Raw genomic sequence first — 43,127 nt, forward strand, 5'->3', positions numbered from 1 at the left:
ACCTGGTGACCTTCGCCGCCTCGATCCCGGCCCTGATTCTCATCCAGCCGGTGCTGAACGACACCGCCTACATCACCGGCGCCGGACAGGACACCCGCGTTCTCTGGGGCTGCTTCCTCGATTTCATCAACGCCCTCGCCGGCATCGGCAGTGCGGTCGCCCTGTTCCCCGTGCTGAAGCGACGCAAGGAGTCCCTGGCCCTCGGCTTCGTCACCTCCCGCATGCTGGAGGCCGCCGTCATCATGATCGGCGTAGTCTGTCTCCTCGCCGTCGTCACGCTGCGCCAGGATGTCGCCGGCACCGCCGGCACCAACCCCGCCACGCTCACCACCATCGGTCAGGCACTGGTCGCGGTCCGCGACTGGACCTTCCTCTTCGGTCCTGGCTTCATGCCGGCCTTCAGCGCCCTGCTCCTCGGCAGCCTGCTGTACCGGTTCCGTCTGGTCCCGCGGTTCATCCCCGCCATGGGTCTCGTCGGCGCACCGCTGCTGCTCACCGTCAACATCCTGACCGTCTTGGGACACAACAGCCAGATCTCCGCAGTGTCGGCGGTCGGGACGGTGCTCGTCGCGACCTGGGAGCTCTCGATCGGCATCTACATGACGGTCAAGGGCTTCAAGACCACCGCCGCCTGACCACACCGACCCCTGCCGGACGGTTGCCATTGGCAACTGTCCGGCTCAGTCGTTCACCAGAACAGCAGGAGGCGGCCGCGGTAGCGGACGCCGTGGCCCTGCATCGTCAGCCGGAACTCGCCCGCCTCGCGGCAGACCGAGGCGCCGATCCGGTGGAGCAGCTCGCAGTCGTTGAAGAGTACGACGCCGGCCCGGTAGGCCACGTGCACTTGCTGTCGCGGACCACCCGCCTCGGCCGGTTCGGGAACGATGTCCATGCCGGTGCCGCCGCTGGGAACGGCAAGCGGGAGGGTGAAGTTGAGGATCCCGTCGATCGCGGCGGTTCGGTCGGCGAAGTACGGCACTTGCTGCGCGAGCTGGTCGACGTGCCAGCCGCCGCCCTCGAACCGGCCGGCCCGGTCGTAGGACATCAGGTGGAAACCCGGGACGGCGAGCTCGTCCACGAAGTCCACCGGGAGGCCGTAGCGGTCCTCGAAGAAGTCGGCCACTCGGTCGTAGAGCCATCGGTAGGCGTTGTACAGCAGAGCGTTGGTGGCCCGGGCCTGTTCGGCGTACGACTGCAGGCTGGTCCGGTTGCGATAGAGCGGTGCGCCGATCGTGGCCAGGTCTGAGCCGGAGTGCCAGCACTTGTCTCGGAACGACGGCGAGGGGCTCAGCAGTTGCTGGACCGCGGACGCCGACTCGGCTTTGGTGAGGACTCGGTGCAGGTAGACCTCGGCGGGGCCGACTGGAACCCGGCGGGTTCGCGACGCCGTGCTCATCGGGTCACCTGCGCGCATGTAACAGCAGCGGCCAGCAAACCGGCAACAGCGGTCGCGATCGGCTGGCCGGTCCCGTACTCGTAGTACAGGAACGCCGGCGACGGGTTGACCTCGAAGCAGAACCACTCCCCCTCCGGCGTGACCCGCAGATCGATGCCCGCGACGGCGAGGCCGAGCCCGGAGGTCAGCAGACGGCAGCGGTCCGCGACGTCATCGGGTACGTCGGTCGTGGACAGCCGTGGGCGCGGCAGGCCCTGACGGGTGGCGTAGCGATAGTCGTCGGCGTCGCTGCGGATGCGCGTGGCGAAGATCTCCGCCCCGACCACATGAACGCGTACGTCGGTCCCCGGCACCTTTCGCTGGAACTGCGTCGGACAGGACCGGACGTCCTCAAGCGGAACGTCATCGGCCAGGCATCGGACCCGGCTGCGGATCCCGCTCGTGGACTTGTAGATCACCTGGTCGTGAGCGGCCGAGAACTCCGCGACGGCGGCTGGGTCGTTCGTCACAAGAGTCTCGGGGACGGCGAAACCGACGGCAGCGATGTCGCGGAGCTGGGCGGGCTTCGAGCCGTTGCTCGCCGAGGCGGACGGGCGGTTGACGACGTACGCCGGGGTGAGCTCGGCCCACGCGGACAGCACGTCGCCGACTTCCTGGGTGTGCCGCCAGGCCGGCGAGCCAGGCGCCTGGTCGCGTACGGCGGCCACGCGAGTGCCGTCATGTGGTCGCAGGTACGCGGCGCCGATGGTGGCGAGGTCGGCCGCCGTGTCACCCATTCGAACTGTTCCCTCGACGGTCTTTCCGACGTTGAGCTCGACTGTCGTGTCCAGCACGAGCCGTTGGTCGACGAACAGGAGCGGTACGTCGAGCCGGATGAGCTCGGCGTGTACGGCGGCAAGCGTCGAGTCGCCCGGCAGTCCCCAGAGGAGTGCTGTCACGGTGTGCCGTCCAGGACTCGTGCCAAGGCATCGGCGACGTGCGAGGGCGTGAGATCCGGCCAGGCACTGACCTGTGTGATCACGTCGTCGATGACGTCGGCCTCGAGGGTCGAGCATCCGACTGTGTCAGCCAGCCTGCACAACTTGTACCCGATCTCCACGCTCACCGGGCCGAACCAGTTGCCGCCGACAACGGTCACCCGAGTTGCCTCCGCGGTCGGGCCGTCGTTCGGGTCGTTGTCAGGCATGTCGGTCAGCGCTGCGCGGCGGATCGGACGGGCCCGGAGGCCCACCGCTGTGGCTGCCACGACCCACTGCTCTGGCCGCCAGCCGGGTCCGTTGAGGCAGGTGGTGCTCGGCCGGTTGATGACTGGTCCGGGCCATGCGCCGAGCCATGCGCGCAGGAACGCGTCCAGCTCAGCTGCCGCATACACCGCGTCCTGTGCGTTGACCTGCGGCAGGTCCGCAGCGCTGATGCCGCCGAGCCGGGTGAGCACTGACGTCACCTCCGGTCGGGAGGTCACTTCGGCTTGCGAAAGCCCGTGTTCGTCGAGGTGGAGAAGCAGGCGCTCGGAGCCGAGCTCTGCAGGTGTGAGAAGTACGGCGTCGCTCCCCCAGCGGGCGGCCAGCTCGCGGGCGGTGATGTCGTGGTCGTGCGCAAGTACCAACCGCATGTCAGCTCTCCGCAGTACCAGGCGGCGGAGCCACCTTCTTCGCCGCTTTCTTCGCGGGCGCAGTCTTGGCCGCAGCCTTCTTAGCCGCCGCCTTCTTCGCGGGTGCCTTCTGAACCGCTGCCTTCTTAGCAGGCGCCTTCTTCGCGACCTCCTCCCCCGCCGCCGTCTCCACCGCCGCAGCCTTCTTAGCGGCCGCCTTCTTCGCGGCCTTCTTTGCTGCTTTCTTTGTGGCCTCCTTCTTCGCCGGGGGTGGTGGTTCGTCGTCCAGGGCGGTGGCGCCCACGTCGGGGCGGTCGTCGAGGGTGATGAAGGTGCGCTCCCGGCCCGCCGGTGCGCCGGGCGTCAGGTTCGGCGCGAAGGGGGTGTCGAGTTGCTTCTCGATGGCGACCAGCTTCTCCAGGGTGGAGACCTTGTCGATGTGGTCCTTGTCCTTGTGTTCCTTGTGGTCCTTACCCTCCTTGTCCTTGCCCTCCTTGCTCTGCTCCTTCTCCTTCGTCTCCTTGCCTTCCTTGCCCTCCTTCGACTCCTTCCCCTCCTTGGCCTCCTTGTCCTTGCCCTTCGCGTCCAGCCGGCTGTCGATCTCGGTGATCTTCGCCTCCAGTTCCTGGGTCAGCTGGAAGACCTCCCGCCGCAACTCGGCGACGCAGTTGCTCGACGTCTGCAGGTCGCGGGAGATGCTGTCCAGCTCCCCCTCGAGCGCGTGGAAGCGGGCGTTGAACCCGATCTCGTCCGGCGTCTGACCGCCCTGCACCACGGTGACGCCGTCGATGAAGTCCGGATGCACGAACAACCGTTGATAGGTCAGCACACACTCCGGCGCGGTCTCGGCGATCTGCACCTGGAAGGTGAACCCGGCCTCACGCTCGGCTCCCGCAGCGGAGCGGGAGATCGCCCGGCCGAGGACCGCGATCACCGCGTCCTCGCCGAGGCCGGCCTCCCGCAGCGCGGCCGCGATCGTGCTTCCCGGTACGCCGAAGACGAGCGGCCCCTCGGCGTTGCTGTCGTTGGTGGACATGGTCCCCTCCTGCGCGGCGGCTGATCAACGAACGGTGCGGTAGTGGCGATAGGTCCGGGCTGCGGCGGCGGTCAGCGGGAACGGCGTCCCGAAGCCGTCCACGTCGACGTGGTGCTGGCGTAGGTCCCACGTGTTCGCCCGTACGCCGACGGGCGTCACCAGCTCGACCAGGTTCATCAGGTGCTCGTACTGGCGCAGCGTCAACAGCGCCCCCTCGGGCAGCGCGGGACTCCACTCGTACGGGTCGTTGCCGAGTCCGCGGACATGGGCCAGACAGCTCACCACGCTGATGCCCACACCGGCCGCGTAGATCTGCGTGACCGATCCACGCCGCGGGTCGAGCCGGACGGCCTTGCCCGCCAGCCCGCGCGACTCCCAGCGATAGAGCACGGTCTGACGCGCGGCCAGATTGCTCCCCGCCAGCGGCAGCCCGGTCACGCCGAAGACGAGTACGACGTTGCCGTTGGCATCGATGAACGCGACCACACTGCTGGCCCCCGCCGCCGCTGCCGCCGTCAGAACGGCAGCGACCTGTTCGGGGTGAGCGGTGATCGCCGCGGTCCCGTCCGGCCCCAGATCGAACGCCGCGAACAACCGCGTGGACACCGCACCCAGCTGCCGCCGGAATCCGTCGAGCTGCTCGGCAACCGGCACGCCGAGCTGCGCCAGCCGCTGGGTGAGGTCCGGAAGCACCGACCCCGCTTGTGCTCCCGGCAACAGACCCGACACGTCGACAGGCGTGAGCTGGTGGGCTTCCATCGCCGCGACCACAGCGGCCAGCGGAGCGTCGTACCCGGTGTTCGTCGACGTGACGAGGCTCGCCGTGGCGGTCAGTGGCAAGGGCGCGTCCGGGCCGGGCGTCAGGTCGACGACGAGTGGGCCCATCGGCAGCGTGCTGACGAACACGGTTGCGTCCGGCAACAGTTCGGCGGTGCGCAAGCCGCAGGCGTCGAGCAGCCACGCGCCGGCCGGATCGTCCGACCGCGGCCGCGGCACGAGGCCCGGGTCGCCCAGAGCCTGCGCGGCGGCAACCGCGGCATCGAGGACGGCCGCATCGGGTGCCGACAGCTGCGCGCCGAGACCGAGCTCGAACCGCGAGCCGCCGTCGTCGTGCTGTCCGGCGACGACAGCTGTCCACGGTTGCGCACCCAGTTGCCGGCACCGGGTCTCGAGCAACTCCAGCGCGCCGGCCAGGCCCGGCGCGAGCGGTTGGTGATCCGGCAACGCCCAGCGCGCCAGAGCCGCGCGGGTCCTCGCCACCCGATCCTGAACGCGCTGCGGCAGCAGACGTGCCTGATGTGCCGCGTCCCCGTCTGCGCTGCCGGCGGGCCAGACCAGGTGCACCTGCCGAACAGCCTGCAGCAATGTGGCCCTGCTGCCCGGGGAGTCCGGCGCAACCAGCCGGAAGGCGACGTGGACCGCGTTGCGGGTCTCGTCGATCTCGACCGGAGCGGGCAAGCCAGGTCCGGGGGCGCTGTTCAGGACGCTCTCACCCCAGGACGGCGTGGGCAGTCGCCAGCCCCGCAACAGCGCGAGCCGCCCCCGGTACTCCGCGTCGTCCTCGAGGCGGCCCGGTGGCGACAGCGGTTGGGTCGCAGGAGACCGTCGTACGGCGTCCCACACCAACTCGTCGGCGAAGCGCGGGCACCCGAGATCGGACCCGATGCGATCGAGGGCGTTCCCGCGCGCATCGGCCAGCTCACGCATCGCTGTGACCTCGCGAGCGCATCGCCGCAGCCGCTGCTTCTCCGCGAGGACTGCCGCGAGCACGCGGCCGGTCAGACCTTGGACGAGATCGATCCGCACCAGATTCCGGACCTTGGCAGGCGGCAGCTGAGTCGTCGTTCCGTCCGCGGCGATCAAGGTCGCGGACACCGACAACTGAAGCTGCGGCGCTACCCCGGACTCATCCACCGACGGGACATACGCAGGCACGCTGCTTCCCGCCTGACTCCACACCTCGAACGTCACCGCCGGCTGATCCGCAGCCGGCCCCGGCTGAAGAACCCGCGGTACGACGACGCACCGGTCCCGCTCGGTGTCGACCAGCAGCGTCACGTTCAGTACGGCGTACCGACTGCCGGCCGGCACGGTCACCCGCGCGTTCGCGACAGCGTCCCAGGGCAAGGTCTCCGGTGTCGTCGCACCCGCCAGCGGGCCGATGAGCTCGCGGGCGACGGCCGCGAGTGATCCGGCGCCGGGCTCGGCGACCTGGTCGAGCAGGTCTGCCGTGGTCTGCGGGACTGTCATGGTCACCTCACCGCACCGACAGCAGGTCCGGGGCGTCGACCAGTACGGCGATCTGGCCGGCGCCGAGCGTGAGGTTCTGATCGGCGTCAAGGACCTGCGGGCCGTCACTGCCATCCGTCGTACTGCCCGCCGCATCGACCAGCGGTGGGAACCGGACGAGCCGGAGGCTGACGACATCGGTGATGCCGGGCTCGGACATCAGGGCCGCCGTGATCGCAGCCGACCGGACCGGTTCGGCCAGCCGGAGGCGGTCGACGACGCGATGCAGGCGCTCCGCGAGCCGGCCCTTGAGCGCCAGTGCCGACGGGCTCGAGTTCGTGCTCGCCGTACTCCCGGCCGGCAACGCCAGTCCCGTCGTCACGATCTCGGCCTGGACACCGACGAACACCTGGTCGGCCTCGACCACGTCAGGGAAGACACCGACCGGGCGGACGTCGCGGATGGCGGCTTCGACGGATGCTTGCAGCCCGTTCGGCCCGTCCCATACGGCTGCCTCCGTCGGCGCGACGAGGACGCTGACGAAGTACGGCGACGCCAGGTCACGGTCGATCGCGAACATCCGCTCCAGGAAGGTGAAGTCGCCGAACACGGACTGAGACAGGTCGATGCCGCCCCAGCCGTCGCGGACACTGACCTGGCGGACGCCCGGCAGGAGCGAGACCGTCGTGGCGATGGCCTCCGCGGACCAGATCGACCGTGGCGCCGCCAGCAGCAAGGCCCGGTACCGCTCGTCGTCCCAATGCTGTTCACCGCCGGTCAGTGCGGCGGTGTGCGCGATCCGGACCAGCCCCTGACCGGCCGCCGACGCACCGGCGGGCAGTCCGGCCGCCGCGTCGGCTGCGAGCAGGTCGGCAAGTTTGCCATCGGCAACTTCCCAGCGGTCGATCCGCTGCGGATGGTTGCCATCGGCATCGGTAACGGAAGGGTCCAGGTTCCCGATCGGACCCGGGTCGAAGCTGACCACGGCCGCGGGCAACGACGTCGTACGACCGGACAGTGTCGTCGTCGCGGCGAGGGCCACCCGGTGGCCGCCTGGCGTACTCATCCGGCTGCCGCGCGGGAGCACCAGTTGCTCGATGCCGTTCGGCAGCGCGCCGGCCAAGGTGAGCGTGATCTGGCCGGACGCCACCAGGAAAGGCCGGTCGAGGCCCAGCTCGGCACCGAGATCGCCCAGCGCCTGGCCGCGTGCGGTGCTGACGAAGCAGTCGTCGTAGAGCGCGCCGAGAGCGGACCACGTCCGCGCGTCCTCGAGTGCGCTGACCTCCAGCAGTTTGCGCAGCACGCTGCCGCTGGACAGGTCGAGGTCCTCGTCGATCAGCCGGCGAGCCAGCGCGATCTTCTCCGCCAGCAGCCGGGTGAACGGCTTGGGCAGGAACCCGGCCGCGGTGACGCCGAACCCGTCGCTGCCGGTCGACCGGGTCACCTCGTCGTCCACCGCCAGGATCTCGGTGAGGTCCAGGCTCGTGTCGTCGCTCACTGTCCGTCCTCCTGTCTGGCCTGCTGTCCGGCGTCCGGTACCGGGCCGAGTCCAGCCACGGTGAGAGATCCACCGGCGTCGCTGATCGCCTCGAAGGACACCGTGACCGCCAGCGCCCGCGAGCCGCCCGTCGGTGTGACGACGGTCAGCTCGGTGATCCGCCGTACGCGCGGATCGGCGGCCACCAGCTGCGCGACCGCGCTGCGCAGGGCCTCCCGGGCGATCGCCGGAGACGTCTGCTCCGCCAGCGGTCCGAGTCCGAGGAAGCCGAAGCGACCGTTGAAGGGGTCGCTGCCGCGCAAGGTGGCCAGGCCGACGGCCAGGTCCTGCGTGAGCGCGTCGACCCCCTCGACGATGTCGAGGTCGACGCCACCCGGCGTACGACGCAAGGCCACATCGCGGGCCAGGTCCGAAGGATCGACAAGGCCGGCCCGGACACCGGCACCGAGCAGCCGGCGGCGCCGGATCGTCTCATCGGACGACGGACCGGGAGTGCTGGGAGTGATCGGGCTCATGGCGTCCTCACGAGGCGGTCAGCTTGGACTGTCCGGGGTCGATGGTGGCCGAGAAGATCGTGGCCAGATCGTTCGCGGTCGTGACCTTGTCGCTGTCGAGCAGCACCGGTTCGCGGCCGACGGTGAGCTTGGCCGCGCCGGTACTGGTCACGGCCGTGCTGAGGCACGGATGACTGTTCCCGTTGGGATCCTTGAACTTGCACCCCGAGTACTGGCCGGCGCCCGCGACCACAGCCAACGGGATCACCGGCGACCCACCGACGGTGAGTTTCACCGGACCAGCGGTCAGGCTCCGCGTGCCTTCGTGGGCGCACGTGACTTCGCCGTCCTCGATGACGACCGCAGGGCGCGCCATCAGCTCACGTCCATCGTGCCGGAGACGGACACCTTGACGTTCGCGGCCTTCATCGTGATGTCGCCGCTCCCGGCGTCCAGGGTGATCCCGGTGCCGGTGATCGCGATCGTGCCGTCGTTGTGCAGTTCGATCCGCGCCGTCTTGCCGTCCTTCGTGTTCTCCAGCAGTACGACGCCCTCCGCCCCCGGATCCGGTCGCTCGGTGGACTTGTGCAACGTGCCGGCCACCCGCAACGTCAGGCCGCTGACCTCGACGATCCGGCGGCCGTCGGCATCGATGAGGTCGTGACTCCCGAAGCCTTCATTCGGCGGCGCGCCTTCCTCGTCCGCGGCGAGATCCTCGGTCGGGACCGCCACCGGCAGGACCAGCCACCAGTCACCCGGCGCCGCGGGTGGCATCGCCCCGTCGTCCCACACGCTGCCGATGTCGACGACGTCCTGGCCGCCACCGGTGTCCGCGAGCAGGACCCGCTCACCCGGGTAGCGCGGAAGGATGAGGCCGTACCCGCCGTACGCGAACGGGGTGACGACCGGCACCTGGCGCAGTTCGCCATGTCCGGTCGGAGTGACCTGCAGACGCCGCACTGCCGAAGGCTTGCCGTCGTCGGGGGCCAGCGAGTACCAGACGTCGCTGCTCGTCTGGTCGGGCGAGCCGCTGTCCTGCGCCGACGGATGCGCCCGGACCTGCCCGATCAGGAGACGCAACGCCCGGCTGCCGCGGGACACCGTCCGCGCGAGTCCTTGGAACGCCTTGGCCGTCCCGGACGCCACATCGGCCGGAACACTGCCGCGCACCGAATCAGCGTCGGCGGGCGCATCGTCGTGCCGGGCCGGTGGCACCGGATCCCAGCCTTCGTCCTTGTCGTCCCGCAGGACCGCCGCGCGGACGACGGTGACGAAGCCCTGCCGGATCGAGAGTCGATGCGTCACCCCGGTCACGAGACACCTGGAGCCCGCGACCTCGCTCGACCGCGAACCGACCAGGTCCGCGAGGTCGTTGAGCAGCGGCAGCCCCAGCCCGGTCGGTGCCAGGGACGGGAAGTCGTCCGGCGGCAGCGGGATCTTCACGGTGTCACCGGGCTTGACGTCCGGACGGCCGAGACAGGTGGCAGTGACAGTCGCTCGCGGCTCGGCAGCCGGCTTCCCGCCGGCCTCAGGTATCGGTGCGTCGGCATCGGCGCCGCGGGTCACCGCAAGCAGGCCGACCGACTCGTCCAGGACACGCTCGACCCCGAGCCGCGCCGTGCCGGCATCCGTTGCCGTCCACAACCCGACATGCAGTACGCCGTCGCGCACAACCGCCGTGGACAGCCCCTGCAGACCGAGTGCCGCCGCAGCCTGCGACCGTACCGTCCGCATCGCATCGAGTGCCGAACCCGGGCGGACATCGGCGAAGTCCTTCTGATCCGCCGCCGGGGTGAGCTTCTTCAACCCGTGCGTCACGATCGCCACGCCGGCGTCCCGGGCGATGCCCTGCGCGGCCGAATCGAGGTTGTCGTAACACAGTCCGCCGCGGACGACAGCCGCACCGAGCCGGGCGAACACGACCTCCCGTCCGCTGATGATCGTGTCGTAGCGGCGCTCCCCCGCCTGCCGCCGTACCGCATCGACCCGGATCACCGCGACCAGGCTGCCGTCGGGTGGGCTCTGACTGCCGCCGAGGAGATCGGTCAGACCCGCGGCCCGGGTCAGGTCCGCGAGTACGCCGGAGCCGGAGTCCTTCCACCACAGGTGGATCGCCGCCCGCAGGCGCTTCCCGGCGGGGAGCCGGATGCGCTGGTAGTCCTCGTCCGTGAGTCCCTCGACGACGATCTCGTACCGTCCACCAGACAGGTCCGCGGGAAGCGTTGCAGCGACGCTGCCGTCGTAGACGTCCCCGCTGATCGTCAGCCGCGGCGGCCCACCTTCACGCTCGTCGGAGAACACCACGGCCCAGGTCGGCAGCGTCCCCGGGGTCACGTCGCGGCTCGGGCTGCCGAGCGGATCGGTCAGGGTCATGGCGCGCTCCTTCGGACCAGATCGAGGGCCGGATCACCGGCGGTCGAAGCCGGGCCGACGTCGCCCGCGACCAGCAGGTCGCGCCAGCGCAGGACGATCCGGCTGCTCGAACGGCCGGCGGATCGCAACGCGGCCGCGGTCAGGACCAGGCGGTCCACGACTACCTCGACCTGGGCCTGTCCGCTGTCGGCGAAGCGGATCGCCCGATGCTCCACGAGTACGGCGCTGTCCGCGATGCGCTCGTCCACGAGCAGGGTCAACCGGGGCCGGGGCATGTCGACAGGTGTCCGGTCGGTCGACGTACCGACGGTGCGGTCGTCCCAGACCACGGTCAACGGGTCCGCGTCCAGCAGGACCCGGGCAACCCCGACCGGCACCGCGAGTACCAGAGTGCGAGAGGCGTCCAGCGCGAGCCGGGCCGGTACGCCATCCGTCAACGGTGAGTCGACGACAGTGCCCGCGGGCGTGGGCGTCGGCGCGACCGCGTCCGCTCCGAGGGCGTCGGCGTACGCGTCGACCATCGGCCGGGAGACGAAGGCAGGCAGCTGTGTCATCCGGCGGCCTCAGAAGGGCAGGACGTCGGTGAGTGCGCCGACCCCGATAGCAGTGACGTCGATCAGCCTGGTCAGGCTGCCCGGCGGTGGCAGATGGATCAACCTCATGGTCAGGTCGATCGTGTCCCGGCGGGCGGCGGTGAAGCTGAACGACAGCGATTGGACCGCAAGGTTGGTGCGGACCGTGGCGCTCGAGACCAGCACCAGCCCGGTGCCGAGGCCACCCGTCTTCGGAGAGATCACGGTGCCGTAGCGGCTCGCCTCGGCGATGTTCTCCAGCGCCGTCTTCCACTCCATCCGCAGCGGCCCGATGAGTACGGCGCTCAGCCCGATCGAGTCGTCGTGGGCCGGCAACGCCACCCGCCGGCTCGTCCCGCCGATCGGCGGCACGGAGAACGTCGAGTCGATCGACAGCTGGGTGACCGCCCACAGCGGCACGGGTACGACACCGTCGAACAGCACCGCACTCGGGGTGTGCAGGTACGGCGCGAAGCTGCTGGTCATCTCACTCCCCTCGAAGCGCCTTCAGCTGACGGACCAGCGCGCGAACATCGGCGGCGGTCACGTGATCGGTCCACCGGGCAGCGCGACCCGAGAACGCCTTGATCGCCGCATCGATCCGAGCGAGCCGGGCCGGATCGGGAGGACCCGTGGTGATGTCGCGGTGCAGGTCCTGGATCGCGTTGGTCAACGCATCGATCGCCTCGACCAGCCGGACGTCCTTCGAGGTGAATGCGTGCTTCAAAAGCTTGCCGTCGAGCAGTTTCGTCAGGGTTTCGAGCCGCTGACCGGTCCGCGCCACCGACGGGTGGGCGAGTTCCGGCGTGGTGCTCCGGGTCCGGCCGAGGGCGTCGACAATGACCTCCGGCGGCTCGACCCGTTCGATCGGTGGCTGGGTTCCGGTCTCGCCCGCCTCGGCCGCGGACTCCAGCGCTGCGCGGCTCTCCCTGGTCAGCGGCGCGCCGAACACCTCGGCGGCCGGTGACACTCCGATCAGCTCGAACTGGACGTTGGCGTCGCTCGGCGCGGACCCTGTCGGGACGCTCGTCTCGAAGACGTACAGCTCGAAGATCTGTCCTTCGACGACCGCACTGATCGTGTACTCGCGATCCGCCAGCGTCTGTCCTTTCTTCTTCGTCCGCGTGGTCCACAGGTACTCGACCCCGGGCTCCGCGTTGTCCCGCAAGTTGCGGACCCATTGCTCGACGCCGCGGTTCTCCAGCCACTGGTTGATCCGGCGGACCGCGTGGGCGACGCCGTACGGCGCGTCGAAGCCCAGCCCGGGCGAACCGGCACCGTGGGCGCGCTCGGTCCCGGCCGCGCGGTAGGCCTCGCTCACGTCCGCGGCGCTGAACAGCACGTCCTCCCCGCGAGTGAACCTCCGGGCCTTGGTGACACTCGGCCCGGCCAGCAACTCCTCGACGATCGCCCCGGTGCCCGGCTCCTTCCAGACCCGATAGCCGTAGTCCGGGAAATGCAGTACGACGCCTTCCTCGAGGTCCGGGAACTTCCAGTAGAGACCGTCGACGTCCATCTCGAGCGTGATGTCGCCCGGCCGCTTCACCGACTCGCGCCACTTCTTCCCGCGGCGACCCCGGATCGCGTCGCCCTCGCGGGGTGCCCGGCTCGGCCGGTCGCCGACTCCGGGCCGCGCTCCCGGGTACTGCGGTTCCGCTCGGCGCCGGCCGGCCGGTTTCGCCGGCTCCGGCAGTGCCAGCGGGACGGCTGGCTCGACAGTGGTGGGTGGTGGTTCCGATCGTGGCAACGGCGGGAGCGGCTCGATCGCACCGCCGTCCCGCTCGGCCCACGTCTTCGGATCGGCGAGTTCCTTGGTCTGCGCGTGGAGCTCGTCAAAGGCTCGGCGCATCGCGGCCGCGTCGAGGGGTTCCGCCGTACCGTTGAGCACCTTCTCGTAGACGAAGTGGATCGCCTCGCGCAGCTCGGCCATCCGGGTGACCACCCGCGTCATCTTGGTGACGTACGCCGCCCCGAGCAGGTCCATCGCGTCGAGCACGGACTCGGTGACGACCTTCTGCGCGTGCTCGTTCTCCACGTTGAACCGCTTGGCGAAACTCTCGACCACGGGATGACCCTGCAGCGCGACGCGGACGTGGATCTCGCTCGGATGACCACGGATCCTGAAGTTCACGGCGTACCTCCCTCGATCGCCCGACCGAGTACGTCGCCCAGGTCGCCGACCCCGGCCTCGCCGGTGACAGTCACCTGATGGGCAACCGCCTCGGTGATCCGGTTCATCGCCTTCTCCAGCGCCAGGTTGATCAAGTAGCCCTGCGTCAGTTCCTTGACGAACCGCACCGTGAAGTGTTCGAGGCTCAGCTCGGCGAGTTTCTGCACGACCTCGCGCATCGCCTGCCGGGTCGCGGCGATCGCCAGCTCCGTCGCCTCACCCTTCATCGCCGCGCGGCCGAGGGTCCGGGCACCCCGGAGCGCCGACGGCACCTCCGGTACGACGGCGAGCGCCAACCCGATCACCGCGGCCCACATCTCCGCCTCGACCTGCGCCTTCGACAGGATCTCGTCCGCATCGAGCATCGCCCGCTGGAGACTGCGATGCTCGAACGCGGTCTCCAGTCCCTCGGCCGCCTGGATCACCCCGACCGCGAACGCGAGCGGCGCGCAGAAGATGGCCAGCACGGTCAGCCCGACCAGGTTGAGAATCTCCGACAGCTCGGCCTTGCCGATCTCCACATCCGCCAGCCGCCGGATGCCGGCCACGTACGGAGCAGGATCGGCGAACGCCGGCCGCAGCCGCTCGTCCGCGAGCTTGTAGATGCCCGTCAGCTGGGCACCGATCTCGCTCTCCCCGTCGTCACGGCGGAAGTTCGCCAGGCCGAACGCCAGCTTGCGATCGCTGACCGCGTTGCCCTTCCAGCGATCGTTCTCCTTGATGAGGTCGGCGAGCAGCTCACGGAAGAAGTCGTCGACCGCGGTTGTGAGGGCGTGGCCCATGGCGGTCGAGGCGTGCGCGTCGAAGAACTGTGCGGCCTTCAGCTTCTCCACCACCTCCTTGACCTCGGACACCTTGTCCAGCACGGGGTCGACGGCCGTCACCTGCTGGCGCTGCGTGGTGAGGACGGCGTCCAGTTCGGCCAGGCTCCACCACCGGCCCTTGCCGTCGTACACCCGCAGGCCGTCCTTGAACCGTGCGACCGTCCCGGCCTCGGGCGAGCGGGACTCGGGTCTGGAGGTGACGGAGTCCATCACCTTCCCGGTCATCTCGATCCAGCCCGCGGCGAGCTGCCCGCCGGCCGACATCGACGTCATCAGCAGCAGTCGCTCACGTCCGAGCTCCTCGGCCAGCGCCTCGCGCAGCCCCATCAGCTCGGGCACGTCCGCGAGCATGACGGTGAGCAGCATCCGGGTCAGCTTCATGTACGACGCGAAGTTCTCGGCCCGGTTGTGCAGTTCGTGACCGCTGGAGAAGAGCACCTGCAGCAGCACGTCCTGGCACTGGGTGACGAACATCGACGCCACCGCATCGTCGCGGGCCGAACCGAGCACATCGGCGAAGCGCTCGACCCATTCCCTGGACTGCCCGGCGACCGGGCACGGCAGTGCTTTCCGATCGTCCTGGCTGAGCATCGTGTTGATGTACGCGCGCTCGAGCTCCTGAACCGGCCCGAACGCCGCGGCCATGTTCCGCAGCTGCGGACCCATCGGCGCCCGGTTGCGGGTGAGCGTCCGGCAGTTGCGGTCGATCCGGACCATCGCGCCGATCAGGAAGCCGCCGACGAACTTCCCCGGGCTCATGTGCAGCACACCCGCGACCTCGCTCATCTTCCGGCTCAGCCGGGCGGAGACCGCGGGTGGGAAGAGCTCGACGGCCGGCTCGCCGAGGAATGGTGTCTCAGGCGTCGACGGCGATTCGTGCAGCAGGCCCAGCATGCCGAGCCACATCGACGGTTCCTCGGCATCGAGCGGCGGGCACTTGCCGTAGGTGTCTTCGCGTTCCTCCGGATCGTCCTCGGTGACCACGACGACGTCCATCGGTCCGCGCGGCATCCGTGGCTCGGCCTCGCCGATCCAGACCGGCGCGCCGCCGGCCGTCAGCTGGTAGAGGTACAGCGTGTCGCTGGTACGGGCCGGAAGACGTTTGATCCGCTTCAGCGCTTGGCGTTTCAGGTCCTCTTCGCCGACGCCCACGGCGTCGCGCATCAGGTCGATCATCATGGCCTGCACGAGCAGAGCCTGCACCTGTGCCTCACCCGCGGCCTGGCCGTAGAAGCTCCAGCGGTCCGCACTGACGAAGTCGACGTTGGCGAGCCGGGCCTCCTTGTTGCCGCCCGGGAAATCCCACACGCCCAGCGGCATCGCGTCATGCACAGTCGCCTGAGTGCCGGCGAAGTCGACGAAGGCGATGAACGCTCCGTCGCCTTCCGGCGGCGCGCCGATGACGGCAACCGTCTCCGACGGCACACCGCCGATGCGCCGAACTATTTCAATCCCGATCTCCCGGGGATTGGTCAGTCTGCGCAGCCGCTGCGGATGCGGCTTGCCGGTACTCGCGGTCCCGGGGTCCGGCGGCATACCGTGCAACCGCACGTCCGCCGTCTTGCCGTCGTGGTCGTAGTACGGCACCTGGTAGGCGTCGCCCGCCGCGCCCGCTACGAGGCGATCGTCGTCGAGCCGCTCCCCCTGACCGGACCTGACCTCCACGTCCTCGGACCCGGTTGTACGACGGGTCAGCCGAGCCGCCGCCAGGTCGACGCTCGTCAGTAGAGACTCCTCGAGCGCACTGGACACTCGGCCCGGCACCGGATCGCCGCTGACTGAGACGCTGCTCGCAACGACCCGGCAATCCGTCGCCTCACTGACGAGTCGCACGGCCAGCGCCCGATCGACGGCCCGGCCCAGCGCGGCGTCGACGGCATCCGTGACCAGCGCGACGAGTTCGTCGTCGACACGGTCCTCGGTGACCTCGACCCGCACCTTGACCGGTACCCGCACCGTCGTCACGTCAGCGCCTCCAGCGCCGCGGTGAGTTGGCTCAGCGTCGCGTACACGTGGTCCTCGGGATCGCAGGCCGGCACGATCCGGATCTCGACCTCGACGGGGAACTCGAGGACCAGCCCGTCGTCCTGGATGCGCGCGAGCACCGCCTCGCTGTCCGGAGCGGGCACCACGAGCTCGCCCTGGCTCAGCAGCACCAGGCCGGTGCGCTCGACGACGCTCGGCTCCTCCATGACAACTCCCCCTCGGGTTTCGGTCGGCTGGGCTACTGCGGTGCGTTCGTGGTCGTGCCGGCGGTGTCGGTGACGGCGGCGGCGAGGGAGAAACCGGAGAAGGTCGCGACCGGCGCCCCGCTGACGGTGGCCGAACCGGGCGCGGCGCTGGTGATGTAGCACTGCGACAGCACGATCGTCGAGAAGGACCAGTCGTCGCCCTCCTGCTCGAGCAGCACGATCTCGAACGGGTCACCACGCAGCGCGAGCGCGGTGAGCTCGGCCGCGGCCGGCCCGATCGCGGTGACCGACAACGTGAAGGTCAGCGACTGCGGCGTCGCGACCACCCCCACGTGGGTCCGTTCGATCGAGTGCAGCGGTTCGGCGCTGGTGCCGAACGTCGGAACGTAGGACTGCGCCAGGAAGACGCGGGTCTCGTTCCCGTCGACGGTGAACCGGACGCCCAGACGGGTCTTCCAGTCGGACTGCGTGATGGTCATCGCTGCTCCTGCCTCAGAAGTGCGGCTTCAGAATGACGTCGAGCTGGTGGACGACGGCGGCGATCTCGACCAGCAGCGTCACGTCGACCTGCCGGGTCTGGCGGGCCGTGACGAGGCGGGCCGCATCGGCGGCGTCCCGCGCGTTCTCGGGCACCGAGAGGATCGCGAGCAGCGGGATCGAGACCACGAACGAGTCGATCGCACCCGACGCCACGAACGGCCCGACGATGCCTTCGATCCGGACCCGGATCGCGGTCAGCCCGGCCTTGGTGATCGACGTGTCGCCGATCGCCCCGATCAGCCCGGCCCGCAGCGAGAACTCGAGCTGGTCCAGCAGCGTCAGCAGGTCGACGTAGTTGCGGGCCGCGTCACTGGAGAACAGCCCGCCGTCGCCGAGGTACAGACCGGAGCCGGGGATCAGCGCGGGATCGACGAGCGGGATGACGCCCTGCCCGGCCAGCCCGGTGATCTCGGCCGGCGTGTATTGAGTGGTCACCGGCATCGTGAAGCCACGGACCTGTTTGAGGACGACGCTGGTCCCCGGCGGGTACCCGGCGATCGCGCCCATCACGGCCGCGGCGGCGTCGGCGGTGGCCGTCGTACTCGTCGGGTCGAGAGTCGCCCCGCGGGCGGCGACCAGGACCATCCGGCCGGAGTCGCTGCGCAGTGGATCGTCGGTGGCCAGGACGTCGGTGACGTAGGTCACCGACCGCGGGGTGGCCGGGTCGATCATCGCGACCGCGATCCGTTTGCTGCCGGCGGCCGACGCGGTCTCGACGTGCTCCTTCAGCGCCATCAGCCCGGTGGCCGCGGTCGCGCCGCTGGTCGCCGTACCGACCGTGGTCTCGCCCGCGAGTGCGACGAACGTGACGTCGTCGGCGGCGTCGAGACCGGCCAGCGCCTCGGCGTAGGCATCGTCGGTCGCCGTGCGTACGCCGTACACCTTGCTCGGCCGTGGGTCCTGGGCGAGGACGAGGTCCAGGCTCCGGGTCAGCGCGTTGGCCGTCGTACCACTGGCGAAGGAGCTCATGATCGACGCGTGGTCGGTGACCTCGACCGGGGTCGCGGCCGGCGCGGACGCGCCGGACGCCGCGTTGCCGACGACGGCGACCACGCCGGGGTTGCGTTGTGCGGTGGGGACCAGGGCACTGGTGTCGATGGTCACGTTCACGTACGGGTACGCCGGTTGCACCAGGGTGCTCATGCAGTCCTCCGGAGTTTCGGGGTGGGTGGTGCGGTCGGATGCTCAGGTGACGACGACGGCGATGCCCTGCGGGCCGAGCCAGGCACGCGCCGCGGCCAGCCGCGCGTCCGCCGTCGTACCGCCGGGCCAGCCGTCGTCCTCGAAGGTCGCCGCGGGCACGAGCCAGCAGACGGCACGATCGGCGCGGCGGGCCGGTGCATCGTCAGGGGGCGACGGTGAGGGGTAGGAACGAGCGACCCGGCGGGCGGCGGCGGTGGCGCGCAGCAGGTCGCGCGGGGAGGTCCCGTCGTCGACCAGGAACGCGACCACGACCGGCAGGACGAGAGGTGGTGCGCCTCCCCCGCCGTTCGGGGGCGCGCTCAGCTGCAGGGTGACACCGAGTGCGGCGGTGAAGTTCCCCGTGGCCGGGACTTCGGTCACGTCGACGGCCTCGATCAGCCCACCCACTCCCGCGGTACGGACGGCCAGGCTGCCCACCATGACAGCGTCCGCACCCGGGGTGGGTGGCCGGCCGGTGTCCCAAGCCGCGGCGACGTCCCAGGGGAGTGCGTCACCGGCGCGCATCAGCCGAGCGGAGAGGGAGGTCTCCACCGGCAGCGCGACCGCGAGGTCGAACCGGTCGTAGACAGCCGTCGTCGGGCCGGTCACGGCCGCGGGGTCGACGGCGTAGCAGGTGGCGGCCAGCTGGAGCAGCGCGTCGGCGTCCAGGAGAGTCGGGCGGGCGGCGGGGTCGGCGAGCCGCAGCAGGACCTGATCGGCTGGATCCATCACGCCCGGCCGGCTCGCCGCTCGATGCCCATGCTGGTCCCCCCAGCCGTCCCGGGGCGTCCGGTCACGCCCCCAGGGTCAACGGTCCTCGCCGTGCGTCATCGCATCGTCAACGCTTCGTTGTGCCGTGAACCGCTGACCAGCGCTACCAGTTGCGCCGATGGCTCGATCCCGAGGTCGGCCCGGATCGCCTGCCGATGCAGTTCCAGCACCCGCCGCGCCTCGTAGACGTTGCCTTCGGCGAGGTGAACCTGGATCAGGCACCGGTTCGCGCTCTCCCGCAGCGGCTCCGCCCGAACGGCGGCCAGCGCGGCGTCGACCGCGACAGCGAATCGGCCCGCCCGCGCCATCCGCAACGCCAGGCTCTCGAGCGAGTGGAGCCTGGTCTGCCGCCACCGCTCCCGATACGGGGGCAGCCACTCCTCGTACCAATCGGGCAGGAGCTCGGAGTCCAGCAGGTCCAGGAGTTCGGCGCCGGCGTCCGGCTCCGCCCGGCTCTCCACGGACAGCGCCAGCGCGGTCGCCTCGAGGACGTCGACCGCGACGACCTCGGCCAGATGCAGCCGGGTCCGGGTGGCGTCGAGTACCCGACCACCGGCCTGCTGGATCCGCCAGACCGCCGTCCGCAGGTTGGCGGCGGCATTGCCCTCGGCCGACTCCGGCCACAACGATCCGGCGACGTAGTCGCGCCGCAGCGTCCCGCCGTTCAGCGCGAGGAACGTCAGCAGCCGTTCGGCGTTCTGTGGCAGGGTGAGTGTGCGGTCGCCCGCACAGAGTGCGAAACCTCTCAACAGCGCAAGCCGCATCACCGGCATGCCCGTCCGCAGCGCCATCGCGTCCCCCCGACGTGCGCAATCAGATTGCCCTCTCCGAGGTTAGACCTCCGCCCGCCCGCGGTACAGCCCCCGGCGTTTTGTTGCCGTCGGCAACATCACTGGTGCTGCGCGACCGTTACCTTGGTCTGGACCGCTTCGACTCAGGCCGTTGACTCGAGCCGGAGGCGGAGCATCTCCTTGAGCGGCATGGACTCGCCGTCCCGCGCGCCCGCGCCGACGGCGAGCGGTGGGTCCGACGGGAGGATGCTGACGCCCGCCAGGCGTGACTTCAGGCTGGCGGGAACGCCGAGGATGTAGAAGTTCGCGTCGACGTCCACACCCAGTGAGCGGTTGCGACGCAGATACCAGCCGATGACATCGGTCCGGTAGCTCGCCCCCGACCCCACGACCTGGGCTCGCAGCGGCTCGGGCTCGACGCCCCGCGCCCGCATCTCCTGGACGAAGCCGACCAGCAGTTCGCGCGCCTGCGCCGACTCGCCGGCCTTCCGGCGCTCCAGCGCGGCAGCCTGCACCGCGGCCGCCTCCCGCCGTTCCGCACGCCAGTTCGCCTGATCGCCCACGCCGCCAGCCTAGTTGGCTACCCAGGAAGAACGCCGAGGTGGGTTCGTACCAGGGATGGATGGATTCCATCGCCGGATGGAGACGGCGGCCGCCCGAAGATCAACAGCGACGCCGATGAAACCCGTCACCTGCTCGCGGACGCTGAGAAGATGCTTCGACTATTCGGGATCAACCCCTATCTGCGTGCACTCATCGGGATCGGCCTGGCGGTCTTCGCCATCGCCACCCATCGGACCCTGCTCATCGCCGTGGGCGCCGGCGTCGCCGTCTGGAGCCTGGTGACCGTTGTCATCAGCGCCAAGAACCGGGACGACCGTTGACCGACGCGATCACCGTCCACGAGCTCACCAAGCGGTACGGCGACTTCGCTGCCGTCGACGGCATCAGCTTCGCCATCCCCGCGGGACGGCTGGTCGCCGTACTGGGACCGAACGGCGCCGGCAAGACGACCACCATCGGGATCCTGGAAGGGTTCTCCGCGCCGACGACCGGCGAGGTCCGCGTGCTCGGCGCGGAACCGCTGCGCGGCGGCCGCGGCTGGCGCGCGCGGGTCGGACTCGTCCTGCAGTCGACCAGCCTCGAGACCGAGCCGACCGTCGCCGAACTGCTGAGTCTGTTCGGGCGTCTGTACCCCAACCCACGCCCAGTGCCCGAGGTCCTGGAGTTGATCGACCTCGCCGGCGACGCGAAGACGCGCGTCGGCACGCTGTCCGGTGGACAGCAGCGGCGGGTCGACCTGGGGCTCGCGATCATCGGGAATCCCGAGGTGTTGTTCCTCGACGAGCCCACCACCGGCCTCGACCCGGAGGCCAGACGCCGGTGCTGGGCGACTGTGCAGCGGTTGAACGACGCGGGGACGACGGTCCTGCTCACCACGCACTACCTCGACGAGGCCGATCAGTTGGCCGACCGCGTCATGGTGGATGCTATTTCGACCCCCGTACGCTGATGGGCCGGTCCACGCCATGCGGAGTCATCACGGCGACCGATGCGAAGGTGATCGCCGAGATCCTGCAAGGTCCCCGGGCCGGCGGACGATCGCTCTGGTACGGCCTGGAGCCGGGAAGCACCCTCACCTATCTGGCGGCCAACCCGCTCTACATCGGCGTCGGCTGGTACAAGTACTGGCTCGCGCAGGATCCCGGCTTCGACTGGACCACGATGACCACGGACCAGTACGTACGGCTCTACCGGCAAGGTGAGCGAGAGTTCACAGAGGTACAGAGCGACTACCCGGATCTCACCTCGTTCCGCGACGTGGGCGGCAAGCTCCTGCTGTGGACGGGACTGGCGGATCCGCTCATCCCACCGCAGGGAGCGATCCACTACTACAACTCCGTCGTACGGACGATGGGTGGTCAGGGCAGGACCGAGTCCTTCGCCAAGCTGTTCCTGGCGCCGGGTGTCGGTCACTGCGGTGACCAGCCGGGGATCATTGGTCCGGTCCCGACCGATCCGCTCGGCGCGGTGGTCGGCTGGGTCGAGCACGGCATCGCGCCGGCGAGCATCGAGGCCTCGAGGAAGGACGACGACGGCAGGGTGCTGCAGACCCGGCCCCTATGCGCTTATCCGAAGGTCGCGCGGTACCTGGGCCGGGGCAGCACGGACAGCGCGTCGAGTTTCTACTGCGCTTCGGGCTACTGAGTGCGGGACGGTCAAGGTCGGTGCCCACGGCAACGACCTTGACCGTCACCGCTGCCTCAGCAGGCCGCGCTGGTAGGCGTAGCTCACAGCCCGGGCCCGGTCCCGCGCGCCGATCTTGCCGAGCAGGTGATTGACGTGACTCTTCACCGTCGCCTCACTCACCACCAACCGGGCGGCGATCTCGGCGTTCGACAACCCTTCGGCGATCAGCACCAGCACCTCCAGCTCACGCGGCGTCAGCAGGCCGTCCGGGGCCGCGGTCGGCGTCGGTGGTCCGGTGGGCTCCGACGCGATCGCGTCGACCAGATGGTGCTGGACGACCGGGTCGATGGCCGCCTGATCGGTGACCACTCGCCGCAGCGCCTCGTGATTCTCGGCCGACCGGGCGTCCTTGGTCAGGTAACCACGTGCTCCCGCTCGCAGCGCCGCGAGTACCGGCTCGTCGTCGGCGTACGTCGTCAACGCGATGACCTTCACCTCCGGGTGGAGGTCACGAAGCCGACGCGTCGCCTCCACGCCATCGCAGCGCGGCATCCGCAGGTCCATCAGTACGACGTCCGGCCGCAACTCCCCCGCCATCCGCACCGCCTCCTCACCACCCGAGGCGGTCCCGACGACCTCGACACCCGGGAGCAACCCGAGCACCAACGCCAATCCCTCGCGCACGATCCGCTGATCGTCGACACTCAGCACGCGAATCGGGCCGGTCATGCGGGCACCTCCAACTCAACACGGAATCCGGTCAGCGTCGGCCCCGCGCAGAGCCGTCCGCCGAGCAACTCGGCCCGTTCGCGCATCCCGGTCAGGCCGTAACCACACCCAGGTACGCCGGTCCCCGCCGACTTGCCGTAATCCTCGACGACCAACCTCGCGAGCCCCGATTCGTACCCGAGCCGCACGCTGACGCGCTCCTGGCCGGTGGCGTGCTTGGCGATGTTGGTCAGCGATTCCTGCGCGACCCGATAGACAGCCAGCCGAGCATCCGCGTCGAGCGCGTGCTGTTCGCCCGTGACGGTCAGCTCGCACGGGATGCCGGTGTCGAGCTCGAACCGCGTCGTCAAGGCCGGCAGCTGCCCCGGTCCCGGCAGCGCTTCGCCATCGCGGAGCATCGTGATCGCATGCCGAGCCTCGTCCAGGCCCGAGCCGGCCAGCTGTCGCGCCCGGTCGATGATCCCACCGAGGCGATCGTCGGACGCGGCCAGCACACTCGCACCTTCGAGCTGGAGCACGAGAGCCGACAGCGAATGCGCGAGTACGTCGTGCATCTCGCGAGCGAGTCGTTGACGCTCAGCGAGTGCGGCGGCGCGTGCCTGGGCGTCCCGGCTCCGCTCCAGCGCGACGAGCAGTTGCTCCGCCTGCTCATTGGTTTCGCTGAGCCGCTCGGCCAGTCGCATCACGGCGTAGAAGCTGGCCATCGCGATACCGGTCAGGAGCCCCGGCAACGGGGACCTCCCAGGCTCGCCGCTGACGACGAGAAGCAGGATCAGTCCCCCACCGACGAGGATGCTGCCGAGGACGGGCGTGAGCCTGCGGCCGACCACGGCCACCGCAACGAAGACGCCGAAGACTCCCGGGCCCGACGGCTGCAGCCTCAACAGTACGACGCTCGCGACGAAGAGGACCGCGATCGACACCCACCGAGCCGAGGCCGGCCCGCTCCTGGTGGCGAAGGCCCCGAACGCCCCGGCGGCGAACGCAACGATCGCCAGCAGGATGACAAGCCCCTCGCCGTGCCGCCCCGGGCCTGGCGTCGATCGGCTCAGCACGATGATCTGCAACCCGATGATCAGTGGACCGGCCAGCCGCAGCCACCGCCATGTCGTCGCCTGGTGCGCCCTCGCACGACGCAGCGCCACCAGCGTCGGCACAGCAGTGGTTCGGGCATTCACCGAACGACGGTAGGCCGCGGCCTCCGTCCCGATCACGGTCGTCGCGGAGATTTCAACCCTGCGGCCGACCGAAGATCAACCCAGGGTTGGAGCTGCCTCGGCCCGGACCGCCAGTTCGCCCACCAGGCGTTGCCAGGCCCGGTCGAGGCCGGCCGCGACGCAACCGGCCACGACCGTCTCGGTGCCCAGCACGCTGGCCTTCACCTCCGGAAGGACCGGCGCGAGCATGCGGACCTGGTTGACGACGGCTTCCAGGAAGCCGGGCGCCTGGCCGATACCGCCACCCAGCACGATCAGCTCGGGATCGACGACCGTGATGACGGTGCACACCGCCTTCGCCACGAGGAGTGCCTCCTCGGCCACCACCGCGGCCGCGACCGCATCACCGCGCGCCGCCGCTGCGAAGACCTTCTCGGCCGACACCGCCCCGCGCACTCCGGCCCGTCGCGCGGCCCGGACCACGGCTGCCGCCGAGGCCGACGCGTCGAACCCACCTCGCTTGCGAGCGTCCCGCTGATCACTCCCGCTGCCCTCGGTGAACGGCAGATAACCGATCTCGCCGGCCACCCCGTGTGAACCGTGCCGGAGTTTGCCGTCGAGCACCAGCCCCATCCCGATCCCGGTGCCGACCGAGACGAACGCGAAACTGTCGACGTCCCGGCCGTGGCCGTGCACCCGCTCCGCCAGCGCGGCTGCATCCACGTCGTTCTCGATCATCAGCGAGGGCCCGAAGCGATCACGCAGCGCGGCCAGCGTCGCCGGCGAGTCCCACCCGGACAGTCGCCCGGTCAACGTCAACGCATCGAGCCGAGCGTCGTACACACCGGGGCTGCCGATCACGGTCTGGGTCAACTGCCCGGCCGTGATCCCTGCCTCCGCCGCGAGCGTTGCCGCCAGGTCAGAGAGCTCCTGGATCCGCGCCATCGCGTCCGCGGCCTTGGTCCGCACGTTCAACCGGCAGCGCGTGTTCCCGGCCAGGTCGGCGATCGCGCCACGCAGGAACTCCCGCCCGACATCGAGCCCGAGCACGAATCCAGCCTCCGGCCGCACCTCGTACAGGCGCGCGGCCGGCCCGGGAACGCCTGTCCGCTGGCCGGTCGCGTGCACCAGTCCGGAGCGCTCGATCGTGGTCAGCGCCGCCGACACCGTCGGCTTGGACAGACCGGAGAGCTGGGAGAGTTCGGTCCGCGATACCGGACCGGACCGCCGGATGTGCTCCAGCAGGACCTGCTCGTTGATCGCTCGGATCAGTTGCGGGCGCGCCGCGGAGGCACCTCCGGCGACTACCGTCACGTCGACCCCCTTGCGTCCATAACGCTTCGAGCAGCAGTCACAGTTAGCCCTTGTGCCAACGGTGATTGTTAAGTTAGTTTCCTATCGATTCTATTGGTCGGCACGAGGAGTTGCCAGTCCATGATTCGTCCGCCGGTCGTCCTCGGACTCGACTTCGGTGGGACCAAGATCGCCGTTGCCGTCGGCGACTTGTCCGGCCGGCGTCTCGGTGTCACGAAGCTCGACACTCTGGCCGAGGCCGGAGCAGCCGCGGCGATGGAGCGCGGTCTCAGCGCGGGCCGCGACCTGCTGACCGACGTCGCGCCCGGCCAGGAGCTCGCCGGCGTCGGCGCGGCCACCCTCGGCATCCCGTACGACGACCGCGTCGAGCTCGCACCCACCTTTCCCGGCTGGGGTGAGCTGCCGTTCGGGCAACTGGTCCGCGACGCCTTCCCCGGCATCCCGGTCCGGCTCGGGACGGACGTGAAGGCGGCCGCCGCGGCCGAGCTGCGGTGGGGTGCCCTGACCGGCTGCGATCCAGGCCTCTACCTCAATCTCGGCACCGGTCTCGCGACCGCGATCGTTGCCGGTGGCACCGTGATCTCCGGGGCGCACGGCGCGTCCGGCGAGATCGGCTACAACCTGCGCTCTGCCGCGGATGTTTGGATCAGCGCCGACGAGCGCACGATCCTCGAGCATGTCGTCAGTGGCCAGGCACTCGAGACAACCGGTAGCGCCCGGCTGGGGCGACCGGTCACGGCGGCCGATGTCTTCGCGATGGCATCGACGCAGCCGGACGCCGCCGTACTCTCGGCGGAGTTCCATCGCGAACTGGCGATGCATGTCGTCAACCTGGCGATCGCCATCGACCCGGTCCGGATCGTCGTCGGTGGCGGACTGGTCGGTGCGTGGGACCGGATCGCCCCAGAGCTGCGCCGGGCACTCGACGCGGCAGTCCCCTTCCCGCCGGAGCTGACAGTGGCCCGATTCCCTTCGGACGCGCCGCTGGTGGGGGCACTCGCCCTCGGTGTCGAGGCCGCGGGTGCGGTTCTCGGCGCGGAGGCATTCGCATGACCATCAGTTCGAGGAGTGAAAGGCAGAGACGATGAGGGGCATCAAACGGATCGCCGGCACGGCGATCGCGGTCGGCGTACTGGCCGCCGCGGGCTGTGGGGGCGGTGACAAGCCGGTCGGGAGTGCGTCGTCCAGCAACAACTCGTCGTCCTCGGCGAGCAACGGCGCAGGGCAGTTCAAGAAGGGCGGCACCGTCACGATCGCCAACGTGGGCGGGCAGACCTGGCCGTGCCAGTTCAACCCGTTCAACCCGTCGGTCAGTGGGGTGGCCTCCGGCTTCGTCTACGAGCCGCTGACGTTCGTCAACGTGCTCAAGAGCGGCGCCACCACGCCCATGCTGGCCAGCGACTTCACCTGGTCGCCGGCCAAGGACTCGATCGTCTTCACCATCCGCGACGGGGTGAAGTGGAGCGATGGCCAGCCCTTCAGCGCCGACGACGTGGTCTACACGTTCAACCTGATGAAGCAGCAGCCGGCCCTGGACCTCTACGCGCTGTGGACCGGTGCCGGGCTGACCAGCGTCACCGCGGCCGGCAACAAGGTCACGATGAAGTTCAAGGGCGCGGCCGAGCCGTACTTCTTCAACTTCGCCAACCAGGTCGGCATCGTGCCGAAGCACATCTGGTCGACCGGTGAGGCGGCGGCCAAGCCGTCCACCTGGGCGGATCCGAAACCGGTCGGCACCGGGCCGTACACGGTCGAGTCCTGCACGAGCAACAACATCTCGTACGCTGCCAACGGCTCCTACTGGCAGCCGGGCAAGCCGTACATCGAGAAGGTCCAGTACCCGGCGTACCTGGACAACAACCCGGCCAACCTCGACCTCGCCAGCGGCAAGGCGCAGTGGGGCGGTCAGTACATCCCGAACATCGACAAGTTCTACAAGTCCAAGTCGCCGGACAACAACTACTGGTTCCCGCCGACCGCGAACGTGGCACTCGTCCCGAACAACGATCCGTCCCGCCCGGCGACCAGCAAGCTGGCGGTCCGGCAGGCGCTCGCGTACGCACTCGACCGCGAGCAGATCTCGAAGATCGGTGAGAGCGGCTACCAGCCGGCCGCGAACCAGAGCGGCGTGGTCACGCCGACGTTCGACAAGTACTACGACAAGGACGCGGTCACGACCGCCGGCTACGACAAGCCGAACCCGGACAAGGCGAAGCAGCTCCTGGAGAGCGCGGGCTACTCGTCGTCCAACCCGCTCAAGCTCAGCGTCATCACGGTCACCGGCTACACCGACTGGGATGCGTCCCTCGCGGTCGTCAAGCAGCAGCTCGCCGCCGTCGGAGTCGAGCTGAGCATCCAGGACCTGCAGCAGCAGTCGTACAACCAGAAGCTCTACACCGGTGACTACGACCTCGCCTACTCCAGCCAGACCGGCGGACCCACGCCGTACTACGAGCTGCGGCAGCTGCTGTACTCGAAGAACACGGCGCCGATCGGCAAGCAGGCGAACAGCAACTACTCGCGGTACAGCAACCCCGAGGTGGACAAGCTGCTCGACCAGTACGCCAGCGCCGACCCGGACACCCAGGTCAAGCTGGTCAAGCAGATTTCTGGGTACATGATCAAGGATGTACCCGTCATCCCGACCACCGAGTCGGTCGACTGGTACCAGTACAACACCACGGACATCCAAGGCTGGCCGACGCAGGACGACCCCTACGCCCAGCCCGCGCCGTACAACGTCCCCGATGTCGGACAGGTCTTGGCGAACCTGTACTCCAAGGCCGCCCAGAAGTAAGGAATCGTTCGTGAGAGTGAGCTCGAGGAGCTGGTGGTCGTGCGGTACCTGATACGTCGTCTCGGGTTCTTCGTGCTCACTCTCTGGGCGGCGATGACGCTGAACTTCTTCATCCCGCGGATGATGCCCGGCAGTCCCGAGGAAGCACTGCGGGAGCGGCTCAGCAAGGGCGGCGCGGTCGTCACAGCGGACCAGTTGAAGACCGTGTTGGCCGAGTTCGGCTTCGATCCGGACAAGAACATCGTGCTCCAGTACGGCGAATACCTGAAGGCGATGGTCACCGGGCACTGGGGCGTGTCGATCGGCAGCAGCCTCGGGGTCCCGGTGACCTCGCTGATCAGCAGCGCGTTGCCGTGGACGATCGGCCTCGTAGGCATCGCGACCATCCTGGCGTTCGTGATCGGCACGTTCATCGGCACGATCGCCGGCTGGCGGCGCGGCGGCCTGATCGACGGGGTCGTCCCGCCGGTCTTCATCGTCACGTCGGCGCTGCCGTACTTCTGGGTCGCGCTGCTGTTCATCTCACTGTTCGCGATCGGCAGCCACCCGATCCTGCCCAACGACTTCAACTACGATCAGGGACTGACGCCGGGCTTCAACGCCACATTCATCGGCAGTGTGCTCAAGCACGGCATCCTGCCGGCCGGCACCATCCTGATCACCGCGATCGGTGGCTGGATCCTGACCATGCGCAACAACATGGTCACCACGCTGGCCGAGGACTACGTCCGGATGGCCCGGGCCAAGGGCATCCCGAGCCGGAAGATCATGTTCGGGTACGCCGGCCGGAACGCGTTCCTGCCCAACCTGTCCGGGTTCGCGATGTCGCTCGGCTTCGTCATCTCCGGCACGATCCTGGTCGAGTACGTGTTCAACTACCCCGGCCTGGGTTACATGTTCTACAACGCCACCGTGAGCACGGACTACCCACTGCTGCAGGCGCTGTTCCTGCTGGTGACGCTGGCCGTGCTGATCTGTGTCCTGCTCTGCGACTTCGCGGTGTTCCTGCTCGACCCGCGAGCCCGGACGAAGGGTTAATTGATGAGCGCGATCGTCACCGGCGCCGCGGCGCCCGCAGCACCGACCGCGACCCGCCGCCCCCGGGGCGGGCTGCCACGGGCTGTCCTGCACAACCGCAAGGCCATGGTCGGTGCGGGTCTGCTCGTCCTCTTCGTCCTGCTCGCGGCGTTCCCCCACCTCTTCGTCCCCTGGCTGCACGGCGATCCGCGCGCGATCGGCGACATGCCGCTGGCGAAACCGTCCAGCGAACACTGGCTCGGTACGACGGGCCTCGGCCAGGACGTGTACGCCGAGCTCATCTACAGCACCCGCGAGTCACTGGTCATCGCGGTCGTCGCGGGTCTGGGCGCGACGATCCTGTCCGTCATCATCGGTGTCTCGGCCGCGTATCTCGGCGGTTACGCCGACGACGGGCTCTCGATGCTGACCGACATCTTCCTGGTGCTGCCGACGTTCCCGCTGATCATCGTGCTGGCGACGTACGCCGGTAAGGGCAATCTGACGGTGATCATCATCGTGCTGATCCTGACGGGTTGGTCCTACGGCGCCCGCCAGATGCGCGCGCAGGCGCTGTCGCTGCGCAACCGGGACTTCCTCGAGTCGGCCCGGGTCCGGGGCGAGCGGTCGTCGTACATCATCGTGGTCGAAGTGCTGCCGACGATGATCTCGCTGATCGTCGCGAACTTCCTCGGCGCCGCGCTGTACGCGGTCCTCACCGCGGCCGGCCTGCAGTTCCTCGGGCTCGGCGACCCCAACTCGCTGAGCTGGGGCACCATGCTCTACTGGGCCCAGAACCAGGGCGCCCTGGTGAACGGCCTGCCGGCGTGGGCGCTCTCGCCGGGCCTCGCGGTCGCACTGCTCGGTGTTTCGTTTGCCCTGCTCAACTACGCGTTCGACGAGATCAGCAACCCCGCGCTGCGGCCGGTTCGGAGGCGACGTGCCAAGTAACACTGAGGGCAAGCCAATTCTCGAGGTCCGTGATCTCACCGTCGAGTACGACACCGGCGGCGATCGTCCGGTCGTCGCCGTCGACGCGGTGGATCTCGACGTACACGCCGGTGAGTTCGTCGGCGTGGTCGGCGAGTCGGGCTGCGGCAAGTCGACGTTGTTGTTCGCCATCGCCCAGCTGCTGAGCTCGCCGGCCGCGATCACCGGCGGCAGCGTGAAGTTCCAGGGCCAGAACCTGGTCGCGATGAGCGAGAAGAAGCTGGCGGCGTTGCGCTGGCGTGACTACTCCGTGGTCATGCAGAGCGCGATGAACGCCCTCAACCCGGTCACGAGCATCGGCGCTCAGTTCAACGACGCGATCATGGCGCACGACGAACCGGTGGCCGACGAGCGCCCGGCCGAGGTCCTGCGACTGGTCGGCATCGACCCGATCCACCTGAAGAGCTTTCCGCATCAGCTCAGCGGCGGGATGCGGCAACGGGCCATGATCGCGATGGCGCTGCTGTTCACGCCGGACCTCATCATCATGGACGAGCCGACCTCCGCCCTCGACGTGGTGGCGCAACGGTCGCTGATGGTGCAGATCAAGGAACTGCAGCGACGACTCGGATTCGCGGTCCTCTTCGTCACCCACGACATGTCGCTGATCAGCCACTTCTCCGACCAGCTCGTGGTGATGTACGCCGGCCAGGTGGTCGAGTTCGGCGCCACCCGGGCGGTCTTCGATCATCCCGCCCATCCCTACAGCGAGGGGCTGCTCGACGCGTTCCCGTCGATCCGCGGGCCGAAGGTGCCGTTGATCGGGATTCCCGGCGCCCCGCCGAACCTCGCCGACCCGCCCAGCGGCTGCCGCTTCCAGCCACGCTGCCCGAAGGCGTTCGAGGACTGCCCGAAGATCGCGCCCGAGCTCTACCAGGTCGGCCCCGTGCAAGCTCGTTGCCTCCTCCACGCACCCGGCCAGACCCAAGCCGAAGCGCCCATCCGGGAGACGACACCATGACTGTGTTTTTGGCCGGGCCTTCGGCGCCGGCGTGGTCATGGGGCCTTGGCTCCCGGCCTTCCCTCGTCGCTCCGGTCGCTGCGCTTTCGGCCGCGCCTCCGGCACGGCGGGTCATGGGGCTTTTACTCCCGCCCTTCCCTCGTCGCTCTGGTCGCTTCGCTCCCTCCGCTCCTCAGTCCAGGCCGGGAGGCCCCATGACCGGGCTCCCTACACTCCTCAGTCCAGGCCGGGAGGCCCCATGACCTCGGTGAGCACCGACCAGATCGCGGCGACCGATGCGGACGACGCGCCGCTGCTCGAGACGAAGAAGCTGACCCGGCATTTCCGGGTCGGCCGCGGCCTCTCCCGGCAGATGCTGCACGCCGTCGACGATGTCGATCTCACCATCGGCCGGCAGGAGATCGTCGCGCTCGCCGGCGAGAGCGGCAGCGGGAAGAGCACCATCGCCCGTCTGCTCGCCGGGGTCTACCGGCCGACGAGCGGCGAGATCTACTACCAGGGCCGGGCCATGTCGAGCATGGGCTCGCGACGGGCTCAGTTGTCCTATCGCGGCGACGTACCGATGGTGTTCCAGGACCCCTTCAGCTCGCTCAACCCCGCCTTCCGGGTGTCCCACGGCGTCTTGCGCAGCCTGAAGCTGCACCGCCGCGACCTCACCAGAGCCCAGCGACTCGAAGAAGCCGAGCGCGTCATCGAGACGGTCGGACTGTCACCGGCGGGCGACATCATGAACCGCTATCCGTACGAGCTCAGCGGCGGCCAGCGGCAGCGCATCGGGTTCGCCCAGGCGCTGGCGCACAAGCCCAAGCTGATCCTGGCCGACGAGCCGGTCTCGATGCTCGACGTGTCGATCCGCATCGGCCTGCTCAACCTGATGGCGGAGCTGCGCCGGTCCGAAGGCGTGTCCTTCCTCTACATCACGCACGACATCGCGAGCGCGCGGTACGTCGCGGACCGGCTGATGATCATGTACGCCGGTCACATCGTGGAGTCCGGTCCCGCGGAGTCGGTGCTGGCCAACCCCAAGCACCCTTACACGGACCTCCTGCTCGGGGCGGTCCCAGATCCGCGGGCACCGCTGACGGCGGCGGTCGAAGGCGACACAGGTGAGCCGCCGAAGGTCGTCGATCCGACGCCCGGCTGCCGGTTCCGCTGGCGATGCCCGCTGGTCGTCGACAAGTGCCACCAGGTCACGCCGGTCCTCCGCCGGCTCGGCGAAGACCACGACGCCGCCTGCCACGTCGCCGAACCCGACCCCGGTTTCCCTGTCAGCTGACGCACGTCCCGGCCTGCTGCTGGATACTGTTCGACGATAATCGAACACTGGTTTACAGTAGTTTCATGACTGTCGAACATCGTCGAGGTGTGGCGGGACTCGCGCTGATCGCGACCTTCATGGTCGCCGTCGACGGGACGATCGTGAACCTCACCCTGGCCCAGCTCGCCACCCACCTGCACGCTTCCCGCGCCGAGCTGGAGTGGGCCGTCAACGCCTACACGCTCTCCTTCGCCGCGGTGATGCTCGGCGCCGGCGCGATCACCGACACCCTCGGCGCGAAGCGAGCCTTCGTCGCGGGACTGGTCGTCTTCACCGCGTCGTCGGCGGTCTGCGCGGTCGCCACCTCGATGCTGATGCTCAACCTCGCACGCCTCACCCAGGGTGCAGGGGCGGCGCTGCTCTTGCCGAGCGCGCTCGTCCTCGCGACCGCGTCCGCGGCCGACGAACACTCGAGGCATCGCCTCCTCAGCTGGTGGGCCGCGGCCGGTGGCGTCGGGATGGCGGCCGGACCGTTGCTGGGCGGAACGCTCGTCGCACTCGCGAACTGGCGGGCCGTCTTCGCCGTCAACGTGATCATCGGGATCCCTGCCGTCGGGTGGAGTCTGCTCTCGATGCCTTCCGTCGTACGCCGAAGCCGGCGGCTCGACGTCGGTGGCATGGGCACCGCGACCGTACTGATCGGTGGACTCGTGTTCGCGCTGATCGAGGCACCGGCGCTCGGCTGGCATCCCGCGGTCATCACTGCCGCCGCGCTGACCGTCGCCGGGCTGGTCGGCTTTGTCTGGGTCGAGCGGTCCATCCGGGAACCGCTGCTGCCGCCCAGCGTCTACACAGATCGCGGCTTCACCGTCACCGCCGTACAAGGCGCCTTGTTCAGTTTCGCCTTCTACGGCGTGCTGTTCGCGTTGAGCCTGATGCTCCAGCAAGGCCGCGGACTCAGCGCGCTCGCCACCGGTCTCCTGTTTCTGCCGCTGACCGGGCTGATCTCTCTCGGCAGCCTCTGCTCGGCCCCGCTCGCACAGCGCTTCGGCCGCGCGGCCGCCCTGAGCGTCGGCCAGGCCCTCCTGGCGATCACACTTCTCGCGCTGGCCTGGGCGGGCACGTCCAGCGCGCTGTGGCCGCTGGTGCTTGCCCTCCTGCCGGCGGGCTTCAGCTCGGGTCTGCTTGTGCCGACCATGACTTCGCAGTCCATCGCCGCCGTCGAGCCCGCCCTGCACGGTGCCGCGTCCGCCGCCTTCAACACGTCCCGTCAGATCGGCGCGGCGATCGGCGTCGCCGTCTTCGGCTCGCTCCTCGGCACCACGCACAGTTTCTCCACCGGGTTCATGACCTGCGTGATCGTCGCCTCCGCCGCCACCACGATCTCCCTGTTCCTGACCGCGCTCGGCACGGTGCACGCGGGTCTTGAACAATCGCTGGCCACCCGGGAACCTAGTGGTCTGGTCCGGACATGCAACGTTTGAGGGACCCGATCGCGTCTTTCACCAAGAGGGAGCCGGCCGGGGAATCCGGGGTATCGCGGGCCGAACACTGGGGGGACTGGGGTGGCTGCGCAGCGGAGCAGACGATGGGGCACCACTGTCGCGCTCGCCGTCGCGTGTGTGCTGGTGTGCGCGGTCGCGTTCGCCGGCGCGGTGACCGTGCTGATGCCGAGCACCCGGCAGCGCAGTACGACGGCAGCTGCCACCGGACCGCTCGGCCCGACCCCGAGTCTCCCGGCCCCGAGCGACCCGGCCTCGACCGAGCCGATCCCGGGGGTCGACACCCCCGCCTCTCCCCCGCCGTCGACGCCGGTGGCCGTGACCGGGACCTACGAGTGCCCCGGCTACAGCGGCATCGAGTCGAAGGTCCCGGTGTCGATGGTCCTACAGGACACGTTCGTCTGGGGCGACGATCCGCCGTACCAGGTCGGTGACGGCTCGGGCGACATCAACTGGCGCTCCGACCCGTACCACAAGCCGAGCTGGTACATGTGGCTGCATTCGCTGCGCTGGCTGGGCCAGGGCATCAAGGCCGCCACGAACGGCGACCGGAAAGCCCTGACGCATGTGATGGCGATCATCCACGACTGGGTCCGCGACAACCCGTTCTCGTGGAAGGGCGATGTCGGCGCCTGGGAGGCCACGATGCACCGCACCAACGTGCTGATCTGTGCTCGCCAGGCCGTGCTCGCGGGACTGCATGTCCGCTCCCTGCCCGCGCAGTACGCCTGGCTGGATCAGTCGCTGCTCGATCATGCCCAGTTCATGACCGACAACTGGAGCGGACCGTCGAATCACGGCACGGACGAGAGCATCGCGATGTTCGGCGTCGGCTGCACGCTCAAGCGAGCGGATCTGAAGAGTCGCGCGGTCGAACGACTGACCGAGGCGATCACGACAGCCATCGACCCGCAGGGCTCGACGAACGAGCAGTCGGTCGGGTACGCCATGTTCAACTACCTGTTGTGGGGCCGCGCGACGACGGCGCTCAAGCGCTGCGGCGCCGATCCAGGACGGGTCATCGACGAGCGGCGCCGCGCGCTGGCGGAGTGGCTGGCCCTCGCCACCAAGTCCACCGGCGAGCTCCAGCAGGTCGGCGACGCCGTCCGCCAGACGCCTCAGGGCGCCACCGGCACCGCCTTGGAGTACGCCGCGACACTCGGACGGACCGGTACGAAACCGACCGAACGGACCGCGGTCTTCGATGCCGGCTACGTGTTCGGGCGGACCGGCTGGGGTGAGACCCGGCCGTTCGCGCAGGAATCGACGTACAGCATCCGGTTCGGCCCGGGCCGCCGGTATCACGGGCACGACGACCACATGTCGATCACCTACACGTCGCACGGCCGGGACGTCCTGATCGATCCCGGCAACTCGGGGTATCAGCTCGACAAGTGGCAGGCCTGGACCAAGAGCCAGGCCGCCCACAACGTGATGACGATCCCGTCGGCGAACACCGCCTCGGTGGAGACGCGGCTGGTCCGGGCGGCGATCGCACCGACCTCGGAGTACTACACGTTGACCGACAGCCCGGCGCCGGGTGTGCAGCGGACCCGGGACGTGCTGGTGCTGAAGGATCCTGATCTGATCGTCACCCTGGACCGCGGGCAGTCGGCCACCGACCAGCGGTACGAGACGTTGTGGCACCTGGCGCCGGACCAGAAGGTGACGGTGCAGTCGCCGACCACGGCCGTCGCCGCCAAACCTGGCGATCGCACGAAGACCTATCTGCTGCAGATCCCTTACAGGCAACAGTTGCCCGCCGACGCCATCACCGTCGCGCAGGGTCAGCAAGATCCGGTGCAGGGCTGGTACTTCCCGGACATCTTCCACCGGCAGCCGGCCCCTGTGGTCAAGTTCAACCGGAACGCGACGAGCGCCACGATCCTGTCCGCCGTCGTGCCGGCCGGCACCGGTGAGACGGTCGCCTTCACCACCCGCACCGTCGGCACAATGTTCTTCGTCGACCTCACCGTGGGCCGGCGAAAGACCACTATCCGAGTGCTACCGGGCGGCCGCCTCACGCGGATCAGCTGACCGCGCCCGCGCCGGATCTTGGTGTCGGCAATCACGCTGGTGACGGACCGCGGTGGCGTGCTCCTTGATTCCTGACCGGTCACAGGAGGAGCGTCTGTGCTGTCTTGTTCTGGTGTGGGCCGCGCACGGCGGTCGGTGTACGGGAGGTTTGGGATGAGTAGTCATCCGGCGGCGCGGGATCACTGTCTCAGCCCGGCGCGGGCGGTGGATCGGCCGACTGGCGGGGCGCGGTACGGGCGGATGTTCGCGGGGCTGGAGCCGTTGGGCACCGACCCGCAGGTGCTGATGCGGGCGGGCAGTGACGGCGGGATCTGCGACGCCGCCGCCGAGCTCGACCGGAGCAGCGCCGGCGACGACGCGACCGAGGCGGCCGGGTGGCCGTTCTTCGGGCAGATCATCGCGCACGACATCACCGCGGACCGCTCCCCCATCACCGGCGGCGTCGATCCCGAGGCGCTGCGGAACGCGCGGTCGCCGAAGCTCAACCTGGAGATCGTGTACTCGGACGGCCCGGTCGGCTCGCCGTACCTGTTCGATGTCCACGACCCGGCCAAGTTCCTGCTCGGCCCCGACGGGTACGACGTACCGCGCAACCAGCAGGGCGTGGCACTGATCGGAGACCCGCGCAACGACGTACACCTGTTCACCTTGACCCTGCACGTCGCGCTGCTGCATGCACACAATCGGATCGTCGACAATCTGCGGGCGAACGGCGTACCCGAGAGCGACGTCTTCGAGAAGGCCCGCACCACGCTCACGTGGCACTACCAGTGGATCGCGGTGCACGACTTCCTGCCGCGGCTCGTCGGGCCGGACCTGGTCGAGCAGGTTCTCACCAAGGGCGGCCGGTGGTTCGCGCCCGAGCCCATGAAGGCCTACATCCCGCTGGAGTTCGCCGACGCGGCCTTCCGCTACGGCCACGGTCAGATCCGGCACACGTACCGGCTGGTCGAGGGTGGCCCGGAGCTACCGCTGTTCCCCGATCTGGTCGGCTTCGGGCCGCCGAGCGCGGGTCGGCGACTGGACCTGACGCAGGTCTTCGACGTACCTGGCCGACCACCCGCACAACGGGCGAAGCGCCTCGACGGCCGGCTCGCCGCCAGTCTCATCGGCCTCCCCGAGCAGGTCACCGGCGTGGTCGACACCGCCGCCTACCGATCCCTGGCAGTGCGCGACCTGCTCCGCGGCGACACCACCGGCCTGCCGAGCGGTGAGGCGCTCGCCAAGTTCATCGGCGTACCGCCGCTCACCATGGACGGCTGGCCGGACGGCACCCCGCTGTGGTTCTACATCCTCAAGGAATCCGAGCATCTCGGCGGCGGCGACCGACTGGGCCCGGTCGGCGGCCGGATCGTGGCGGAGGTCCTGATCGGTCTGCTCCGCGCCGACCCGGTCAGCTACCTGAGCCTCGAGCCGGACTGGGAGCCGACCCTGCCCGCCGCCGGCCCGGTCTTCGACCTGACCGACCTACTCATCCCGGGCGAGTCGAACTGAGCTCACCCGACTTGGGCTCACCCGAACTGGCCTGACGAGAACTGAGCGCCGCAGCGTCGACCGCGGACGTGAACGCATCCCGCGGACGCTGGACCGAGGCCAGCGACACGATGTCCCGGCCGTAGAAGACAGCGGCCAGCCAGATCGCGAAGACGCGCACCTTGCGGTCCCACGTCGGGACCGCAAGGACGTGGTACCCGCGGTGCATCAGCCACGCGGGGAAGCCCTTGATGACGATCCGGCGGTACTGGAAGATGCCCTTCCCCAACCCCAGCGTCGCCACAGCGCCAAGGCTGTGATGCAGATACTGCTTCGGCTCGCGTCCACGCATCGTCCGCACCAGGTTCTTCGCCAGCAGCTTCCCCTGCCGTACGGCGTTCTGCGCGTTGGGCACCGTGAACGCTCCTTCGGCCGGCGAGGCCAGATCCGGTACGGCGGCATCGTCGCCGGCCGCCCAGGCGTCGGGCACCGGATCCGTGTCGGTGCCGATCCGCAGGTCGGCCCGGACCTGGACCAGTCCGCGCGGGGTATGCGGAAGGTCGGTGTGGTTGCGCAGCAGCCGGGTCGCTGCGTTGCCGGCGGTCCAGACGATCAGCTCCGAGTCGAACTCGGTCCCGTCGGACAGCACCACGTGCCCGTCGTCGGCCGACTTCAGCGTGCAGCTCAGGTGGACCTGCGCACCGCGACGCTCGAGCATCGAGACCACCCACTGGCCGGGCCGATCGCTGACCTCGGGCAGGATCCGGCCGGTCGCCTCGACCAGGTGGAAGGCGAGGTCGCTCTCGGACAGCTCCGGGTAGCGCTTGAGCAAGGCGGTGGCCAGCGACAACAGCTCACCGAACCCTTCCACGCCGGAGAAGCCGCCACCGACGAAGGTGATTGTCAACAATCGACGCCGCGCCGGACCGGGCTCGAGACAGGACGCCTCGTCGAACGCCGTCAGCAGCCGGTCCCGAATCGCCACCGCCTCCTCGACGTGCTTCATCCCGATCGCCCGCTCGGCCACGCCGGGTACGTCGAAGGTCCGGGTCACCGCGCCCGCGGTCACCACGAGAACGTCGTACTCGAGCTCGAAGTCGGGACCCTGGGTCGGCCGCACCGTGACCTTCCGCTGGGCGTGCTCGATCGCGGTCACCGAGCCGGACACGATGCGGGTCCGGTCGAGGTTGCGGCGCAACGAGACCGCGGCGTGGCGTGCCTCGACCGATCCCGAGACCACCTCGGGAAGGAAAGGCTGGTATGTCATGTACGGCCGCGGATCGACCACGACCACCTCGGCCTCACCGCGCCGGAGCTTCTTCTCGAGCTTCCAGGCCGTGTAGAAACCGGCGTACCCACCACCGACCACCAGGATCCTGCGCACGGGTGTCCTCTCTTCGGTCGAGACTCTGTAGTTAAAGACAACCCAGCCGCGTGGGTTGTGACGTATCAGGGGCGAAGCTGCTTGCGGGACGTGATGCCGAGCTTCTGGAAGACCTTGCGGAGATGCCACTCGACAGTGTGCTGGCTGAGGAAGATCTGCGCACCTATCTCGGCATTGGTCAGCCCCGCGCCGGCCAGCTCGGCGATGCGTGCCTCCTGCGCGGTCAAGGCGTCGGTGGCGCGGCCGCCGCGCTGTCCGACCGTCTCTCCGGTAGCCGTCAACTCACGGCTCGCACGGTCGGCGAAGGCGTCGGCACCGGCCGCCGCGAACAGCTTGTACGCCGTTCGCAGCTGGACCCGTGCGTCTTGTCGCCGTCCCTCCCGCCGAAGCCACTCGCCGTACAGCAGCTGAGCCCGGGCCAGGTCCATCCGCATGCGAGTCCGGCCGAGACGCTCGATCGCCTCCTGGTACGCCGATTCCGCCTGCCGGCCCCTGGACAGCAGGGCCTGCGACCGGGCCAGCAGGCCGAGACCCCACTCCGTGCCTGAGGACGACGCGATCTCGCCCTGCAGCTTCAGCCCGTCGACCGCCAGCTCCGGCCGGCCGGTGCGAGCCGCCGCTTCGACCAGCTCGGGCAGCGCCCAGTTCGCCACGCCGTACTCGACCGGATAGGCCGTCGCCTCCCGGGCCGCCGCGAGTGCATTCCCGTATTTCGCGAGGCCGTTGAACAGGACGGCGTTCGCGAGGTGACAGGTACTCAGTCCACCGCCTTCGCCGCGGTTCGTCGCATCGTCCATCCCAGCGGCGATCACCGCCGTGGCGCCGTCCTCGCGCCCACGCCAGGCCGCCAGGCTCATCGCGCCGTACGGCGTCAGGTCCGCGCCGGTCGCGTCGTTGATGTTGTTGATCTCCGCGACCAGCGAGCCGGCCGCGGCGAGGTCGCCGGAGAACAGGCTGAGCTGCACCCGGTGGTTCAGGACCAGCAGGAGTTCGTTGAGGTCGCCGAGCCGGCGGGCGATCCGCACGTGCCGCGAGGTCAAGACGTCCCAGCCCTCGTCGTCCCACAGGTCGACGGCCAGGAGCGCCGCATGCCAGAGCCACCGCACGTCATCGTGATCCGGCGACCCGTTCGTGCTGGAGAACATCCGGATCACCTCCCGGGCCAGCGGCACGACTTCGGGGTACCCGTCCGTGAACAACACGGCGATACCGTCCAGCAGGACGTCACGCTTGCGGCGCGGATCCGGTGCCGGCGCGGCACGGGCCGCCTGCGAGGCCCCGGCGAGTGCGTCGGAGCCACCCGGTCCCGCAGTCCGGCCGAACCGCCCCGCGAACTGTGCGGCCACGATCGCCTCGATGTAGGTGTCGCGGGCCAGGCCGATGTCCAGCGGTTCGAGCCGGCGGGCCGCCGCCAGCAGGAGCGGCCCGGACTCGCGCCCATGGCCCGACGCGAAGGCGATCTCGGCGCGCAGGAGCTCCACCCGCGCCTGGTGCAGACCGTTCGGCGGACCTTCGCCCGCCGTGACGAGCAGCCGTAGCGCGATCTCGAACGCGCCGGCCCGCAGTGTCGCCTGCGCGGCGGCGAGAGCGCGGATCGCCCGCGTGGACGGGTCCGGGGTCAGCTCGGTCGCCCGCTGGAGGAACGCTGCCGTCGCCGCGACGCCGCCGCGGCGCTGTGCCCGGTCCGCGGAGTTGACCAGTTCGGCGGCGACGTCCTCGTCGGGGCCGTCCGCGCCGTTCGCGCGGTGCCAGGCCCGCCGGTCGGGATCGAGATCCGGGTCCGTCGCCTCGGCGAGGGCCTGATGCGTCTGGCGACGATCGACGGGATCCGCCGCGCGATACGTCGCCGACCGGACCAGCGGATGTCGGAAGCGGACCCGCGCGCCGAGCTCGATCAGGCCGGCGGCCTCAGCGGGCGCGGCCGCACTCATCGGCACGTCCAGGACCGCCAGCGCCCGAAGCAGCAGCGGTACGTCGCCGATCGGCTCGGCGGCCGCGGTCAGCAGCAACCGCTGCGTGTCCAACGGGAGTGCCTGCACCCGGCGAGTGAAGTTCTGCTCGATCTGGCTCGCCAACGGGCGAGCGTCCGGCCGCTCGAATCCACCCGCCAACTCACCCGCGGTCAGCCCGCGCGGCAACTCCAGCAGCGCCAGCGGGTTGCCTCTGGTCTCGGAGACGATCCGATCCCGGACGTGCTCGTCCAACCGCCCGGGTACCACCGCATCGAGGAGAGCCCCGGCGTGCCGGTCGGTCAGCCCACCGACCGGCAGCTCGGGGAAGCCGCGCCACTCCGGCCCGGTCACCGGCTCGCGGACCGCGAACACGAGGCCGATGCGGTCGGCGAACAGGCGGCGACCGACGAAGGTCAGTGCCTGGGCCGACGCCTGATCCAGCCACTGCGCGTCGTCGATGACGCACAACAGCGGCCGGCTGTCGGAGGCCGCCGCCAACAGACTCAACGCGGCCGCGCCGACCAGGAACCGGTCCGGCGGACCACCGAACTCGAGCCCGAACGCGACTGCCAGCGCGTCGCGCTGCGGGCGCGGCAGGTGGTCGCTCAGGCTCAACATCGGGGCACACAACTGATGCAGACCGGCGAACGGGAGTTCCATCTCCGCCTCGACGCCGGCCGCTCGCGCGACGCGGCAGCCGTCGGCCTGCCCGACCAGATACTCGAGCAGCGCAGACTTCCCGATGCCCGCCTCACCACTGACGATCAGCACCTGGCCGTCGCCGGAGCGCACGCCGGACACCACCTGATCCAGCCGATTACACTCCGTTCGCCGCCCGCGTAGCTCGGGCGCCGGCCCGCCAATCGCCATGGCTCCACCACCCCTCATCAGAGGCTAGAGCCCAAGGTCTGATGCGCGGTAGAACTCTACAGTGTCGCAATAGCGCCAGATTGGTCAGCAGGCCGTCTGGGCGAGGTCGGCGGCGAGGAGTTGTTCGAGGTCGGCCAGTTCACCTGCGCGCGAAGCCGAGACCAACGCGTGCCGGAGCCTTCGGTGCGCAGCCGGGCTGACCGGATGGCACCGGTCGGAGGACAGCCGGTCGCGGGCCCGCTTCACCAGTTGCCGCGCGTTGGGCGCGCCGATCCGCAACGTCTCCGCGATCTGCCGATACGGGTACTCGAAGCCTTCCCGCAGTACGTAGGTCGCTCGCTCGGCCGGCGACAGCCGCTCCAGCAACAGCCGTACGGCCTGGTCGAACGCCTCCTGCTGCTCCGCCAGACTCTGCGGATCCACCCCGCCCGCCGCACACTCCTCGGGCAACCACGGCCCGACCGAGAATTCGTGCCGCCGCCGGGCCGACTGCGCCAGGTTGATCGCGAGCCGGCAGACCGTGGTCGCCAGGAACGCCCCTGGATCCGCGACAGCCGACCGATCGGTGCGCTGCCACCGCAGCCACACCTCCTGCACCAACTCCTCGGCCTCGTGCGGATTGCCGACAATCCGGCGCGCGATCCGGAGCAGCCGCGGTCGTACCTGCACGAATTCATCCAAACCAGCCGTCGACGTACTCATGATCCGGACTCCTCCACTGGGGGCTTCTCCCACCCTCGCCGGACCACCAGCGCACCGCGCCACGGAGAGTCCGTGGTCGAGTGCGTGGTTCCCCCTGTGGTTCGTGGGGTGTCACAGCAGATCGATCTGTGAGACCGAGGAACCGGCCGATCGCGGGTGACGCAGCGCGTCAGGCGGACAGGGCGTCCAGGATGGCGGCGGTGACCGGCTCGGGGGCGGAGACGCTGAGCGCGTGCGACGCACCGGCGACCTCGCGGATGTCCTTCGCACCGGCGCGCTCGGCCATGAAGCGGTGCAGCGCGACCGGGATGTTGAGGTCCTCGTCGCTGAAGACGAACCAGGACGGGATCGTCTTCCAGGCGGGCGACGCGGTCACCAGGTTGCCGGTCAGCGCCACGTCGGTGGCCGGCCGCTGGGTCGCGGCCATCACGGCTGCCTGCTCGGCCGGGACGTCCGCGCAGAACTGGTGGTTGAACAGGGCGGGCTTGATCCGGAGATCGTTGCCGCCGGTGCTGACCGGGTAGGTGTCGAGAGCGTCCCCGAGCGTGCTGCCGGGGAACTGGACCGAGAGCCCGAAGGCGTTCTCCCCCTGGTCAGGGGCGAACGCACACACGTACACCAGCGCCTTCACCGCCGGGTTCTCCGCCGCCGCCTCGGTGATCACCATGCCGCCGTACGAATGCGCGACCAGGACCACCGGCCGCCCGATGCCGGCGATGACATCGCGCACGTACGCCGCGTCACCGTCGAGGCTCCGCAACGGGTTCGGGGCCGTGACGACGTCGATCGACCGCGCCTGCAACCGCTCGACGACGCCGTTCCAGCTCGCGGACTCGGCGAACGCGCCGTGGACCAGCACCACGACCGGGCTCTGTTCGTTCATGAGGTTCTCCTTCTCTCGGGTCACCAAGAAGGACCGGACAGCCCGGCGGGTTGTGACGAGCCGGACAGCAGGGTTGTGACCGGCGAGACAGTCACAGATCGCCGCCGTGGTCTGTCCTAGTTGGATGCTCCTATAGATGTCAAGCGGTGGCTGGTTGCTGGTTTGGGGTGGGTTGGGTTTGGAGGAGGGTGTAGTAGATCTCGCGGGCGATGAGTCGTTTGAGGCAGCGGATGGTGTCTTTCTTGGAGAGGC

The 43,127-nt window shown here is 69.5% G+C and carries 39 protein-coding genes (1 of these 39 only partly in view); 13 read left to right on the forward strand and 26 right to left on the reverse strand.

Going from position 1 to position 43,127, the window contains the following annotated elements:
• Positions 1-635, forward strand: the 3' portion of a protein-coding gene (locus ACXC9Q_RS19820; protein WP_457058072.1) for a DUF4386 domain-containing protein. It extends 85 nt beyond the left edge of the window; the window shows 635 of its 720 coding nt (coding positions 86-720); its start codon lies beyond the left edge, outside the window; it ends in the stop codon at positions 633-635.
• A 53-nt stretch (positions 636-688) separates the two neighbouring features.
• Here the strand turns inward: ACXC9Q_RS19820 and ACXC9Q_RS19825 are convergent, their stop codons facing one another.
• From ACXC9Q_RS19825 to ACXC9Q_RS19915, 19 genes are all read right to left on the reverse strand, one after another.
• Positions 689-1,396 carry a hypothetical protein gene (locus ACXC9Q_RS19825; protein WP_457058074.1) on the reverse strand — a complete coding sequence of 236 codons (708 nt, stop codon included), beginning with the start codon at positions 1,394-1,396 and terminating at the stop codon, positions 689-691.
• Positions 1,393-2,334 (reverse strand): ATP-grasp domain-containing protein, encoded by a 942-nt coding sequence (locus ACXC9Q_RS19830; protein ID WP_457058075.1) that lies wholly within the window; start codon positions 2,332-2,334, stop codon positions 1,393-1,395. Before ACXC9Q_RS19830 ends, ACXC9Q_RS19825 begins: the two co-directional genes overlap by 4 nt.
• Positions 2,331-3,008 (reverse strand): hypothetical protein, encoded by a 678-nt coding sequence (locus tag ACXC9Q_RS19835; RefSeq protein ID WP_457058077.1) that lies wholly within the window; start codon positions 3,006-3,008, stop codon positions 2,331-2,333. Before ACXC9Q_RS19835 ends, ACXC9Q_RS19830 begins: the two co-directional genes overlap by 4 nt.
• A 1-nt stretch (position 3,009) precedes the next feature.
• Positions 3,010-4,023 (reverse strand): hypothetical protein, encoded by a 1,014-nt coding sequence (locus ACXC9Q_RS19840; RefSeq protein WP_457058078.1) that lies wholly within the window; start codon positions 4,021-4,023, stop codon positions 3,010-3,012.
• A 24-nt stretch (positions 4,024-4,047) separates the two neighbouring features.
• Positions 4,048-6,273 carry a hypothetical protein gene (locus tag ACXC9Q_RS19845; protein WP_457058079.1) on the reverse strand — a complete coding sequence of 742 codons (2,226 nt, stop codon included), beginning with the start codon at positions 6,271-6,273 and terminating at the stop codon, positions 4,048-4,050.
• Between the two features lie 7 nt (positions 6,274-6,280).
• Positions 6,281-7,750 carry a hypothetical protein gene (locus ACXC9Q_RS19850; RefSeq protein ID WP_457058080.1) on the reverse strand — a complete coding sequence of 490 codons (1,470 nt, stop codon included), beginning with the start codon at positions 7,748-7,750 and terminating at the stop codon, positions 6,281-6,283.
• Positions 7,747-8,265: a hypothetical protein gene (locus tag ACXC9Q_RS19855; RefSeq protein WP_457058081.1), complete on the reverse strand. Its 519-nt coding sequence runs from the start codon at positions 8,263-8,265 to the stop codon at positions 7,747-7,749. Before ACXC9Q_RS19855 ends, ACXC9Q_RS19850 begins: the two co-directional genes overlap by 4 nt.
• A gap of 7 nt (positions 8,266-8,272) precedes the next feature.
• The gene (locus ACXC9Q_RS19860; protein WP_457058082.1) at positions 8,273-8,620 is read right to left on the reverse strand and encodes a hypothetical protein; all 348 of its coding nucleotides are present in this window, start codon (positions 8,618-8,620) and stop codon (positions 8,273-8,275) included.
• Positions 8,620-10,617 carry a hypothetical protein gene (locus ACXC9Q_RS19865; RefSeq protein ID WP_457058083.1) on the reverse strand — a complete coding sequence of 666 codons (1,998 nt, stop codon included), beginning with the start codon at positions 10,615-10,617 and terminating at the stop codon, positions 8,620-8,622. The genes ACXC9Q_RS19860 and ACXC9Q_RS19865 overlap by 1 nt, the downstream gene beginning before the upstream one ends.
• On the reverse strand, positions 10,614-11,171 hold the full coding sequence (locus tag ACXC9Q_RS19870; protein ID WP_457058084.1) for a hypothetical protein: 558 nt from the start codon (positions 11,169-11,171) through the stop codon (positions 10,614-10,616). Before ACXC9Q_RS19870 ends, ACXC9Q_RS19865 begins: the two co-directional genes overlap by 4 nt.
• Before the next feature lie 9 nt (positions 11,172-11,180).
• Positions 11,181-11,675: a hypothetical protein gene (locus ACXC9Q_RS19875; RefSeq protein WP_457058085.1), complete on the reverse strand. Its 495-nt coding sequence runs from the start codon at positions 11,673-11,675 to the stop codon at positions 11,181-11,183.
• Position 11,676: 1 nt separating this feature from the next.
• Positions 11,677-13,320, reverse strand: a complete 1,644-nt coding sequence (locus ACXC9Q_RS19880; RefSeq protein WP_457058086.1) for a hypothetical protein — start codon at positions 13,318-13,320, stop codon at positions 11,677-11,679.
• Positions 13,317-16,148, reverse strand: a complete 2,832-nt coding sequence (locus ACXC9Q_RS19885) for a hypothetical protein (RefSeq protein WP_457058087.1) — start codon at positions 16,146-16,148, stop codon at positions 13,317-13,319. Before ACXC9Q_RS19885 ends, ACXC9Q_RS19880 begins: the two co-directional genes overlap by 4 nt.
• Complete coding sequence (locus tag ACXC9Q_RS19890; protein ID WP_457058088.1) at positions 16,145-16,375, reverse strand: hypothetical protein; 231 nt, start codon at positions 16,373-16,375, stop codon at positions 16,145-16,147. The genes ACXC9Q_RS19885 and ACXC9Q_RS19890 overlap by 4 nt, the downstream gene beginning before the upstream one ends.
• Positions 16,376-16,407: 32 nt before the next feature.
• Positions 16,408-16,854 (reverse strand): hypothetical protein, encoded by a 447-nt coding sequence (locus tag ACXC9Q_RS19895; RefSeq protein ID WP_457058089.1) that lies wholly within the window; start codon positions 16,852-16,854, stop codon positions 16,408-16,410.
• 13 nt (positions 16,855-16,867) lie between these two features.
• Positions 16,868-18,058 (reverse strand): hypothetical protein, encoded by a 1,191-nt coding sequence (locus ACXC9Q_RS19900; protein ID WP_457058090.1) that lies wholly within the window; start codon positions 18,056-18,058, stop codon positions 16,868-16,870.
• Between the two features lie 42 nt (positions 18,059-18,100).
• Positions 18,101-18,826: a hypothetical protein gene (locus ACXC9Q_RS19905; protein WP_457058091.1), complete on the reverse strand. Its 726-nt coding sequence runs from the start codon at positions 18,824-18,826 to the stop codon at positions 18,101-18,103.
• A gap of 98 nt (positions 18,827-18,924) precedes the next feature.
• Positions 18,925-19,659 (reverse strand): AfsR/SARP family transcriptional regulator, encoded by a 735-nt coding sequence (locus ACXC9Q_RS19910; RefSeq protein ID WP_457058092.1) that lies wholly within the window; start codon positions 19,657-19,659, stop codon positions 18,925-18,927.
• Positions 19,660-19,802: 143 nt separating this feature from the next.
• Positions 19,803-20,222: a hypothetical protein gene (locus ACXC9Q_RS19915; RefSeq protein WP_457058093.1), complete on the reverse strand. Its 420-nt coding sequence runs from the start codon at positions 20,220-20,222 to the stop codon at positions 19,803-19,805.
• A gap of 150 nt (positions 20,223-20,372) precedes the next feature.
• Here ACXC9Q_RS19915 and ACXC9Q_RS19920 point away from each other — a divergent pair, with 150 nt between their 5' ends.
• Genes ACXC9Q_RS19920 through ACXC9Q_RS19930 form a run of 3 tightly spaced genes read left to right on the forward strand, consistent with a single transcriptional unit; the run spans position 20,373 to position 21,867 of the window.
• Positions 20,373-20,543 (forward strand): hypothetical protein, encoded by a 171-nt coding sequence (locus ACXC9Q_RS19920; RefSeq protein ID WP_457058094.1) that lies wholly within the window; start codon positions 20,373-20,375, stop codon positions 20,541-20,543.
• Complete coding sequence (locus ACXC9Q_RS19925; RefSeq protein ID WP_457058095.1) at positions 20,540-21,172, forward strand: ABC transporter ATP-binding protein; 633 nt, start codon at positions 20,540-20,542, stop codon at positions 21,170-21,172. The genes ACXC9Q_RS19920 and ACXC9Q_RS19925 overlap by 4 nt, the downstream gene beginning before the upstream one ends.
• Positions 21,172-21,867, forward strand: coding sequence for a tannase/feruloyl esterase family alpha/beta hydrolase (locus ACXC9Q_RS19930; RefSeq protein ID WP_457058096.1), 696 nt, complete (start codon positions 21,172-21,174; stop codon positions 21,865-21,867). Before ACXC9Q_RS19925 ends, ACXC9Q_RS19930 begins: the two co-directional genes overlap by 1 nt.
• Positions 21,868-21,912: 45 nt before the next feature.
• Here ACXC9Q_RS19930 and ACXC9Q_RS19935 read toward each other — a convergent pair whose 3' ends face one another.
• The 3 genes from ACXC9Q_RS19935 to ACXC9Q_RS19945 form a co-directional block, all read right to left on the reverse strand.
• Positions 21,913-22,578, reverse strand: a complete 666-nt coding sequence (locus ACXC9Q_RS19935; RefSeq protein ID WP_457058097.1) for a response regulator — start codon at positions 22,576-22,578, stop codon at positions 21,913-21,915.
• A complete protein-coding gene (locus ACXC9Q_RS19940) occupies positions 22,575-23,756 on the reverse strand; it encodes a sensor histidine kinase (protein WP_457058098.1) in 1,182 nt (393 codons plus the stop codon). Before ACXC9Q_RS19940 ends, ACXC9Q_RS19935 begins: the two co-directional genes overlap by 4 nt.
• A gap of 75 nt (positions 23,757-23,831) precedes the next feature.
• On the reverse strand, positions 23,832-25,049 hold the full coding sequence (locus tag ACXC9Q_RS19945; RefSeq protein ID WP_457058099.1) for an ROK family protein: 1,218 nt from the start codon (positions 25,047-25,049) through the stop codon (positions 23,832-23,834).
• A gap of 120 nt (positions 25,050-25,169) precedes the next feature.
• Between ACXC9Q_RS19945 and ACXC9Q_RS19950 the strand changes: the two genes are divergently transcribed.
• From ACXC9Q_RS19950 to ACXC9Q_RS19990, 9 genes are all read left to right on the forward strand, one after another.
• Positions 25,170-26,102 (forward strand): ROK family protein, encoded by a 933-nt coding sequence (locus tag ACXC9Q_RS19950; protein ID WP_457058100.1) that lies wholly within the window; start codon positions 25,170-25,172, stop codon positions 26,100-26,102.
• Between the two features lie 31 nt (positions 26,103-26,133).
• Complete coding sequence (locus ACXC9Q_RS19955; protein WP_457058101.1) at positions 26,134-27,846, forward strand: ABC transporter substrate-binding protein; 1,713 nt, start codon at positions 26,134-26,136, stop codon at positions 27,844-27,846.
• A gap of 39 nt (positions 27,847-27,885) precedes the next feature.
• Entirely contained in the window at positions 27,886-28,884 is a 999-nt protein-coding gene (locus tag ACXC9Q_RS19960; RefSeq protein ID WP_457058102.1) for an ABC transporter permease, read from the forward strand.
• A gap of 3 nt (positions 28,885-28,887) precedes the next feature.
• Positions 28,888-29,814 carry an ABC transporter permease gene (locus tag ACXC9Q_RS19965; RefSeq protein ID WP_457058103.1) on the forward strand — a complete coding sequence of 309 codons (927 nt, stop codon included), beginning with the start codon at positions 28,888-28,890 and terminating at the stop codon, positions 29,812-29,814.
• Positions 29,804-30,814: an ABC transporter ATP-binding protein gene (locus tag ACXC9Q_RS19970; RefSeq protein ID WP_457058104.1), complete on the forward strand. Its 1,011-nt coding sequence runs from the start codon at positions 29,804-29,806 to the stop codon at positions 30,812-30,814. Before ACXC9Q_RS19965 ends, ACXC9Q_RS19970 begins: the two co-directional genes overlap by 11 nt.
• A 238-nt stretch (positions 30,815-31,052) precedes the next feature.
• Positions 31,053-32,090, forward strand: a complete 1,038-nt coding sequence (locus ACXC9Q_RS19975; protein ID WP_457058105.1) for an ABC transporter ATP-binding protein — start codon at positions 31,053-31,055, stop codon at positions 32,088-32,090.
• Between the two features lie 65 nt (positions 32,091-32,155).
• A complete protein-coding gene (locus tag ACXC9Q_RS19980; protein ID WP_457058106.1) occupies positions 32,156-33,556 on the forward strand; it encodes an MFS transporter in 1,401 nt (466 codons plus the stop codon).
• An 81-nt stretch (positions 33,557-33,637) separates the two neighbouring features.
• Positions 33,638-35,611: a heparinase II/III domain-containing protein gene (locus ACXC9Q_RS19985; protein WP_457058107.1), complete on the forward strand. Its 1,974-nt coding sequence runs from the start codon at positions 33,638-33,640 to the stop codon at positions 35,609-35,611.
• A 153-nt stretch (positions 35,612-35,764) separates the two neighbouring features.
• Entirely contained in the window at positions 35,765-37,105 is a 1,341-nt protein-coding gene (locus tag ACXC9Q_RS19990; protein WP_457058108.1) for a peroxidase family protein, read from the forward strand.
• On the opposite strand, the gene ACXC9Q_RS19995 is transcribed toward ACXC9Q_RS19990, so the two are convergent.
• From ACXC9Q_RS19995 to ACXC9Q_RS20010, 4 genes are all read right to left on the reverse strand, one after another.
• Positions 37,083-38,468: an NAD(P)/FAD-dependent oxidoreductase gene (locus ACXC9Q_RS19995; RefSeq protein ID WP_457058109.1), complete on the reverse strand. Its 1,386-nt coding sequence runs from the start codon at positions 38,466-38,468 to the stop codon at positions 37,083-37,085. The genes ACXC9Q_RS19990 and ACXC9Q_RS19995 overlap by 23 nt on opposite strands.
• Positions 38,469-38,533: 65 nt before the next feature.
• Positions 38,534-41,290: an ATP-binding protein gene (locus tag ACXC9Q_RS20000; protein ID WP_457058110.1), complete on the reverse strand. Its 2,757-nt coding sequence runs from the start codon at positions 41,288-41,290 to the stop codon at positions 38,534-38,536.
• Between the two features lie 84 nt (positions 41,291-41,374).
• On the reverse strand, positions 41,375-41,992 hold the full coding sequence (locus tag ACXC9Q_RS20005; RefSeq protein ID WP_457058111.1) for a sigma-70 family RNA polymerase sigma factor: 618 nt from the start codon (positions 41,990-41,992) through the stop codon (positions 41,375-41,377).
• Positions 41,993-42,161: 169 nt separating this feature from the next.
• A complete protein-coding gene (locus ACXC9Q_RS20010; protein WP_457058112.1) occupies positions 42,162-42,875 on the reverse strand; it encodes an alpha/beta fold hydrolase in 714 nt (237 codons plus the stop codon).
• Positions 42,876-43,127 lie beyond the last annotated feature (252 nt).

Source organism: Kribbella sp. CWNU-51, assembly GCF_054073265.1.

Excerpts from the sequence above, each read along its gene's own strand:
- ACXC9Q_RS19825 (WP_457058074.1), bottom strand. The coding sequence starts at position 1,396 with ATGAGCACGGCGTCGCGAACCCGCCGGGTTCCAGTCGGCCCCGCCGAG.
- ACXC9Q_RS19835 (WP_457058077.1), bottom strand. The coding sequence starts at position 3,008 with ATGCGGTTGGTACTTGCGCACGACCACGACATCACCGCCCGCGAGCTG.
- ACXC9Q_RS19840 (WP_457058078.1), bottom strand. The coding sequence starts at position 4,023 with ATGTCCACCAACGACAGCAACGCCGAGGGGCCGCTCGTCTTCGGCGTA.
- ACXC9Q_RS19845 (WP_457058079.1), bottom strand. The coding sequence starts at position 6,273 with ATGACAGTCCCGCAGACCACGGCAGACCTGCTCGACCAGGTCGCCGAG.
- ACXC9Q_RS19855 (WP_457058081.1), bottom strand. The coding sequence starts at position 8,265 with ATGAGCCCGATCACTCCCAGCACTCCCGGTCCGTCGTCCGATGAGACG.
- ACXC9Q_RS19860 (WP_457058082.1), bottom strand. The coding sequence starts at position 8,620 with ATGGCGCGCCCTGCGGTCGTCATCGAGGACGGCGAAGTCACGTGCGCC.
- ACXC9Q_RS19865 (WP_457058083.1), bottom strand. The coding sequence starts at position 10,617 with ATGACCCTGACCGATCCGCTCGGCAGCCCGAGCCGCGACGTGACCCCG.
- ACXC9Q_RS19870 (WP_457058084.1), bottom strand. The coding sequence starts at position 11,171 with ATGACACAGCTGCCTGCCTTCGTCTCCCGGCCGATGGTCGACGCGTAC.
- ACXC9Q_RS19875 (WP_457058085.1), bottom strand. The coding sequence starts at position 11,675 with ATGACCAGCAGCTTCGCGCCGTACCTGCACACCCCGAGTGCGGTGCTG.
- ACXC9Q_RS19890 (WP_457058088.1), bottom strand. The coding sequence starts at position 16,375 with ATGGAGGAGCCGAGCGTCGTCGAGCGCACCGGCCTGGTGCTGCTGAGC.
- ACXC9Q_RS19895 (WP_457058089.1), bottom strand. The coding sequence starts at position 16,854 with ATGACCATCACGCAGTCCGACTGGAAGACCCGTCTGGGCGTCCGGTTC.
- ACXC9Q_RS19900 (WP_457058090.1), bottom strand. The coding sequence starts at position 18,058 with ATGAGCACCCTGGTGCAACCGGCGTACCCGTACGTGAACGTGACCATC.
- ACXC9Q_RS19905 (WP_457058091.1), bottom strand. The coding sequence starts at position 18,826 with ATGGATCCAGCCGATCAGGTCCTGCTGCGGCTCGCCGACCCCGCCGCC.
- ACXC9Q_RS19910 (WP_457058092.1), bottom strand. The coding sequence starts at position 19,659 with ATGGCGCTGCGGACGGGCATGCCGGTGATGCGGCTTGCGCTGTTGAGA.
- ACXC9Q_RS19920 (WP_457058094.1), top strand. The coding sequence starts at position 20,373 with ATGCTTCGACTATTCGGGATCAACCCCTATCTGCGTGCACTCATCGGG.
- ACXC9Q_RS19930 (WP_457058096.1), top strand. The coding sequence starts at position 21,172 with ATGGGCCGGTCCACGCCATGCGGAGTCATCACGGCGACCGATGCGAAG.
- ACXC9Q_RS19935 (WP_457058097.1), bottom strand. The coding sequence starts at position 22,578 with ATGACCGGCCCGATTCGCGTGCTGAGTGTCGACGATCAGCGGATCGTG.
- ACXC9Q_RS19950 (WP_457058100.1), top strand. The coding sequence starts at position 25,170 with ATGATTCGTCCGCCGGTCGTCCTCGGACTCGACTTCGGTGGGACCAAG.
- ACXC9Q_RS19955 (WP_457058101.1), top strand. The coding sequence starts at position 26,134 with ATGAGGGGCATCAAACGGATCGCCGGCACGGCGATCGCGGTCGGCGTA.
- ACXC9Q_RS19965 (WP_457058103.1), top strand. The coding sequence starts at position 28,888 with ATGAGCGCGATCGTCACCGGCGCCGCGGCGCCCGCAGCACCGACCGCG.
- ACXC9Q_RS19975 (WP_457058105.1), top strand. The coding sequence starts at position 31,053 with ATGACCTCGGTGAGCACCGACCAGATCGCGGCGACCGATGCGGACGAC.
- ACXC9Q_RS19980 (WP_457058106.1), top strand. The coding sequence starts at position 32,156 with ATGACTGTCGAACATCGTCGAGGTGTGGCGGGACTCGCGCTGATCGCG.
- ACXC9Q_RS19990 (WP_457058108.1), top strand. The coding sequence starts at position 35,765 with ATGAGTAGTCATCCGGCGGCGCGGGATCACTGTCTCAGCCCGGCGCGG.
- ACXC9Q_RS20000 (WP_457058110.1), bottom strand. The coding sequence starts at position 41,290 with ATGGCGATTGGCGGGCCGGCGCCCGAGCTACGCGGGCGGCGAACGGAG.
- ACXC9Q_RS20005 (WP_457058111.1), bottom strand. The coding sequence starts at position 41,992 with ATGAGTACGTCGACGGCTGGTTTGGATGAATTCGTGCAGGTACGACCG.
- ACXC9Q_RS20010 (WP_457058112.1), bottom strand. The coding sequence starts at position 42,875 with ATGAACGAACAGAGCCCGGTCGTGGTGCTGGTCCACGGCGCGTTCGCC.